Raw genomic sequence first — 56,577 nt, 5'->3', positions numbered from 1 at the left:
GCGCTTGCCAACCAGGCAGATCAGGTCGAACTGATTTTTATCAATGACGGTAGTCTGGATGGGACCGAAAAACAGATCCGCCAACTGATCGCCGGTGATCCCGATGTTGCCCTCATCGACCTTTCACGCAACTTCGGCAAGGAAGCCGCGCTGTTCGCCGGGCTGGAACAGGCCTGTGGCGATGCTGTCATTCCAATCGACGTCGACCTGCAAGACCCGGTCGAAGTGATTCCCAAGCTGATCGAACAATGGCGGGCAGGCTTCGATGTCGTGCTCGCCAAACGTCGTGACCGCTCATGCGACAGTTACTTGAAACGCTGCACGGCAGCAGGGTTCTACTTACTGCTGAACCGCATTTCGCAGATTCGCATCGAGGAAAACGTCGGTGATTTCCGCCTGCTCGATCGCAAGGTCGTGGAGGTGATCAAGTCGATGCCTGAACAGCAACTGTTCATGAAAGGCATGCTGTCGTGGCCTGGCTTCAAGACTGCGGTGGTCGAGTATGACCGCGCTTCGCGCACGGCAGGGAAGAGCCGCTTCAATGGCTGGAAACTGTGGAATCTTGCCCTGGATGGGATTACCTCGTTCAGTACCATGCCGTTGCGACTCTGGACTTATGTAGGCGGTGTAATCGCATTGCTCGCGCTATTGAGTGCGGCCTGCCAGGTCATCGACAAATGGCTGTTTGGCAACCCGGTGCCGGGCTATCCCTCGTTGATGACTGCCATTCTGTTCCTTGGCGGTGTACAGCTGATCGGCATCGGCGTGCTGGGTGAGTACATCGGGCGAATCTACATGGAGTCCAAGCATCGACCACGCTATGTAATTCGGGCCTTGGCAGGACGCCGGAGCAGTCGGAAGACACGCTCGACCTTCAAGGAGGAATAATGCGCATTCTAAATGATTGCCGGGCAAGTGTGACGGGGCCGATCGCTGTGGTAGGGATTCTGTTGCTGGCACTCGCTGTCCGGCTTTACCAACTTGACCTGCAAGTTGTCTGGTACGACGAAGCATTCAGCGTATGGCTGGCTCGAATGCCGATAGATCGGGCAATTTATTTCACAGCCCAGGACGTTCATCCGCCTCTGTACTATCTGCTCTTGCATGCGTGGATGACAGGCTTTGGCGATGGGGTCGTAGCTATCCGTAGTCTCAATGTCGTTCTAGGGGTAGTGACAGTTGCGGCGGGTATGCTATTGGCGCATCGCATGGCTTCGCGACGTATTGCCGTGATGGCGGGTCTGTTATTGGCGATGTTTCCGATTGCTGTTTATTACAGCCAGGAAGCCCGTATGTACGGGCTGCTCGGCTTGCTCATGCTTTCTGCCGCCTACATGTTGTTGTCATGGGCACAGCAGCAGTACAGCCGTTACTTGCTGGGTTATGCGTTATTGATGATTGCCGGCTTGTATACCCATTACTTTGCTGCCTTGGGGGCATTGGTCGGCTGGGTGTATGTTCTGTTTGCCCGAGCACCGGGCGGGCAGCGCCTGATCAGTATGCAGCGGTGGTGGTTGTGCAATCTGCTCATTGCGAGTGCTTACCTGCCTTGGCTTCCGACCTTGTATGGGCAGGTTCATGAAAATACCGGCATGGTGAGCTGGATCGCGCCTGTGACGCTGGTCACCCTACCGCAAAGCCTCTGGATTGCATTCATGCTAGGTGGCGACTCGTCGGTCATGGGCATCATGACGATGGTGCTGACGGTCCTGATCTTTGTCGCGGCCGCCCGTGCTGCTCGTCAAAGCAAAGAGCCTGATAAGGCTGGCGCATTGTTAGTCGTCTATTGTTTTGTGCCCGTCTGTGTGACATGGCTGTTCTCCTTTGTTTTGCCGTTGTATGTGGAGCGCTACCTCGTGTTTGCCTTTCTCGGGTTACCCATTCTGCTGGCGGTGGCAATGAATGGACTCCGATGGAAATGGCAGGTCACACTGCTCATCGCCTGCCTGTTCTTTGAGGGGGTGGGTCTGGCAAATCTTTATAATCGGGCGTTCAACTTGCGCGGTGGCAACGAATGGGTGAACAACCGGCTTGATTACGTCATGGCCCAGGTTGCCGCGCGCTGGCAGCCAGGTGATGCATTGTTGACGAGTGACAACGCTTTCTGGTCGCTTACGATTGATTTCTACAACAAGACGGGTTCGGCGCCACTGGTTTACAGCGTTGGTGAACTCGATGCGGACACCCTGCTTTATCCATCAAGTCTTGAACACGTCGTAACTGAACCGCGAACGTTGGCAAGCCAATACAAACGGGTCTGGTGGGTGACCAGTGGTGAAGTCACTGAGATCGAGAAGCGGATGGAACAGGATTGGCTCAAGTTGGAAGAGGTGGACAAGGGCGACTCTCGGGCACTGCTGTTTGCAATGCCCGAGCAATCGGCACGGATCAACTGAGCGCGCTCAGGCCGCCATCGGCTCGAAGCTGTCGGCCCGGGCCATCTGCCACATGCGCGAATAGAACTGCCCATCGACCTCGCCGGCCAGTAGTTCCCCAGGCTTGAGGAACACATGCATCTGCGAGAACAGCTTGATCTCGGTGGCCGACACGCGCCGCACCAGGTGCTTGGCCTCCAGCTGTGCCGGGTGTTCAAGGCCCGCTGCGGCCAGCATCTCGGCCAGCGCACGCAGGGTATTGTGGTGGAAGTTCAGCACCCGCTGGGCTTTGTCTGGCACCACCAGGGCGCGCTGGCGCAGCGGGTCTTGCGTGGCCACGCCGGTCGGGCACTTGTTGGTGTGGCAGCTCTGCGACTGGATGCAGCCAATGGCGAACATGAACCCGCGCGCCGAGTTGGCCCAGTCGGCGCCGATGGCCAGCACGCTGGCGATGTCGAAGGCGCTGACGATCTTGCCGCTGGCGCCGAGCTTGATCTTGTCGCGCAGGTTCAGGCCGACCAGGGTGTTGTGCACGAACAGCAGGCCCTCGCGCAGCGGCACGCCGATATGGTCGGTGAACTCCACTGGCGCGGCGCCGGTGCCACCTTCCTTGCCATCGACCACGATGAAGTCGGGGAGGATGCCGGTTTCCAGCATGGCCTTGGCGATGCCCATGAATTCCCACGGGTGGCCCAGGCAGAACTTGAAGCCCACCGGTTTACCGCCAGACAGTTCACGCAGCTGGGCGATGAAGTGCATCATCTCGATCGGGGTGGAGAAGGCGCTGTGGCGCGATGGCGAGATACAGTCCTCGCCCATCAGCACGCCACGGGTTTCGGCAATTTCCTCGGTCACCTTGTGCTTGGGCAGGATGCCGCCGTGGCCGGGCTTGGCGCCCTGGCTCATCTTGATCTCGATCATCCGCACCTGTGGGGCGCGGGCCTGGGCGGCGAAGCGTTCGGGGTCGAAGCGACCGTCAGCGGTGCGGCAGCCGAAGTAGCCGCTGCCCAGTTCCCACACCAGGTCGCCACCGTTTTCGCGGTGATAGGGGCTGATGCTGCCTTCACCGGTGTCGTGGTGGAAGTTGCCCAGCTTGGCGCCCTTGTTCAGGGCGCGGATGGCGTTGGCGCTGAGCGAACCGAAGCTCATGGCCGAGATGTTGAAGATCGACGCCGAATACGGCTGGCTGCACTGCGGCCCGCCGACGATGACCCGGAAGCTTGCCGGGTCGGTCAGTGGCGCCGGGCGCATGGAGTGGCCGATGAATTCGAAGCCCGACTCGTAGACGTCGATCAGGGTGCCGAAGGGTTTGTCCGAGGCTTCGTTCTTGGCTCGGGCGTATACCAGCGAGCGTTGGGCACGGGAGAAGGGCAGGGCGTCGCTGTCGGCCTCCAGCAGGTACTGGCGGATTTCCGGGCGGATGGCCTCGACCAGGTAGCGGATGTTGCCGAGGATCGGATAGTTGCGGCGCACCGCGTGGCGTTGTTGCAGCAGGTCGAACAGCCCGATCAGGCTGAGCACCCCGGTGACCAGGGTGAACGGCCACAGCCATTCGTGGTGGAGGAACGGCAGACTCGCCAGGGTGAACAGTACACAAGCGGTGAAGAAGGCATAACGGCTGAGAAGTGACAGGCTCATACGGGGTCCTTGCGATGGCGCGGTCAGGCTCAGGGCCTGGGGCAAACCCCGACCATAGCCAACTTGTGTGGCAGTGCAAATCAAAATCGGGGTAGCAAAAATCATTTTCGCCTGGGGTGTTCGACGATAAGGTTGCAGTGCCTGTGAGATCGAGCGCCGCCCGCGCGGCGCATCGCGGATAAACCCGCTCCCACATTTGTTTCGGGCCAGTCCCTCCTGTGCCGCCAACAGGATCCGCCTTGGTGTATGACTGGAGACCGATGATAGGCCTTGGTGTATGACTGGAGACCGATGATAGGCCTTGGTGTATGACTGGAGACCGATGATAGGCCTTCGTGCATGACTGTAGACAGGTGGAGCGGCATCAGCGCCCACCGAGATGCTTCGCCATGCCAACAAGGCGGTCCCTGTTGGCTTCACAGGAGAGATTGGCCCGAAACAGATGTGGGAGCGGGTTTACCCGCGATGCGCCGCGCGGGCGGCGCTCGATCTCACAGGCGCTGAAACCCTGTCGGCATACACCTGGTGGCCTTGATAAGCCCTCAAGACAGGCACCTAGATACTTCACACCGTCAAGCCAAATCACATCGCATTACGCAGCAATTTCTCCTTCCATCCAGCCTGCTCCTGCGCCGATCCCTCCACCAGATAGCTATACCGCCCAGCCACCCGCACCGCCACCGGCACACCGTCGCGGTACAGCAGCCGGTTGCCACCCACCGCAGGCACCTTCGCCCCAGGCAACAACGACCCGATCAGGTTCAGTGGGTCGCTGGCGCTCACCACCACCAGTTCTGCATCCAGGTTTCGCCGACGAACCTGGCGCAATAACCCGACCGCCTCCGGCAAGGCGAACTGCTCGCCGGCCAGCCCGGCAATGAAGCGCCCGCCACGAATCTCGCCACGCGCTTCCAGCCGGTGGTAGCAACGCAGCAGCTCGCGCCAGGGCGGTAACACATCGCTCTCTCGCTCCAGCAAGCGCCAGCAGATCACGCCATAGCGCCGTAGCAGGGCACGGGCGATGTGCTCCAGGCGCTGGTGCTCGTCGACATTGCCGCTGCCCCGACGCAGCAACGCCCAGCGCCCGGCATGGGCCATGCTGCTCGACAGCGGCGGGTGGCCGCGCCGGCTGTTGCGGGAGCTGCGTTTGGCGGCGGGGGTAATCAGGCTGCGCAGGCCGGTGAAACTGTCGGCGCCCACCAAGCCGGCACCCACCAGTTCCTGCAACGCCGCTTCCAGCTCGCTGGGCAGCAGGTGGGCATCGCTGGTCAGTTCGTCGAAGAACAACGCCCCATGGACCTGCAGCGCTTCAAGTACCCGTTGTGCCCGCCCGCCAAGTGCTTCCCGGGCAGGCTCGGGGGCGAGGCTACGCCACAGGCCCATGTGCTCGCGTGGCAACAGCACCAGCGGCGTGCTCGACAAGGTATTGCTCGCCACCGTTGCGGCCAGCCGGCTCCAGGCAAATTGCCCGCTGCGGCAGGCATCGTCCAGCCAGTGCGGGCTGTAGTCCTTGATACGTGCGGGCAACAGTTCCGCTTCCCAGGCGCCGGCTGCACTGGGGAAACCCTGCAACTGGCCCAGCACTTCGGCTACTGCCGCCGGACCACGCAGGCGCTCGTCAGGCGCCAGGTGCTGCCAGTCGAACAGAAAACGCATGAAGTCCTGCAGGCTGACCGGTTCGATCTCTCGGCGCAGGCGTTTCACCGTGTAGCGATGGATGCGTGCCAACAGATGGCGCTCACACCATTGCAGGTCCCGTGCCCCAGGGCTGAAGTGGCCACGCAACACATAGCCTTCGACTTCCAGGCGGGCCAGCGCCTGCTCGACCTCAGCTGCCGGCTTGCCCAGTGGTGCGCCAATCTGTGCAACGCTGAGCGGACCGTAGCCACTCAGGCGAGCGCGTAGCAGTTCGCGCAGTGCGCTGTCCGGGTCGATGGCCTGATCGAAGCCGGGCAGTACGTCCAGCGCAGGCTCCATTCGTGCAGCCGGATACAGCGCTTGCAGCAGGGTCAGGCGCTCGCGCGCGAACCACAGCTTTTCATCGGTCACGCGCAGCGCTCGCCCGGCCTTGGCCAATTGACGCAGCAGCAGGTCCCAGCTGGGGTTGGCCTGGACTTCCTCATGGCTGATGGCGCCCAAGGTCATCAGCGCCTCGTGCATCTCGTCGGCATTGCCCGGCTGCGGCCAGGCCTCGGCCTGCACGGCGGTGATCGCATCGGCGTCCAGCGCGCCGAGATCATCGCCGCTGTGAACTTCATTCCAGCGCCTGTTGATCACCGCCTGGGTACGCCGCTCTTCGAGCGGCGCGTCATCAAGAAAGGCGTATGGCCTGGCATTGAGAATGGCCGAGGCCAGTGGCGAGGGCGCTGGCAGGTCGCGACACAGCAGGCGCACCTGGCCGCTTTCCATGCGCCGCAGCAACGCCAGCCAGCCTTCGCTGTCCATGGCCTCGTGCAGGCAGTCGTCGAGGGTCTGCTCGACCAGTGGGTGATCAGGGATCTGCCGCTCGCCGACGATGTTCTCCAGGCAGGCGATCTGGTCGGGGAACACCGCAGCGATCAGGTCTTCGCTCTTCATGCGCTGGATCTGCGGCGCCACCTTGCGCCCGCCGACGAAGCGTGGCAGGGCCATGGCCACGCCGGCATTCCAGCGCCAGCGCACACCGAACAAGGGGGCGTCGAGCACGGCCTGGATGAGGATCTGCTCGGCAGTGCGGCTGTTGAGGTAGCGCCACACCTCCTCCAGCTCGAAACTGTGGCTGGTCGACAGCGACAGCACGATGGCGTCCTCGCTGGCCGCGGCCTGCAGCTCGAAATTGAAGGTACGGCAGAAGCGTTTGCGCAGGGCCAGGCCCCAGGCACGGTTGATGCGGCTGCCATAGGGCGAGTGGATGATCAGTTGGGTACCGCCAGACTCGTCGAAGAAACGCTCCATCACCAAGGTCTGCTGTGAGGGCAGGGCGCCCAGCACTTGGTGGGTGCGGGCGAGGTAGTCGAGCAACTGGCTGGCGCTGGCCTCATCCAGGTCGAACGTGGTCTGCAGCCACTGCTGCACCGCAGCCAGGTCGCCGTCGTTCAGCACCAGCTGTTCATCGATGCGCGCCTGCAGGCGGGCGACCGCCGCGGACAGTTCATCGCTGCGCCCCGGTGCTTCGCCAAGCCAGAACGGGATAGTGGGTGGCAGGCCCTGGGCGTCCTCGACCCGCACCCGGCCAGGCTCGACCCTGAGGATGCGGTAGGACGCGTTGCCCAGTTGGAAGATATCGCCTGCGATGCTTTCCACGGCGAAGTCTTCATTGACACTGCCGATGTTCAGCGCCTGTGGTTCAAGCAGCACCGCATAGTCAGCGTTGTCGGGAATGGTGCCGCCGCTGGTCAGCGCCGTCAGCTGGCTGCCCCGGCGGCCGCGCAACGTGCCGCTGACCGCATCGCGGTGCAGGTAGGCGCTGCGGATACCCTGGCGGCCGTTGTAGCCCTCGGCGAGCATGCTCAACAGCGCCTGGTAACGCCTTGGGTCGAGTTCTGCGTATGGCGTTGCCTGGCGCAGGCAGTCGAGCAACGCCTGTTCCTGCCAGGCCTGGTTGCTGACTTCGGCGACGATCTGCTGGGCCAGGACATCCAGGGGGGCATTGGGGATATGCAACTCGTCGAGTTCGCCGAGGCGGATGCAATCGAGCAACGCCGCGCATTCGATCAGGTCATCTCGTGAGGTCGCGAACAGCCGCCCTTTGGGAATGCCATCAACCTGGTGCCCGGAGCGCCCGACGCGCTGCAGGAAGGCGGCGATCGAGCCGGGCGATTCGATCTGGCAGACCAGGTCGACGTCGCCGATGTCGATGCCCAGCTCCAGCGAGGCGGTGGCCACCAGCATTTGCAGTTGGCCGTTTTTCAAGCGCTGTTCGGCGTCCAGGCGCAGCTCCTTGGACAGGCTGCCGTGGTGCGCGGCCACTGCCTCCTTGCCGAGGCGCTCGCTGAGATGACGGGTGATGCGTTCGGCCAGGCGACGGGTGTTGACGAACACCAGTGTGGTGCGATGCGCTCGCGCCAGGTCGGCCAGGCGGTCGTACACCAGGCCCCAGACGTCCGTGGCCATGACCGCGCCGAGCGGCACCGGGGGCACTTCGATGGCGAGGTCGCGTTGGCGCGCATGGCCAACGTCGATAGTTGCACAAGGGCGTCCCTGGCCGACCAGGAACTGCGCCACGCGCTCCACCGGGCGCTGGGTGGCGGACAGACCGATACGCCGCAAAGGGCGCCCACACAAGGCTTGCAGGCGTTCCAGGGTCAGCGCCAGGTGGGCGCCACGCTTGTTGCCTGCCAGGGCGTGGATCTCGTCGACGATCACCGTGTGCACGCTGGCCAGGCCTTCACGACCGGAAGCCGAGCCCATCAACACGTACAGCGATTCGGGCGTGGTGACCAGGATATGCGGCGCCTGCTTGCGCATCGCCGCACGCTCCTTCTGCGGGGTATCGCCAGTGCGTACGGCAGTGGCGATGCGCGGTGCTTTCAGACCCAGGTCTTCGAGGGCCTGGCTGATGCCCTCGAGCGGAGCCTGCAGGTTAAGACGGATGTCATTGGACAGCGCCTTGAGTGGCGACACGTAGACCACCTGGGTCTGTGCAGGCAGCTCGCCGCCATGCTCCAGGCCCTCGCGGAACAGTTCGTCGAGCACGGCCAGGAACGCGCTCAAGGTCTTGCCCGAGCCGGTCGGCGCGGCGAGCAGCATCGATTGCCCGGCATGGATCAGCGGCCAGGCACGGGCCTGGGCGTCGGTGACCGTGGCGAAGTGGCGACGGAACCAGGTGCTGACGGCCGGGTGGAACAGTTCGAGCGCCTGGTGCTGAAGGGCTGGCAGGTTCATGTGTTGGTTATGGCGGGTGAACGACGGGTTGGCAAGGGGCCGTTCGTCCATGAATGACCTGTGCCGGCCCTTTTGCGGGTGAACCGGCTCCCACAAGGACAGTGGCATCCCTGTGGGAGCGGGTTCACCCGCGAAAGGGCCGGTACAGGAAAGACCTGTCTTGTCAGGCCCAGGAGCCCATGGGATCCTCGCCGGCCAAAATGCCGAGACACCACCCATGCCCAATATCATCCGCATCGCCGCCGCCCTGTTGATCGACCCGCAAGGCCGCACCCTGCTGGTGCGCAAGCGCGGCACCCAGGCGTTCATGCAGCCAGGTGGCAAGATCGATGCCGGTGAATCGCCCATTCAGGCGCTGGCCCGCGAGTTGTTCGAAGAACTGGGCCTGCGTATCGATCCCGCCCAGGCGGTGCACCTGGGCCAGTTCAGCGCGCCAGCCGCCAACGAGCCAGGCTTCGAGGTGCAAGCCGAGCTGTTCCGCGTCGACAGTGCCGAAGCCGTAGCCCCGGCGGCGGAGATCGAAGAAGTGCGGTGGCTGGCCGCCGATCAGGCCGAAACGCTGGACCTGGCGCCGCTGACCCGCGACCTGATCCTGCCGCTGTACCGCCAGGCGGTCAGCGTACCGCGCTGACGCCGTCGAGGGTGGCGAACGAGGTGTCCTTGGCGGTCAGCAGGAAGTCGCGCATGTAGGGCGCATCGAGCATGTCGGTGCGCACCGCTGCATATAGCGTGGCGAACAGGCCTTTCTCGCCCAGGCGCTTGCCCTTCACATAGCCCCGCGAGCTGTATTCATGCAACGCCCAATGCGGCATGCCGCAGACGCCACGGCCGCTGGCTACCAGTTGCATCATCATCACTGTCAGCTCGGACGTGCGCACGGCAGCCGGCTCGATGTCGGCCGGTTCCAGGAAGCGGGTGAAGATGTCCAGGCGGTCGCGCTCCACCGGGTAGGTGATCAGGGTCTGGTCGAGCAGGTCCTGAGGCACGATGTACGGTTTGCTGGCCAACGGGTGCTGGTTGGCCACGGCGAGCATGGCCTCGTAGGTGAACAGCGGCACGTAGGTGATGCCGGCCAGGTCCAGTGGGTCGGAGGTCACCACCAGGTCGAGATCACCCCGTGCCAGCGCCGGCAGCGGGGCGAAGGCGAAGCCCGAGGCCAGGTCCAGCTCCACTTCCGGCCAGGCATCGCGGAACTGGTCGATGGTCGGCATCAGCCACTGGAAGCAGCTGTGGCATTCGATGGCCATGTGCAGGCGCCCGGCGGTGCCACCCGCCAGGCGGGCGATATCACGCTCGGCGCCGCGCAGCAGCGGCAGGGTGGCATCGGCCAGTTGCAACAGGCGCAGGCCGGCGCTGGTGAAGCGGATCGGCTTGGTCTTGCGCACGAACAGTGGCAGGCCCAGGCGCTCTTCAAGCTCCTTGAACTGGTGCGACAACGCCGACTGGGTCAGGTGCAGGCGTTCGGCCGCCTCAACCAGGCTGTCGGCCTCGCGCAAGGCATGAAGGGTTTTCAGGTGGCGGATCTCCAGCACGGGCTGTCTCCGAGAACAATTTTTGAAAAAACAGGGAATGAGTTGAGTTTCACTCATGTTGCCCCAGGCTGTCGACTGGACGATCAGCCGCACCGCTCGGCAGGGTTCATCAAACTGTCACCGAACTGTGGCAGCGCGCCCGAAAGAAAGTCATCAGACTCGCGCTCTACTGGGGATCTGCATTCTGGTGTTTCTTTCATGCGGGCTTTACTGCTGCTTTTCTTTCTGCTGTTCAGCGCTTCGGCCAGCTTCGCCGACACGCGCTGCGACGCCCATGTGCCGGTACAACGTGCCGAAGTCGGCAACCTGAGCCTGGTCTATCAAAGCGTCGGCGCCCCTCGCGATCCGGCGTTGCTGCTGGTCATGGGCCTGGGCGGGCAACTTATCCATTGGCCTGACGATGTGGTCGAGGCAATGTGCCGCCAGGGCTTTCGGGTCATTCGTTATGACAATCGCGATGTCGGCCTGTCGCGCTGGAACCAGCTGCCGCCTTCGGCCAACCTCACGGTCGAGTTGTTGCGCTACAAGCTTGGCCTGCCGGTTGCCGCGCCTTATACCCTGACCGACATGGCCAACGATGGCCTGCAGCTGATGGATGTGCTGGGCATTCGCCAGTTTCATGTGCTGGGCGTGAGCATGGGCGGGATGATCGCCCAGCATCTGGCAGCCATGGCGCCGGAGCGGGTGCGTAGCCTGACCCTGGTGATGTCCAGTTCGGGAGCGGCCGGGCTGCCGGCACCCGATCCGGCGTTGGTGCAGTTGCTGGCGCGGCGCAGCGCGCCGAATCGCGAGGTGGCCATCGAACAGCAGGCCGACCTGCTGGCGGCGCTGGGTAGCCCGCACGTGCACGATGACCGGGCGGTGCTGCTGCAACAGGCGGCGATAGCCTATGACCGGGCCTTCAACCCGGAGGGGGCGAAACGCCAGATCATGGCGATCCTGGCCGAACCGAGCCGGGTGCCGTTACTCAATGAGTTACGGGTGCCGACGCTGGTGGTGCACGGCACGGCCGATCCGCTGTTGCCGGTGATGCATGGGGTGCACCTGGCCGCGCATATCCAGGGTAGCCAGCTGAAGTTGATTCCAGGGTTGGCGCATCGCTTCCAGGAGCCCTTCAAGGCGCCCTTGCTGGCGGCGGTGCTGCCTTACCTGCAGGCGCACCGGCAGGATGTGACCCATATCGCAGGGCTTTGAATCGGTGTGGTCCTCTTCGCGGGCATGCCCGCTCCCACTGGGATGGTGTAATGCCTGAGGCCTGCACGGTAGCTGTGGGAGCGGGCTGGCCCGCGAAGCAGGCGACGCTGCTCCATCAGCCGAGCCCGTACTTCTTGACCTTGTCGAACAGCGTGGTCTTGGCCATGCCCAGCTCCTGGCTGGCCTGGCTGAGGTTGCCACCGGTGCGCTGCAAGGCATCACTGAGCAGGTTGCGTTCGAACGCTTCCACCGCCTCGGCAAAGCCAAGCCCTTGGCTGGCGCCGCCGCTCGGGCCTTTCTTGAAGGCTGGCAGGCCAAGGGCATAGCGCTCGGCCACGTTGCGCAATTCGCGCACGTTGCCCGGCCAGTCATGGGCCATCAAGCGCGACAGGGTCTGGCTGTCCAGCGTCGGTGCTTCGCGGTCGAATCGCAGCGCCGACTGCTGCAGGAAGTGCTCGAACAGTTGCAGGATGTCTTCCCGACGTTCGCGCAGCGGCGGCAGCTCCAGGGTGACCACGTTCAAGCGGTAATAGAGGTCGCTACGGAACTGCCCGGTCTGACCGAGGGCGTCGAGGTCGGATTTGGTGGCTGCAATCACCCGGCAATCCACCGCGATGCTCTGGTTCGAGCCCAGGCGCTCCAGGGTGCGTTCCTGCAGCACGCGCAGCAGCTTGATCTGCAAGTTGATCGGCATGCTCTCGACCTCGTCGAGGAACAGCGTGCCGCCATTGGCGTGTTCAATCTTGCCTATGCGGCGCTTGCCGGCACCGGTGAAGGCGTTGGCTTCGTGGCCAAAGATCTCGCTTTCGAACAGGTTCTCCGGCAGGCCACCGCAGTTCAGCGCCACGAACGGCTGGCCCTGGCGCCGGCTGAAATCGTGCAGGCAGCGGGCGACCAGCTCTTTGCCGGTGCCGGTTTCCCCTTCGATCAGCACGTTTGCCGACGTATCGGCGACGTTGGCGATCAGCTCGCGCAGGTGCTGCATGGCCGGCGAACGGCCGATGATGCGCCCTTCAAGGCTGCTCTGCTCGGCCAGTTGCCGGCGCAGGGCCACCACTTCGCGGGACAGCCCGCGCTGCTCCAGGGCACGGCGCACCACATCCACCAGGCGCTCAGGGGAGAAGGGCTTTTCCATGAAGTCGTACGCGCCGTTGCGCATGGCACCGACCGCCATGTCGATATCGCCGTGGCCGGTGATCAGCACTACCGGCAGGCTGCGGTCGCGGGCCTTGAGGCGGCTGAGCAGCTCCAGGCCATCGATGCCCGGCAGGCGGATATCGCTGACGACGATCCCGGCAAAATCATCGCCGATGCGCTCCAGGGCCTGTTCGGCACTGCCGACGCCCTCGCAGGCGATGTCTTCCAGAGCCAGCGCCTGCTGGCAGCCGAGCAGCACATGCGGGTCGTCTTCGACGATCAGAACGGTAAGTGGCGCTTGGTTCATGGTTGCTCTGCCGATTCGCTGGGGGGCGTGACCAAAGGCAGGGCGAGGACGAAGGCCGTGCCGCCGGTGGCGGGGTGCTCGACGTTCAGGCTGCCCTTGGCCGCGGCGGCAAGGCTCGCCGACAAGGTCAGCCCCAGGCCCAGGCCATGTTCGCCCGGTTTGGTGGTGAAGAAAGGTTCGAACAGGTGCTTGCGGGTTTCGGCATCGATGCCGTGGCCGTTATCGCGTACCCGCAGGCGATACTTGTCGCCTTGCAGCTCGCCTTCGAGCCACAGCTCGGGCAGTGGCTGGGTGGCCATGGCGTCAAGAGCGTTGCCGATCAGGTTGACCAGGATCTGCTCAAGGCGGGTCTGGTCGATGGCCAGTTGCTGGTCGTCGAACTGGTGGTGCAACTGCAGGTTGCAGCCCGTGATGCGGTCGTTCAGTACCTGCAAGGACGCCTCCACGGCCTTGGCCAGCGACGCCTGGCCACTGTCGTCACCGCGCCGGGCGAACGAGCGCAGGCTGGCCGTGATGCGGCCCATGCGGTCGATCAAGCCGTTCATGGTGCGCAGGTTGGTGCTGGCGGTGTCCAGTGCACCCCGCTCGAGAAAGCGCACGGTGTTGCCAGACAGGGTCCGCAGCGCCGCCAGAGGCTGGTTGAGTTCGTGGGCGATGCTGGTGGACATCTGCCCGATCGCCGCCAGCTTGCCGGCCTGGACCAGTTCGTCCTGGGCATGGCGCAGGGTCTGCTCGGCATGCCGGCGCTCACGGATCTGGCCCTTGAGCCGTTCGTTGCTGGCGCGCAGGTCGGCGGTGCGGTCGGCGATGCGCCGCTCCAGCTGGCTGTTGGCTTCTTCCAGGGCCTCGCGCGCGGCCAGGCGTGTGGCAACGACCTTGCGCCGTTCGTTCCAGGCGATGCCGAGGATGGTCAGCAGGGCGAAGGCCACGCCGACCAGGATGCCCTGCACCATGGACTCGCGGCGCAGGTCCTGCAGCGGAGTGAGCAGGGTGAAGTGCCAGGGCGTATCGGCCAGGCGCCGGGTCTGGGCCAGGTAGCTCACTTCATGGGGCTTGCCCTGGGCAGTTTCGGCGTTGGCCGGGAAGGTCAGTTTCTCCACGCCATCGGCCAGGGTTTCGCGGGCCAGCGGTTGCAGCTCGTTCAGCGGCCACCAGTAGTACTGCAGGCTGCGCGCCAGGCGCTCCTTGATCTGCGGGGTCAGCGGGCGCACCGACTTCAAGCGCCGGGCTGGGTCGCTGGAAAGAATGATGATGCCGTTCTCGTCGCTGACGAAGGCTTCCAGGCGGGCGCGCTGCCAGCGCTCTTCCAGGGTGTCCAGGCGCACTTTGATCACCGCCACGCCGATGATCTTGCCGTGTTCTTCCAGGCCGTGAGCAAGGTAATAGCCAGCCTCGCCCGTGGTGCTGCCGATCCCGTAGAAGCGGCCCGGTTCGCCACGCACGGCGCTCTGGAAATAGGCCCGGAACGACAGGTCTTCACCGAGGAACGAGTCGGCGTCGCGCCAGTTGCTGCTGGCCTGCACGCGGCCGTTGGTGTCGAGAACGAAGATCGCCCGGCTGCGGCTGCGGCGGTTCAGGCCTTCGAGGTATTCGTTGACGGTCTGCCGGTTGGCGCCATCAGGGTCGGTGAGCAGCTGCGAGACGCTGTCTTCCAGCTCCAGCAGGCTCGGCAGGTAGGTGTACTTGCTGATTTCGCTCTCGACCGTGCGCGCATGCAGCTCCAGCGCACGTTCGCCGCTTTCGCTCAAGGTGCGGATGCCATTGCTTTCGCTGATCAGGAAGCCGGCCATGCCCAGTCCGACCATCAGCAGGATGATCAGGGGCGGCAGCAGCAATTGGCGAATCAGGCGGGATTTCACGGCGGGCTTGGCAGGGAGAAGAAGCGAAGGGTCGCATTTCATCACAGTGGCCTTGTCACGGCCAGCACCCGCTGCCGGGCGAACCCTGGCAGCGGTGCCGTTGTTGCCGAATCAGTGTTGCAGGATCTTGCTGAGGAAGTGCTGGGTGCGTTCGTGGCGGGCGCTCGGGTTGCCGAAGAAGTCTTCCTTCTGGCAGTCCTCGATGATGTTGCCCTTGTCCATGAAGATCACCCGGTTGGCCACTTTGCGGGCGAAGCCCATTTCGTGGGTCACGCACATCATGGTCATGCCTTCGTGGGCCAGCTCGACCATCACGTCCAGTACTTCGTTGACCATCTCCGGGTCCAGCGCCGAGGTCGGTTCGTCGAACAGCATGACGATCGGGTCCATCGACAGCGCGCGGGCAATGGCCACGCGTTGCTGCTGGCCGCCAGACAGCTGGCCGGGGTGCTTCTTGGCGTGGGCGCCGAGGCCGACGCGGTCGAGCAGGGCCAGGCCCTTCTTGGTCGCTTCCGCCTCGCTGCGGCCGAGCACCTTGCGCTGGGCGATGGTCAGGTTCTCGGTGATGCTCAGGTGCGGGAACAGCTCGAAGTGCTGGAATACCATGCCCACCCGCGAACGCAGCTTGGGCAGGTTGGTCTTGGGGTCGGCGATCGAAGTGCCATCGACCACGATGTCGCCCTTCTGGAACGGCTCCAGGGCGTTGACGCACTTGATCAGGGTCGATTTGCCCGAGCCCGAAGGGCCGCAGACCACAACCACTTCACCTTTCTTGACCTCGGTGCTGCAGTCGGTCAGCACCTGGAAGTCGCCGTACCACTTGTTGACGTTCTTGATGGAAATCATACGGTGATCCTTTTTTGCAGGCGCTTGACCAGCCACGAAGCGGAGAAGCTGATGACGAAGTACACGACTCCGGCGAAGATCAGGAACTCATGGGAGCGCCCGATGATGTCGCCGTTGGAGCGTGCCGAGTTGAGGAAGTCCACCAGGCCCACGGTGTACACCAGCGAGGTGTCCTGGAACAGGATGATGCTCTGCTGCAGCAGCAGCGGGGTCATCTTGCGGAAGGCCTGGGGCAGGATGATCAGGCGCATGGTCTGGCCGTAGGTCATGCCCAAGGCCTGGGCAGCGCCCATCTGGCCCTTGGAGATCGACTGCACACCGGCGCGGACGATTTCGCAGAAGTAGGCGGCCTCGAACATCATGAACGCCACAACGCACGAAGTGAAGGCTCCCACCGGGGTGTCTTCGCCGGTGATCCAGCGCAGCACGAACGGCACCGCCAGGTAGAACCAGGTGATCACCAGCAGCAGCGGGATCGAGCGGAAGTAGTTGACGTAGGCACCGGCCACACGCGACAGCAGCTTGCTCGACGACAGGCGCATCAGTGCCAGAATGGTACCCAGCACGATACCGCCGACCACGCCCATGACCATCAGTTGCAGGGTCATGAGCATGCCGTCCCAGAGGGCCGGCAGGGCGGGGATGATTTCGCTGAAATCCATGTCCATTTACTTGCCCCCCACGGAGATCAGGCCAGGCACGGCGACTTTCTTCTCGACCATGCGCATCAGCAGCATCAGGCCCATGTTCAGGGTGAAGTAGATCAACGTGGCCAGGGTGAAGGCCTCGAACAGGTTGGCCGAGAATTCGGCGGTCTGCTTGGTCTGCGCCAGCAGCTCCATCAGGCCGATCAACGAGGCCACCGAGGAGTTCTTGAACACGTTCAGGAATTCCGAGGTGAGCGGCGGAATGATGATCCGGTAGGCCTGCGGCAGCAGCACGTTGTTGTAGATCTGCGGCAGGCTGAAGCCCATGGCGCGGGCGGCGGCTTCCTGGCCGCGCGGCAGCGCCTGGATGCCGGTGCGTACCTGTTCGCAGACGCGGGCGGCAGTGAACAGGCCCAGGCAGATGACCACGCTGATCAGTGCCGAGGTGGTCGGGTTGAGGTCTTGCTTGAACCATTCCTGCAGGCCTTCGGGCAGCAGGTCCGGCACCAGGAAGTACCAGATGAACAGCTGCACTAGCAGCGGCACGTTGCGGAACAGTTCCACGTAGGCGGTGGCGATGCCCGATACCAGACGGTTCGGCACGGTACGCATGACACCGAGGACCGACCCCAGCAGCAGTGCGATGATCCAGGCGGAAATGGCGATGGCGATGGTCCAGCCCAGACCGGTGATGTACCAGTCCAGATAGGTCTCGCTGCCCACGCCGGTGGACTTGAAGAACACGCCCCAGTCCCAGTTGTAATTCATCGGGATTTCCCCTCAGACGGTTGTTTCACGGGCACCTTCGAGCATCCGGGGGCGCTGGGCGCCCTCGGATGAAAGGTTAGACACTAATGGGTGGCCTGCAGGATTGATTCGCGCTAGCGAGCAGCAGGCCACTAACAGCTGAGGATCAGGACTTCTTCTCGTCGGCGGCCTTGTCGGTCGGCTCGGCGATCAGTTTCTTCAGCTCGTCGCTCATCTGGAAGTTCAGGTTGAGGCCCTTTGGCGGGATCGGCTGGGTGAACCACTTGTCGTAGCTCTTGTTGACTTCGCCCGATTTGAAGTACGCGACGATGGCGTCATCGACCGCTTTCTTGAAGGCCGGGTCATCCTTGCGCACCATGCAGCCGTAGATTTCATACGACTGTGGAGTACCGGTAATGACCCAGTCCTTTGGATTGCGCGCCTTGGCCATTTCACCGGCGAGCAGCGCGTCGTCCATCATGAAGGCCACGGCGCGGCCGCTTTCGAGCATGTTGAAGGCTTCACCGTGGTCCTTCGCGGAAATCACGTTCATCTTCATCTGCTTGTCGGCGTTCATGGCCTTGAGCAGGCGCTCGGAGGTGGTACCGGCGGTAGTCACCACGTTCTTGCCGGCCAGGTCCGGGAAGTCCTTGTAGGAAGGCTGACCGTCCTTGACCTTGGTCAGCAGGCGGGTGCCGACTTCGAAGATGCCGACCGAGAAGCCGACCTGTTGCTGGCGCTCGACGTTGTTGGTGGTAGAGCCGCACTCAAGGTCGACGGTGCCGTTCTGCACCAGCGGGATGCGGGTCTGGGAAGTCACGAGGTTGTACTTGACCTTGATATCGGTACCCAGTTGCTTCTTCAGGGCATCGACCACGGCCAGCTGGATGTCATGGGAGTAGCCCACGGGCGTTTGACCGCCAGCCAGGTAGGAAAATGGAATGGAAGAGTCGCGGTGCCCCAGGGTGATGGTGCCCGAGTCCTTGATTTTCTTCAGGGTACCGGTCAGTTCTTCAGCCATGGCTGGCGAAGCGATGATCGCGGCGGCGATGGTTGCGCCCAAAAGGTGACGAACGATACGCATCAAATTTTCCTCGACGTGTTTGTTTTTTTTATGGAGCCGTTGGCGGACTCTTTCGTTCAACGAATACAGCAGGAAGCGAGTGCATTCGGCTCCAAGTGTAGAGCATGAGTCGTGCCAAGCTCTCGATATCGATCATACCGCCTGATAAAACGGGCCGATCAACCTTTTCGCGTGAGCAGATACTTCATGTTTCGTTCGGAAATCCGTATGCATTCAACTAACTCGTTCGGTAATCCGATTGGGTGAGACAGGCAGTCTTGAACATCACTATTTAGTTACCGTCATGTTGCGGCGTCTCGGTGTTTAGCTGGGTTTCTTTTGTGACGAGACTCGCCAATGCCCCCGTTGATCCGCTACGACTCCGTTGACGCTCTGATCGCCCGCAACCTGCCAGGCTGGATGCGCCAGGCTTCGGAAGATCATTTGTCTGCGCTACGCCGTGCCATGTTGCAGGAACAGGCCATCGACCATCAGGTCAGCCAGCTGTGGAACACCATTCCGTCCCTGGATACGTTCGCCAGGCAGTTGCTGGAGCAGACGTTGTCCAGAACCAGCCTGGCCGGGGTTGATGTGAAGGCGGCGAAGGTCAGGATCGCCACGCTGATCGTGCTCCCTACCGGGTCACCAAAATTGTCGTCGCCTCACGTGAAGCGCGTGGTGGCGCATGACCTGCTGACCGCTGCGCTGCACAACTTTCACGCTGATGAGGCGGTGCCCAGCATTTATCGAGAGGCAAAGCTCTTAGGTGCCGACAAGCAGCCGCTAAAGATGAGCTTCGAGCGGTTCGCTCACCTGTGCCGACAGCTGGATATCGGCCAGCGCTACCAGGCATTGCTGCGTCAGACGCTGCAACCCGCGACCACAGCATCGGAGCCAGTCGCCAGCCTGCTTGAAGAGTCGCTGCGAGCGCGACTGGAGGTGGCCGTGCGCCTGTCGCTATTGAAGGGGCACCTTGACGAGCGCAGTTACTTGCGGATGTTGCCACTGTGCGCTGCCAAACCGATCGTGCCGGCGGATCCGGCCAGCGTCATCCCACGGCAGCTGTATCTGCTGGGCAAGCGCATCCGGGGGGTTGTGACCGTCGAAGTAAGGCTTGCAGAGGATGACAGCATCGACAGTGTCATTGCCTGGCTACCCAACGATGCGCAAGCGCCCTTGCAGCGCTATGACAGTTGGTCGTCGCTCTAGTGCTCACTGTGCCAGAAGCTGCGAAGCCAGGACTTTGCACGGTATTTCAGCCGTTTTATCGGCGAGCGCGACCGCGTCGACTTCAGCTATGCCCTGCGCAAGCGTCACGCTGCAGGGCCCGAACCCTCGGAACTCGATGGTCGCAACCTGGCGTTGGACGCGACCCTCTTTGTGCATTTGCGCAAGCAGCAGGTGGAGAAGTGTTTTGACGATGCGGCAGTGCTGGCGGTTTCCACCGAAGCGGTAGATGAGCAGGACCGACGTCGGCGCATGATCAACTACAAGGAGTTCGGTCTCGACTTGCTCGGGCTTGCAGGCCTGTTCGTACCGGTGTTGGGGTGGGCGATGCTTGCCCTGACGGCTGAGCAGGTCGTGGAAAATATCTATGAAGGTTACAAGGATTGGCAGATCGGTGATCGCCAGGACGCGCTGGAACATGTATTTGCCATTGCCCAGATCGTGGCCAGCGGTGTTGTTGTCGCTGCGGGCGCCGAACTGGTGGGGCGTACGTTGCCGCGTGTAGCGGCGGTCGATGCCATGGCCCCCGTTTGCACGGCGGACGGTGATGTGCGTTTATGCCGAACCGACCTGCCAGGCTATGCCTTGGCGGACAGCGACCTTGGCATCGGCCAGCACGAGACCCAGGATGCTGTGCGGCGGATGCGTCTGCATGACGCCACGTATGTTGTCGAAGAACGAGGCGAAGGCTTGGCCTTGCGTCATCCGTCGCGTAGCGAAGCGCAGCCGATAGCGTTGCAGCACAACGGTGTCGGAGGTTGGTGGCATGACCTGGAAAGTCCCCAGCACTGGGAGGGCAGTGGGCACTTGCTGCGCCGGTTGAGCAGTGCCTTGGCTACAGTGCCGGACGAGCTCGCCGAGACCTTGCTGTTGATTACGGGTCATGACCAGGCGCAACTGCGGCGTTTGCATCTTGAAGGTGCAAAGCCTCCGGCACGTCTGCTCGATGCACTGGAGCGTCTGCGCTTGCATGAGCAGTTCCCGCGGGTGAACGGCGCAGCCTTCGAGGACATAGTGGCACAGCGCCAAGCGAATCCGGAGGAAGGTGCGCGCTTGCTCATACGTGATTTTCCGGGGCTTACGCCGCGTTGCGCAGGGGAAATTCTGGAACTGGCAGACGATGTTCTGGTAGTGCGCCTGCTGGAGCACAAACGGGTGCCGCTGGCGCTCGCCGAGCAAGCGCGCTGGGCGGTACGTGACAGCCGGCTGGACCGGGCCTGCGCGGGCTTGCTGCAGCCGCAGGCCATCAATGGGGATAGCGAGCGGCTGGCGCTGGCGCTTGCCCAAAGGCACGGCAAGTGGCCTGCTGACCTGCGGGTCGAGGTTCGCGAGGGGCATCCCAACGGGGTGAAGTTGGCGGACAGCGGTGCGCCCGACGCTTCCCGGGTTGCCGTCCTGGTCAAGCAGGCGGACCGATATCTGATAGTGGGGGGCCCAGATCACGGTTCAGGCGCGTTGCTGGAGAGCCTGCTGGTCCTGGCTGAGGGGTTGCCTGGCGATGGCGCGGTCAAACGATGGCAAAAGGATCTGGCAACGCAGGCGGCAGCGGCGCGCGACGTCGCCGCTGAAATGATCGGCCTGGCTCCACCACCCGGGCGTGTGCGTCCCCCTGTGCGGCTGGGGGACGGACGCGTGGGCTATCTGCTCAGCGGGCGGGGAGAAAGCTCCGGTCAGGCGTTGCGGCGTGGCCTTCGCCAGATCTATCCGACGATGAGCGATGGTCAGGTGGACGCTTTACTTGCCGACCTGCGCTTGCGTGGCATCGAGCCTTGGCAGCACTTTGCACGTCTGCGCGCACAACTGGCTGACTTGCGAGGCTCATTGCTGCGTTGGCAGGAGCAGGCCAGCGGGCCCCTGGAGCGCCTGCGTCGCAGGCGTCTGGCTACCCGGCTACGTCGCTGCTGGCGACGCAAGAGCAATATCGGCACAGAAGATGGTTACGTCCTCCAGATCGATGGCCTGCAGGTGGGGGAGTTGCCTGAGTTGCCGGCTGGCCTGGACTTTCCTCACGTCACCCAGCTGACATTGCGTCGGCTGGGGCTCGAAGCGGTGCCGCACGCGTTTATCAGCCGTTTTGCCAACGTGGTTGAACTGGACTTGCGCGGCAATCGCTTGACGACGGTTCCCATGGGGGTGGAGCAGATGGTGAGGCTGCGCGAGTTGCGTCTGAGCCATAACCGGATCGTGCTCGATGCGCAAGCGGATGCCCAGCTGTCGGCCTTGGTCCGCCTGGAGCGATTGCATCTTGACCACAACCCGCTGGGTCAGGCGCCCGCTGTCAGTGGCTTGCCGCGATTGCGCGAGCTGTCGTTGCGCAGCACCGGCTTGGAAGACCTGCCAACGCGGGTGCAGACACCCTGGCGCGCACTCACCGATTTTCGCAACAATCAGCTGCGTCGATTGAACGTGGAGCTGAACGCCGTGCGCGAGCGTATTCGCCGTATGGCACTGCACGACAATCCGCTGGAGGATTTTAGCGAGGAGGAAATCAGCGAAAGTTCTGGGTCCTCGGAGGAGGGGCGAGGGCTTTCCTACCGCCATGCGCTGGTAGATCAGGCGATGCGCCAGCAATGGTTGGCGGGCAGTACAGGGGCGTTGCGCGCTCACCGGGAAGCACTTTGGGTCGGCCTGCAGGAAGAGCCTGGCGCACGAGACTTCTTCCGCTTTCTGGCTGACTTCGCTCAGTCTTCCGATCTGGCACGTTACCCGGGCTACTATAGGGCCCGCGTATGGGAAATCATCGAGGCCTGCGCATACGACACCGATGTTCGCTCAGGCCTGTTCGCCCTGGCTGGCGGCCCACGCACTTGCGAGGATCGGTTGTTGTGGACGCTCAGTCAGTTGGAGACGCGCGCTGCAGTGGTGAAGATGACCCGAGGCCTGCCGGCGCGGGGCGCCGAAACCGCGCTGGTCAGCCTGGGGCGTTCGCTGTACCGGCTGGACCGGCTCGATCGTATTGCTGCCCGCCATGTACAGCGAATGGCGTCGCAAGCCGGGCTATTCGTCGATGAGCTGGAGGTCTACCTGGCCTACCGGGTGAATCTGGCCGGCCCACTGCAATTGCCACCGCAACCGCGCTCGATGCACTACCGCAGCCATAGCGGGGTAAGCGCTTCCGACCTCAACGCAGCGCGCAGCGAAGTGTTGCAAGCGGAAAACCCAAGGACACTCAGCGACGCGTTGGCCACCCAGGACTTTTGGGAGGATCATGTCAGGCGACACCATGCCGACCGCTTCGAACAAATGCTCGCGCCGTTTCATGAACGCCTGGCGCACCTGGAGGCACATGCCGAGGAAACCGGTGAGATGGCTTATCTGATGGGGAGCAATACGCTCAGGGATGAGCTGCTGGAGGCTGAACGGCGCCTGTTGCGCACGCTCGCCCGTGCCGCCTACAGCCTGCCGGAGGACTGAGCCTCCGGCAGCGCTCCATCAGGCGGCGCGGCCCTGGTTGCGCAGCTTGCCGCGTTGTTGCAGGTATTCGCGCAGTGCCTGCTGCTCGGCGGTGCTGGTGAACAGGCCAAGCTTGGTCCGGCGCCAGAGAATGTCGTCGGCGTCGGTAGCCCATTCGATTTCGCACAGGTAGTCGACTTCGCGGCCGAACAAGCCGCCCCCGATGGCCTGGCCGAGGTCGTCCGGGCCGTTGACGCCGTCGAGCAATTGCCACACACGGCTGCCGTAGGTGACCGCCCAGCGTTTGGCGATATCCACTGGCAGCCAGCCGTGCTTGGCCAGCAATTGGTCCACCAACGCTTGCGCAGTGCTCATCTGCTCGCCGCCCGGCAGCGGCGCTGTGGCCGTCCAGCTGCCACCCATCTGTTCGAAGAACGGCTTGAGCTCGACCATGGCCGATTCCGCCAGCTTGCGGTAGGTGGTCAGTTTGCCACCGAACACCGACAGCAGCGGTGCCTGGCCAGTGCTGGCCGACAACGCCAGGGTGTAGTCGCGGGTCACCGCCGAGGGGTTGTCAGACTCGTCGTTGCACAGCGGGCGCACGCCCGAATAGGTGTGCAGGATGTCGGCACGGTTCAATGGCTGGTTGAAGTGTTCGTTGACGACCTTCAGCAGGTAGTCAGTTTCCTGCTCGGTGATCGCTACCTTGGCCGGGTCGCCGCTGTATTCGCGGTCGGTGGTGCCGATCAGGGTGAAGCGGTCCAGGTATGGAATGCAGAAGACGATGCGCTGGTCCTCGTTCTGCAGGATGTAGGCGTGTTCGCCTTCGTAGAGGCGCGGCACGATGATGTGGCTGCCCTGGATCAGGCGGATGCCGTAAGGGGCATCGAGCTTGAGGTCATCCTTGATGAAGCTGGCGACCCAAGGGCCGGCGGCGTTGACCAGGGCGCGTGCGCGAATGCTCTGCAGGCTGCCATCGGCATGCTGCAGTTCAACCTGCCACAGGCCATCCACACGCTCAGCACGCAGGCAACGGGTGTGGGTGTGGATGTGTGCGCCGTTTTCGCGGGCGCTCATGGCATTGAGCACCACCAGACGGGCATCGTCCACGGCGCAGTCGGCATATTCGAATCCGCGGGTGATTGTCGGCTTGAGCGGGTAGCCCGGGCCGAAGCGCAGGCTGCGCGAGGCACCCAGGCGCTTGCGCTTACCCAGGTGGTCGTAGAGGAACAGGCCGGCGCGGATCATCCAGGTCGGGCGCAGGTGCGGGCGGTGCGGCAGCACGAAGCGCATCGGCTTGACGATGTGCGGGGCTTTGGCCAGTAGCACTTCACGTTCGGCAAGCGCCTCGCGCACCAGCCGGAATTCGTAATGCTCCAGATAACGCAGGCCGCCGTGGATCAGCTTGCTACTGGCAGAAGAGGTATGTTGCGCCAGGTCGTCCTTTTCACAAAGGAATACCTTGAGGCCGCGCCCGGCGGCGTCTGCAGCGATGCCCACGCCATTGATACCACCGCCGATGACGGCGAGGTCGTAGCAGTCGGCGACTGGGAGCTGGGACGAAACTGGCTGGGACACGGGCAAGGCCTCCTGGGCTGTTCACATCGAAAATGAACATTGATGTTCGTTTACGAAAATACTAGCGCAACAGAAAGCCGGTCGCCAGTCAGTGTTTATAGAAAAAACTGATCAGATGACAAGAAAGTGAACATTTCCGAAAATTATGAGGGATCGGTTTGAGGTATCTTGCGCCTGTAAGACCGAGCGCCGCCCGCACGGCGCTCGATCTCACTGGCGGCAAAAGACCCATGTCATGCGACCGAGGCCCTCACACCACCTCAAGCCGAATCTTGTACTGGTTCAGCAATTGAGTGAGGGCAGGCGCAGGTCCCTGGTCGGTCACCAGGCAGTCGACCAGGCTGATCGACCCCAGGCGCACCATGGCGTTGCGCCCGAACTTGCTGGAGTCGGCGGCAAGCACGACCTGGCGGGCATTGGCGATGATCGCCTGGGAAACCCGTACTTCCTGATAATCGAAATCGAGCAGGCTACCGTCTTCATCGATGCCGCTGATGCCGACCAGGGCGAAATCAACCTTGAACTGGTTGATGAAGTCGACGCTGGCCTGGCCCACCACACCGCCGTCACGACGGACAGTGCCGCCGGCTACCAGCACCTCGAAGTCATCCTTGGCGGCGAGAATCGCGGCCACATGCAGGTTGTTGGTGATGACTTTGAGGTGGTTGTGGTTGAGCAATGCCCGGGCAATCGATTCGGTGGTGGTGCCGATGTTGATGAACAATGAGGCATGGTCGGGAATCTGCTGCGCCACCGCTTCGGCGATGCGTTGCTTTTCATCGCGCATCTGGTCGGCGCGCATGGCATAGGCGGTGTTCTCGATGCTCGAATCATAGGCCGCACCACCATGGTAGCGGCGCAGCAGGTTGAGTTCGGCGAGCTGGTTGATGTCGCGGCGGATGGTTTGCGGTGTGACAACGAACAGCTGCGCCATTTCTTCGATACTGACGTAGCCGCGATCGCGCACCAGTTCGAGGATTTGTTGTTGGCGTGGGTGCAGATTCATGGGCGGTCCTTTGGGGCTGCCGGACAAATTCTGCAATGATGCCGTAGGAAGGGGATGACGGCCAGTAGACCATCGGGGCCGCGTGGCGGCCCCGGCCTGATTTACGCTTCGTGATCTTCCCAGTCACGGGTGCGCTCGACGGCTTTCTTCCAGCCGGCGTACAGCTTCTCTTTGGCGGCCTCGTCCAGCTGCGGGCTGAACTCGCGCTCGATGATCGCCTTGTCGCGCAGTTCTTCCAGGCCGCTCCAGAAGCCACAGGCCAGGCCTGCCAGGTAGGCGGCGCCGAGGGCGGTGGTTTCGCGCATTTTCGGGCGCTCGACGCAGGTGCCGAGGATGTCGGCCTGGAACTGCATGAGGAAGTTGTTGGCCACTGCGCCACCGTCCACGCGTAGTTCCGACAGGCGCTGGCCGCAGTCCTGCTGCATGGCGTCGAGCACGTCGCGAGTCTGGTAGGCGATCGACTCCAGCGCGGCACGAATGATGTGGTCGACCTTCACCCCACGGGTCAGGCCGAACAGTGCACCGCGGGCATACGGGTCCCAATAGGGCGCGCCGAGACCGGTGAACGCAGGCACCAGGTACACACCGTTGCTGTCCTTGACCTTGCTGGCGAAGTATTCGGTGTCCAGCGCATCGTTGACGATTTTCAGCTCGTCACGCAGCCACTGCACGGTGGAACCACCGTTGAAGACCGCGCCTTCAAGGGCATAGGCCACCTCGCCACGCGGGCCGCATGCGATGGTGGTGAGCAGGCCGTGGGAAGACTTCACGGCCTGGTTGCCGGTGTTCATCAACAGGAAACAGCCGGTGCCGTAGGTGTTCTTGGCCTGGCCTGGCTCCACGCACATCTGGCCGAACAGCGCCGACTGCTGGTCGCCGGCGATGCCGGCGATGGCGATGCCGCTCTTGGTGTGGCCGTACACTTCCGAAGAGGGGCGTACTTCGGGCAGCATCTGCTGCGGGATGCCGAGGATTTCCAGCAGCTTCTGGTCCCACTGCAGGCTGTGGATGTTGAACATCAGTGTACGCGAAGCGTTGGTGTAGTCGGTGACATGCACCTTCCCGCCGGAGAACTTCCAGATCAGCCAGGTATCGATGGTGCCGAACAGCAGTTCGCCGCGCTCGGCGCGTTCGCGGACACCTTCGACGTTATCGAGGATCCACTTCAGCTTGGTGCCGGAGAAGTACGGGTCAGTGACCAGGCCGGTGGTTTCGCGGATGTAGTCTTCATGGCCATCTCGCTTGAGCTGGGCACAGATCTCGGTACTGCGGCGGCATTGCCATACGATCGCGTTGTACACCGGGCGGCCGGTTTCCTTGTCCCACACCACGGTGGTTTCACGCTGATTGGTAATCCCCAGCGCGGCCACCTGGGCATGGCTGATGCCGGCCTGGGCCAGGGCCTCGACCATGGTCGCGCTCTGGGTGGCGAAGATCTCCATCGGATCGTGCTCGACCCAGCCGGCTTGCGGGTAATGCTGGGCGAACTCGCGCTGCGAGGTACCGACCACGTTGGCATCGCGGTCGAAGATGATCGCTCGCGAGCTGGTGGTGCCCTGGTCCAGGGCGATGATGTAGTTCTTATCCTGGGTGTCTGTCATGGTCGTAGGCCTTGCATAAAAGAGGAGTTCAGGGCGCCAGTATCAGTTGGCTTGAGTATCGCCCTGGCGATTGTCGGTTGTCTCGGCGCTTGCGCCTTGCGCCGTCGGCAGGTTGCGGGCGATAAGGCCGCGGTAGGCAGCGGCACCCAGGCAAGCGCCGAGAATCGGCGCGAACACCGGAACCAGGAAATAGGGAATCTCCCGACCGCCAGTGAAGGCGATTTCGCCCCAGCCAGCCAGGAAGGTCATCAATTTGGGCCCAAAATCGCGGGCCGGGTTCATCGCAAAGCCGGTCAGCGGACCCATGGCGCTGCCAATCACGGCGATCAGCAGGCCGATCAGCAGAGGCGCCATGGCGCCGCGCGGCAGGCCATTGTTGTCGTCGGTCAGGGCCATGATCACGGCCATCAGGATCGCCGTGATCACCACCTCGACCAGAAATGCCTGGCCAGTGGACAGTGATGGGTGCGGATAGGTCGAGAATACCGAGGCCAGTTCGAGGCTCTCGGTGCTGCCACGCAACAGGGCGTGGGCTTGTTCGAAATCGAAGAACAGGTTGCTGTAGAGCGTGTAAACGAGCGCGGCGCCACAGAATGCGCCGCAGACCTGGGCAAGCGCGTAGAACGGCAGCTTGCGCTTGTCGAAGCCGGCAAACAAGGTAAGCGCGATGCTCACGGCCGGATTCAGGTGCGCGCCGGAAATGCCCGCGGTGAGGTAGATCGCCATGCTTACGCCGACGCCCCAGATGATGCTGATTTCCCACAGGCCGAAGCTGGCGCCAGCGACCTTGAGGGCGGCGACGCAACCCGTGCCGAAGAAGATCAGCAAGGCGGTGCCGAGAAACTCGGCCAGGCATTGGCTGGATAGAGTGGGTTCGCGTAGTGCAGTCGTCATGTATGACCTCGTTGTTTTTGTTGTGAGGCGCAAAGCGCTCGACAGCAAAGCCTGATGTCTATCCCCATTGACCTCAGGCGGGTGTTAAGAAGCGCACCTTAAAAGTGCACCATTTATTCAGAAACGAAAAAATATAGACAAGAAACGCTGATGTCAAAGGTCGAAAGTGAACGGGTAGTCACGTTTTGCTCGCCTGTTCCAGAGGCTGAACCCCGTGGTAGACGGCCGCGTCAGCCGTTGGCTGGCTGGGATGCAGGATTTGCCCTAAAGTAGCCGCGACCTGTCCCGGACCGGAGCATTGCATGACCCCCGCACTCGACCTGTTGAAAAAAGCCCGCGCCGAGCATCGCGTGCACAGCTATGAGCATGACCCCAAGTCGGCGTCCTATGGGCTGGAGGCGGCGGAAAAGCTTGGCCTCGAACCGCAGCAGGTGTTCAAGACCTTGCTCGCGAGCAGCGAGAAGGGCGAGTTGCTGGTGGCGGTGGTGCCGGTGGTCGGGACGCTGGACCTCAAGGCGCTGGCCCATGCGGCTGGCGTGAAAAAGTGCGAAATGGCTGACCCGGCTGTGGCCCAGCGGGCAACCGGTTACCTGGTGGGTGGGATCAGCCCCTTGGGGCAGAAGAAGCGGCTGCGCACCTTCATCGATGATTCGGCGCAGGATTTTGCCACCATCCATGTCAGCGCCGGGCGGCGGGGGCTGGAGGTCGAGTTGGCGGCGGCGGTGCTGGCCGAGCATACCCAGGGTGCATTTGCAGCCATCGGTAAGGTTTGAAACCATCGGGGCCGCACAGCGGCCCCGGGTTCTGCACTCAGGTCGCCGAGCTGTAGCGGCGAACCCCATTCTCCTGGCGCGCCGACTGCGTCGCGACACTGCCCGGTACGGGGAACAGCACCAGGTGGTCGGCCTTCACCGCGATACCTACGTCCTCACCCACCTGGTGGTCGATGTGGCTCGGGAAAATCGCTTCGAGCTGGCTGCCAGTGGGGAGTTGCAAACGGTACAACGTCGAGGCACCCAGGAAGCTCTTGCCGACGATGTTGGCCTGCAGTGCGCTGCCTGGCGCCGGCACGATGTCATCAGGGCGCAGCAGCACATCCACCGAGCTGCCCGGCGCCATGCTGTAGGCGCGGTTGCCACGCAGCTCGCCCAATTCGGTATTGACCGCTTCATGGCTGCTCATCTGGCCACGGATGAAGTAGCCCTGGCCGACGAAACTGGCCACGAACGGCGTCTGTGGTTCGTGATACAGGTTGTAAGGCGTATCCCATTGTTCGAGCCGGCCTTCCTTGAACACACCGACGTGATCGCTCACGGCAAACGCTTCTTCCTGGTCATGGGTCACCAGAATCGCACTGGTGCCGCGGCTCTTGAGGATGTCGCGCACTTCATGGCTGAGGCGCCGGCGCAGTTCCACGTCGAGGTTGGAGAACGGTTCGTCGAGCAACAACAGCTGTGGCTCCGGTGCCAGGGCACGCGCCAGGGCGACACGCTGTTGCTGGCCACCGGACAGCTCATGCGGGTAGCGCCCGCCAAGGCCGGCGAGCTTGACCAGTTCGAGCATCTCTTCGATCACCTGCGCCTGGTTTGGGTGCTTGGCGATGCCGAAGGCGATGTTCTGCGCCACGGTCAGGTGCGGGAACAGGGCGTAGTCCTGGAACACCATGCCGATCCGGCGTTTTTCCGGAGCCAGGGTGAACCCAGCGCGGGAAATCACCTCGCCGGCCAACTGTATTTCACCCTCGTGCACCGGCTCGAAGCCGGCGATGGCACGCAGGGTGGTGGTCTTGCCGCAACCCGATGAACCCAGCAGGCAACCGATGTCGCCTGCGTTCAGATGCAGGTTGAGGTTCTGGACGATGCGCTGCTCGCCGTAGCCACAGGCGAGGTTGCGCAGGTTGAGCAGTAGGGGTTGACTCATGCGTGGTGGTAAGCCGGTTCGACAAGGAATTCGAGGAGGGCCTTCTGTGCATGCAAGCGGTTCTCAGCCTGATCCCAGGCGACCGAACGAGGGTCGTCGAGCAGGTCATGGCTGATTTCCTCGCCCCGGTGGGCGGGCAGGCAGTGCATGAACAGGGCGTCGGGTGCCGCCAGGTCGAGCAATGCGCGGGTGACCTGGTAAGGCGCGAAATGCGCCAGGCGCCGTGCAGTTTCCTCTTCCTGGCCCATGGAAGTCCAGACATCCGTGGTCACCAGATGCGCACCGCGCACGGCATCCTGCGGATTGCGCACGATCTGCACATGGTCGCCACCCAGCTCCATGAAGCGCGCATCGGGCTCGTAGCCTTCCGGGCAGGCGATGCGCAGCTGGAAGTCGAACTGCCTGGCCGCTTCGATGTACGAGTTGCACATGTTGAAGCCATCGCCGATCCAGGCCACGGTCTTGCCCTGGATCGAGCCGCGGTGCTCGAGGAAGGTCTGCATGTCGGCCAGCAACTGGCACGGGTGCGACTCGTCGGACAAGGCGTTGATCACCGGCACGCGGGATTTGGCAGCAAATTCGGTCAGGGTGCTGTGGGCGTGGGTACGGATCATCACCACGTCGAGCATGCTCGACAGCACGATGGCGCTGTCGCCGATCGGTTCGCCACGGCCCAGCTGGGTGTCGCGCGGCGAGAGGAAGATGGCCTGGCCACCCAGCTGGATCATGCCGGCTTCGAACGACACACGGGTACGGGTCGAGGACTTCTCGAAGATCATGCCCAGCACGCGATTCTTCAAAGGCTCGAACAGCACGCCTCGCTTGCGCAGGTCCTTCAGCTCGATGCCTCGGCGGATCACACCGAGCAATTCGTCGGTGGTGAAATCCAGCAGGGAGAGAAAGTGCCTAGCGCTCATGATTGACTACCTTATCTGCAACGGTATGCAGGTCGACCGTATGGTTTTTTTTGACAACGGGAGTGACCTGCGGCGTAAGCCGCACGGGGCGGACGAAATGGGGAAAGGCGCAATACTATAATTAAATGTCGCCTGAAACCAAGAGGGGAAACAGCAGCGGGTGCTTAACAGGTTACAAAGGGTGTCTGCCCCCTTGAACCCGTGCTGTTTTTTATTTGCTACAGAAGGTTGTACACGGCTTGCTGGCAATTTGGCAAATGGCTGTCGCGAATCGTACGCCTGATGTCGCGGGATTCACGCCGCGAAGCACGCTGGTAGGGGCGAGTGCTGCGGCGCATAGTCGTTGCTCGACCAGCCCTTACACCACCAAGGCAGAAGCGGCCATGACCAAGACCCTGCATCACCGTGCCTGTCACCTGTGCGAAGCGATCTGCGGCCTGAACATAGAAGTCAGCCATGAACCAGACGGGCAGGCGCTGATCAGCTCGATCAAGGGGGACCCGCAAGACCCATTCAGCCGGGGCCACATCTGCCCCAAGGCAGTGGCCCTGCAGGATATCCAGAACGACCCGGACCGCCTGCGCCAGCCGCACCGACGGGTCGGGAGCGAGTGGCAGCCGATTGGCTGGGATGAGGCTTTCGCCTTGGCCGCCGACAGGTTGTGGGCGGTCCAGCAGGCCCACGGGCGCAACGCTGTGGCGGTCTATCAAGGCAACCCCAGCGTCCACAACTATGGGCTGATGACCCACAGCAATTACTTCCTCGGCCTGCTCAAGACCCGCAACCGCTTCTCTGCCACCTCGGTCGACCAGTTGCCACAGCATCTGATCAGCCATCTGATGTACGGCCACGGCCTACTGTTGCCCATACCGGATATCGACCATACCGACTTCATGCTGATCCTTGGTGGCAACCCGCTGGCCTCCAATGGCAGCATCATGACCGTGCCCGACGTGGAAAAGCGCCTGAAAGCCCTACGTGGGCGAGGTGGTCGCCTGGTCGTGGTCGATCCCCGCCGTAGCGAAACCGCTGCCATGGCCGACCTGCATCTGTTCATTCGGCCCGGCGGCGATGCTGCCTTGCTCTGTGGCCTGCTCAACACCTTGTTCGACGAAGGGCTCACGCGCGGCTCGCATTTGCCGGTCAGCGGCCTGCAGCAGGTGCGCGAAGCGATTGCGCCGTTCAGCGCAGAAGCGATGAGCGCACAGTGCGGCATCGCCGCCAGCCAGATACGTCAATTGGCGCGGAACTTTGCCGCTGCGGACAAGGCGGTCTGCTATGGTCGCATGGGGGTCTCGACCCAGGCGTTCGGCACGCTGTGCCACTGGCTGGTGCAGATGATCAACCTGGTGACTGGCAACCTCGACCGAGAGGGCGGTGCACTGTGTACCGAGCCTGCGGTCGATCTGGTGGCGACCACCTCAGGTGGCCATTTCAATGCCTGGCAGAGCCGGGTCTCTGGCTTGCCGGAGTACGCGGGCGAGCTGCCCGTGGCGGCCTTGGCCGAGGAGATGCTGACCCCGGGGGAGGGGCAGGTCCGCGCCCTGGTGACGGTCGCCGGCAATCCGGTGCTGTCGACACCCAATGGCCGGCAGCTGGATGCGGCGCTGGACGGCCTCGAGTTCATGCTCAGCATCGACCTGTACATCAATGAAACTACCCGTCACGCCGACCTGATCCTGCCGTCGACCTCGGCGCTGGAAAACGACCATTACGACAGCACCTTCAACCTGCTGGCCGTGCGCAATGTGACCCGTTTCAATCGCGCCATCCTGGCCAAGCCGGCAGGTGCCCTGCATGACTGGGAGATTTTCGTTGGCCTCGCCCAGGCCTTCGCCAAGCGCGCTGAACTGGATCTGAAACCGACCTGGCCGCCAGCGCAGATGATCGATCTGGCCCTGCGCAAGGGGCGCTATGGCGAGGCCAGCGCCTGGAACCTGTCGCTGCAGGCGCTGGAGCACTACCCTCACGGGCTTGACCTGGGACCGCTGCGCGCCAACCTGGCGACGCGCCTGGCAACCGCCAGCAAAGCCGTCGAGGCGGCGCCGCAGGTGCTGCTGGATGACCTGCAGCGGTTGGCCTCGCAGGCGCCGCCTGCGCCGGGCGAATTGCTGCTGATCGGTCGACGCCATGTGCGCAGCAACAATTCGTGGATGCACAACTATCATCGCTTGGTCAAAGGCAAGCCGCGTCATCAACTGCTGATGCACCCCCACGACATGCACGACCGGCAATTGCAGGATGGCCAGCGGGTGCGTATCCGTTCGCGCACTGGCCTGCTGGAGGTCGAGGTGCAGGCCTGTGAAGACATGATGCCCGGGGTGGTCAGCCTGCCCCACGGTTTCGGTCATGGTCGCCAGGGCGTGCAGTTGCAGGTCGCCCAGGCACAAGCCGGTGTGAGCGCCAATGACCTGACGGACGAGCGCCTGCGTGACGCGGTTTCCGGTAATGCTGCGCTCAATGGCGTGCCCGTGCAGGTCGAGGCTGCCTGAGCAACGGTAAGGCCGAGCACGCTGCTCGGCTTTCCGATACAATGCGTCACCGTGCCGACGATCGCGTCGGAAAGTTCAGCCGAGGTGCTACATGGATATCATCGAAACGATCAAAGAGCAGATTGCCAACAACACCGTTCTGCTTTACATGAAAGGCTCGCCGAATGCCCCGCAGTGTGGCTTCTCCGCGCGTGCTTCGCAGGCTGTGATGGGTTGCGGCGAGAAGTTCGCCTACGTCGACATCCTGCAGAACCCGGAAATCCGCGCCAACCTGCCAAAATACGCCAACTGGCCGACTTTCCCGCAATTGTGGGTAGCCGGTGAGCTGGTTGGCGGTAGCGATATCATGCTGGAAATGTTCGAGAAGGGTGAGCTGCAGACCCTGATCAAGGACGCCACCGCCAAGGCCAAGGCCTCCGAAGCCTGATCATCAGGCAGCCATGAAAAAACCCGCTCAGAGCGGGTTTTTTTAGGGGCGGGAATTTTATTCTTCGCCCATCTGCGACTGCAGGTAGTTCTCGATGCCGATCTTGTCGATCAGGCCCAGCTGGGTTTCCAGCCAGTCGATGTGTTCTTCCTCGGCTTCGAGGATGTCTTCGAGCAGGTCACGCGAGCCGAAGTCGCCAGCGGTTTCGCAGTGGGCGATGGCGGCTTTCAGGTCGACCAGGCCTTTCTGTTCGATCTTCAGGTCGCACTCGAGCATCTCTTTGGTGTGTTCACCGATCAGCAGCTTGCCAAGGTCCTGGACGTTGGGGATGCCTTCGAGGAAAAGAATACGCTTGATCAGTTTGTCAGCGTGTTTCATCTCATCGATGGATTCCTTGTACTCGTGCTTGCCGAGCTTGTTCAGGCCCCAATCTTCATACATGCGCGCGTGCAGGAAGTACTGGTTGATCGCGACCAGCTCGTTTCCGAGGATCTTGTTGAGATGCTGGATGACGCTTACGTCGCCTTTCATGTCGGGTTCCTGCCCTGTTGAAGTGTGCCAATACAGGGAAGTTTGAGCCTGTAACAGGGGGCTGTCAAACCTAAGTGTTTGAATAATAAGTGAAAATTAATAGGAATAAGAATGTTTGTGAACCGCGTTGGAACGCTAACTTATTGATATTCAGGCATAAAAAAACCGGACACGTGGTCCGGTTCTTCGAATTCTGAAATATCAGGCAGCAGTAAATTCCACCGGATAGGGCAAGGCGGCGTGCTGGCTCACCTGCAGTTCGGTGAGGGTCTCACGGACCACCTCTTTGGCCAGGCAGGCGCATTTGCCACACTGGCTGGCGACGTTGGTCGCTGCACGGACTTCCTTGTAACTGCAGCATCCTTCATAGATCGCATCGCGGATCTGTCCGTCGGTGACGCCGACACAAAGACACACATACATAAGGGCTGACCATCGCGGGTTGAGTCGATGGGTTGGAGCTTAATGTTAATGAGAATGCTTGTCAAAGGACTTTCTGAAAGGGCCGTGCTTGAGCGACCGACGGTTGCATTCGGCCTGTCACTGGAAGCCGTGTATGATGGTCAGCCTTTGTTGGATGTCGGGCAAGCCTGCCTTGGCCCGGCAAACGGTTCTTCACCCTCATCAGGAGATTACAATGAGCGTACTCGTTGGCAAACAAGCCCCCGACTTCACCGTCCCAGCTGTCCTGGGCAATGGCGAAATCGTCGACAGCTTCAACCTGGCTTCGGCTATCAAGGGCAAGTACGGCCTGGTGTTCTTCTACCCACTGGACTTCACCTTCGTCTGCCCGTCCGAGCTGATCGCCCTGGACAACCGCATCCCTGACTTCCAGGCGCGCAACGTAGAAGTGATCGGCGTTTCGATCGACTCGCACTTCACCCACAACGCCTGGCGTAACACTCCGGTCAACGCCGGCGGTATCGGCCAGGTCAAGTACACCCTGGCTGCCGACATCACCCACGAAATCTGCAAGGCCTACGACGTCGAGTCCGAAGGCGGCGTAGCCTTCCGCGGCGCCTTCCTGATCGACACCAACGGTGTCGTTCGTTCGCAGATCGTCAACGACCTGCCACTGGGCCGCAACATGGACGAACTGCTGCGTCTGGTCGACGCCCTGCAATTCCACGAAGAGCACGGCGAAGTCTGCCCGGCCAACTGGAAGAAAGGCGACCAAGGCATGACCGCTTCGCCAGAAGGCGTTGCTGCTTACCTGAGCGAGAACGCTGGCAAGCTGTAATGCCACGCGCATGAAAAAACCGGCCCATGTGGCCGGTTTTTTTGTGCCAGCTTGTGCCGGCCTCTTCGCGGGCTCGCCCACAGGTACACCACAGGCCGTTGGCATTGTGCGATACCTTTGGGAGCGGGCGTGCCCGCGAAGCTTTTCAGGTCAGTCGTTGAAGTCGCGCCAGCCGCCCATTTCCTTCCAGCGGTTGACAATGCCGCAGAACAGCTCGGCCGTCTTCTCGGTGTCGTAACGCGCCGAGTGCGCTTCACGCCCATCGAAGTCGATGTCAGCGCTCTGGCAGGCTCGCGCCAGTACGGTCTGGCCATAGGCCAGGCCAGCCAGGGTCGCGGTGTCGAAGCTGGAGAACGGGTGGAACGGGTTACGCTTGATGTCGTTACGCGTGACCGCCGCATTAAGGAAACCAAGGTCGAAGCTGCTGTTGTGGCCGACCAGGATCGCCCGTTTGCAGCCGTTGGCTTTAAGCGCCTTGCGCACACCGCGGAAGATGTCGGTGAGCGCGCTTTCCTCGCTCACCGCCATGCGCAGCGGGTGATCCAGCTTGATGCCGGTGAACTCCAGCGCGGCCGGCTCGATATTGGCCCCTTCGAACGGTTCGACCCGGTAGAAGTAGGTGTGCTCGGGGAACAGAAAGCCCTTTTCGTCCATGCCGATGGTCACTGCGGCAATTTCCAGCAGGGCGTCGGTGGCGCTGTTGAAGCCGCCAGTCTCGACATCCACGACTACCGGCAGATAGCCACGGAAGCGCTCGGCCATCGGGTGGCGCGAACCGCCGCCGACCTGGCCGTCCTGGTCGTCTTCGTACAGGTCTTCGCTCACGCGTTGTCCTCCAGCAGGCGCCAGCGCAGTTTTTCACCGGCGCGCAGCGGGATCACGGTTTGCTCGCCGAATGGCAGGCTGTCCGGGGCGGTCCATTCTTCGCGAACCAGGGTGATGGTGTCGGTGTTCGCTGGCAGGCCATAGAAGGCCGGGCCATGCAGGCTGGCGAAACCTTCCAGCTTGTCCAGCGCATTGCGCTGCTCGAACGCCTCGGCGTACATCTCGATGGCCGCGTATGCGGTGTAGCAACCGGCACAACCGCAGGCAGCTTCCTTGGCGTGACGGGCATGCGGTGCCGAGTCGGTGCCGAGGAAGAACTTCGGGTTGCCGCTGGTGGCCGCGTCCAGCAGCGCCACCTGGTGGGTGTTGCGCTTGAGGATCGGCAAGCAATAGAAGTGCGGGCGGATACCGCCAACCAGCATGTGGTTGCGGTTGTACAGCAGGTGCTGGGCAGTGATGGTTGCACCGACGTTGGCCGGGGCTTCGGTGACGAACTGCGCGGCGTCGCCTGTGGTGATGTGCTCGAAGACAACTTTCAGGGTCGGGAAGCGCTCGACCAGGCGGCGCATGTGCTCGTCGATGAAGCGCTTCTCGCGGTCGAACACGTCGATTTCGCTGCGGGTGACTTCACCGTGCACCAGCAAGGGCATGCCGACGTCCGCCAGTGCCTCGATGGCCGGGAAGATGTTGTCGATGCTGGTCACGCCCGAATCGGAGTTGGTCGTCGCGCCGGCAGGGTACAGCTTGGCGGCGTAGACGATACCGCTGGCCTTGGCCGCGCGGATGTCCTCGGGGCTGGTACGGTCGGTGAGGTACAGCACCATCAGCGGTTCGAAGCGGCTGCCAGCCGGGCGTGCGGCAAGGATGCGCTCGCGGTAGGCGCTGGCTTCGACGGCATTGCGCACCGGCGGAACCAGGTTGGGCATGATGATGGCACGGGCGAAAGTACGCGCCACATCGCCAACGGTATGGGGCAGGACGGCACCATCGCGCAGATGGATGTGCCAGTCGTCGGGACGCAGGAGGGTCAGGCGATCGGACATTGGGAATTCCAGGCGGGTCGAACTCAGGCCCCAATGCTACCGGAAAACCCCGGTCTGAGCACGGCTATCAAGTTTTCCGGCCAGCGTCCGATAGCCTGCCTGTAAGCCGTCAGAATTTGTGGAGCCACCCGTGCGCCAGCGTTACCTAGCCCTGTTGACCCTTGTCGCCAGCCTGCCGGCCGGTGCACTGACCTTCCAGACCCGCATGGAGAATGTCGCCTGGAAAGTCGAGGGTGACCAGTTCGAATGCCGCCTGATCCAGCCGATCGATGGTTTCGGCAGTGGCGAGTTCGTGCGCAAGGCTGGTGAGCAGCCGGTGTTCCAGCTGCGATCGCACAGCAATGTGCTTGGCGCAGGTTCGGCCACCTTGCTGGCTGCCGCTGCGCCTTGGCAGCCGGGCCGCGGGGATGTGAACCTCGGCGCTGTGCGCATGGCCCGCAGCGGCGTGCTGTTCAGCTCGTCGCAGAGCCAGGCCAGCCGCCTGATCAACGGCCTGCTCGATGGACGCAGCACGGTGGTGCGCAATTACACCGGCGAAGGCGGCAGGGCGATGGAAGTACGCGTGCTGCCGGTCAGCTTCGCCAAGGCCTACAGCGACTATCAGGCCTGTGCCAGCAAGATGCTGCCGATGAACTATGACCAGGTGCGCCAGACCCAGGTGGGCTTCCCGGGCGGTGGCTTCGACCTGGACGCCAATGCCCGTGCGCGGCTGGACGTGATCCTCGATTACCTCAAGGCTGACCCGACGGTGAACCACATCGAACTCAACGGCCATTCCGACAACAGCGGTAACCGCCTGACCAATCGCGATACTTCGCGACGTCGGGCCTTGGCCGTTGCCGATTACTTCAAGGCCCATGGCGTGCCGGAAGAGCAGATCGTCGTGCGCTTTCATGGCGAGCGCTATCCGCTGGTGAAAAACAACAGCCCGGCCAATCGGGCACGTAACCGGCGGGTGAATATCGAGCTGGATCGGGTGGCGGTGGCGGAGAAACCGGTGGTGCAGCCGGTTCAGCAACCGGCACCTGCGGCACCTGCCATCCCGCCTGCCACTGCGGCACCGGCTGCGGGCGCGCCCGGAGCGAAGACACCCTGAAACCATGTTGTTTCTCTGGGGCAGGTCTTGGGATTGCATCAGGGCTACCAGGTGCTTGCCACAACATTTTCAGCGCTTATGAGATCGAGCGCCGCCCGCGCGGCGCATCGCGGGTAAACCCGCTCCCACATCTGTTTCGGGCCAGTCACTCCTGTACCGCCAACAGGATCCGCCTTGGTGCATGACTGGAGACCGATGATGAGCAGTTATGCGCATGACTGGAGACAGGTGGAGCGGCATCAGCGCCCACGGAGATGCATCGCCATGCCAACAAGGCGGTCCCTGTTGGCTTCACAGGAGAGATTGGCCCGAAACAGATGTGGGAGCGGGTTTACCCGCGATGCGCCGCGCGGGCGGCGCTCGATCTCAAAGGCGCTGAAGCTTTGTGGCGAACACAGAAAGACGTCGCCCCACCGACAGTTCCTGTCGCTTTGTCGTCAGAAGCTGTCGCCCCACTGTAAATCTATCCGCAACGCCGGTAGAATTGGTCCCTTTCCGTACAACCCCGTGGAGTGATGGCATGGCGGACGTAAAAAAGGTCGTACTGGCGTATTCCGGCGGCCTTGATACTTCGGTGATTCTCAAGTGGCTGCAGGATACTTACAACTGCGAAGTGGTGACGTTCACCGCTGACCTGGGTCAGGGCGAAGAAGTCGAGCCGGCTCGCGCCAAAGCTCAGGCGATGGGCGTAAAAGAGATCTACATCGACGACCTGCGCGAAGAGTTCGTGCGTGATTTCGTCTTCCCGATGTTCCGCGCCAACACCGTCTACGAAGGCGAGTACCTGCTGGGTACTTCCATCGCTCGCCCGCTGATCGCCAAGCGCCTGATCGAAATCGCCAACGAAACCGGCGCCGACGCCATTTCTCACGGCGCGACCGGCAAGGGTAACGACCAGGTTCGCTTCGAGCTGGGTGCCTACGCCCTCAAGCCTGGGGTCAAGGTCATTGCTCCATGGCGCGAGTGGGACCTGCTGTCCCGCGAGAAGCTGATGGATTACGCCGAAAAGCATGGCATTCCGATCGAGCGTCACGGCAAGAAGAAGTCGCCATACTCGATGGACGCCAACCTGCTGCACATTTCCTATGAAGGCGGTGTGCTGGAAGATACCTGGACCGAGCACGAAGAAGACATGTGGCGCTGGAGCGTCTCGCCAGAGAACGCCCCGGACCAGGCTACCTACATCGAGCTGACCTACCGCAATGGTGACATCGTCGCCATCGACGGTGTCGACATGACCCCAGCCACCGTGCTTGCCGAACTGAACCGTATCGGCGGCGCCAACGGTATCGGCCGTCTGGACATCGTAGAGAACCGTTACGTGGGCATGAAGTCCCGTGGTTGCTACGAAACCCCTGGCGGTACCATCATGCTCAAGGCCCACCGCGCCATTGAGTCGATCACCCTGGACCGCGAAGTTGCTCACTTGAAAGACGAGCTGATGCCGAAGTATGCCAGCCTGATCTACACCGGCTACTGGTGGAGCCCGGAGCGCCTGATGCTGCAGAAGATGATCGACGCTTCGCAGGTCAACGTTAACGGCGTCGTGCGACTTAAACTGTACAAGGGCAATGTCATCGTGGTTGGCCGCAAGTCGGACGACTCGCTGTTCGATGCCAATATCGCTACCTTCGAAGAAGACGGCGGCGCCTACAACCAGGCAGATGCTGCTGGCTTCATCAAACTCAACGCGCTGCGCATGCGCATCGCTGCCAACAAAGGCCGCGGGATGCTCTGAGCATCTGGCTGAATTGGCAAACGAACCCCGGCTCTGGCCGGGGTTTTTTTTGTCTTCTCGACAGCGGGCTTCTCAACATCATGGGGTCAATCCTCAGGCAGGCAGCTGATGGTAAGAAGGATGCATTGATGTAGCTCCATATTACAGAAGCGCCATTGCTTGTATTCGGCATGCGGTTGGGTAATGGCTTGCATGATTTGTTGTTGTATCTGTTTTTGCGCATCAGGGCCGGAAAACATGACGGTTACAATTTCTTGAGGGGTGGCACGCGATGGTGGCCCGGTCGTTTGGGGGGGAGCGGACTGTTCAGGTTTGTAGAAGGATTTGGAGTTGAAGTTCAGGGTGAGGAAGAACAACGCCGTAAGGAAGAATGGAAACCCTACCAGGAACCATGTGTAGTACGTCTGACTTTCATCGCTTAGAAAAGGTAGGGTTGCCAAAGCAGAAGCTTCGATAATACCTGCAAATATGGCGATGATCGTCAGTGGGGCGACCGGTTGGTTCTCAGTCATGATTAATGCCTCCTGCATTTTTTACATACCAATAACCCACTGGCTCCCTTTACCAAATTATGGACTTTTTCCGGGTGCGGTAATTTTTCGGAAGCGAGGCATGACAAATCGATCATGCTTCGTGCGTTTTTTCTTAATCACTCTCAAAGCCAGTCTGTAAATTTTTCCGTTGTAGGAAAATTCCCAAACCGACGTAAGGTTCATCTATTCAGCTTTTTAAAGGGGTAATCGACGCGCCACTGAGCGTTCTGCTCGGTTATGGTGGGGCAGTCGTCAAAGCAGAATAACGAATGATGGATATCGCATGAACAAAGTCCTTATCGTGGATGATCATCCGGTCATACGCTTGGCAGTGCGCATGTTGATGGAGCGACATGGGTACGATGTTGTCGCGGAAACCGACAATGGCATAGCGGCCTTGCAGCTTACTCGAGAACATCTTCCCGACATCGTCGTGCTCGATATCGGAATCCCCAAGCTCGACGGTCTGGAGGTCATTGGCCGCATGGCAGCAGCGAGTCCTGGCAGTCGTGTGCTGGTACTGACCTCACAGGCGCCCGGGCATTTCTCCATGCGTTGCATGCAAGCGGGCGCCGCTGGCTATGTATACAAGCAGCAGGAGCTCACCGAGCTGCTGAGCGCCATCAAGGCTGTGCTCTCTGGTTACAGTTATTTCCCGAACCAGGCCTTGCACAAGTCACGTGGTCGGGTTGGGGGAGTAAGCGAAACGGAAATGGTCGATCGCCTGTCTGCCAGGGAGCTGATGGTCCTGCAGCAGTTGGCGCGGGGACGCTCCAACAAGGAGATAGCCGACAGCATGTACCTCAGCAACAAGACCGTCAGCACCTACAAGACGCGCCTGTTGCTGAAGCTCAATGCCCATTCGCTGGTGGACCTGATCGAGCTGGCCCGTCGCCATGGCCTGAGCTGAACCAGCCATGGACAAAGCCTCCCCGAGGGAGGCTTTGGAGGGCTAAAGGTCGTAGTCGAAATCGGCGAGTTGCCGTTGCAGGCGTCGCTCTTCGAGGAGGTTGTCAATGGTACGACGCTTGCTCAGGTTGGTTTTCGTGGTTTCTACCTGAGGCTCCGCTTCGTCGTCAGCGGTAGCAAAGTCATCTTCGATCGACAGGTCGTCTTTATCGGTACTCATGAGTCGCTCCAAGCCAAAGGGCCATTGGCCGTCCTTATAACGAGAAAGCGATGTCCGGTAAAAAAGATTTTTTCAATCGCAACGCAACTATTTTTGCTATTGGCTCAATCGTCGCAAGTCTTGTGCTTGTATTCGCACAGATCTTCGATGCGGCAGCTACCACAACGAGGCTTGCGTGCCTGGCACACGTAGCGGCCATGCAGGATGAGCCAATGGTGAGCGTCGAGCAGGTAGTCCTTGGGTACGAACTTGACCAGCTTCTTCTCGACTTCCAGCACGGTCTTGCCAGGCGCGATGCCGGTGCGGTTGCTGACCCTGAATATATGCGTGTCCACCGCCATGGTTGGCTGGCGAAAGGCGGTGTTGAGCACCACGTTGGCGGTCTTGCGCCCAACGCCTGGTAACGCTTCCAGTGCTTCTCGGGTTTGCGGCACTTCGCCGCCATGGCGCTCGATCAGCAGGCGGCACGCCTCGATGACGTTCTTGGCCTTGCTGTTATAAAGGCCGATGGTCTTGATGTATTCGCTCAGCCCCTCGACACCCAGCGCGTAGATGGCCTGCGGTGTATTGGCGACCGGAAACAGGCGTGCGGTGGCCTTGTTGACGCCGACATCGGTGGATTGCGCGGAAAGCGTCACGGCAACCAGGAGCTCGAATGGTGTGGTGTAGGCCAATTCCGTTTTCGGGTCGGGGTTATCTTCGTGCAGCCTGCGAAAAATCTCCAGGCGTTTGGCGGCATTCATGGGTTCAACGCTTTCCTTGACGACGTGTGAGGGTGGGGCGCAGCCAATTGTACAAGGCCAGTAGAGCGCCGAGCAGTAGCAACCCACCGGACGGCAGGTGGGCCAGGTGCATGCCGGCGACATCGTCCAGCCATTGGCGGCCAGCGCCAAGCAGCAAACAGGCGAGCAGCAGGCCACTCAAATGCAGCAACAATTCCCGCCAGCGCCCTTCAGCTGGCAGCAATGTGTCGATGGCGAGGCATTGCAGGCAGATCAACGCAGGAAAATAACCAAGCGTCAGCGCCAATGGCAATGCCAAGGCACGTAGGGCCAATTGCAGGCAACTGCCAAGCGCAGCCAGCAGCAGCAGGCTTGCCAGCCAGTACCTGGCGCCGCTGAGTGATGCCCGCAGCGGGCCAAGGAAGGCTTGGTGGAGAAGGATCATCACCCACATGCACGCGGCGATGGTCAGCGCATGGGTGACAGTGCCAGTCGCGCCAAGCAGCGGAGCCAGGCCGGTGATCAGCAGGCAGAATCTATTCATGGAGAGAGGTTCCAAGCAGTTCGCTGCGATGCTGATCAAAAAACCGCAAGGCTTCCTGCTGGGCATCGATGACGGCCCGGGACGTAACGGTCGCCCCGGCCAACTGATCGAAATCGCCCTGGTCGCGTCTGATTGCCCAGCGGTCGCCAAGGCCGTGCTTGGCAAACTGGTTCAGCCAGCCAGACTGCGGATCGGCAATCTGGCCGCCCAACCCAGGGCTTTCCTGCTGTTCGACTACCCGAGTGCCGACCAAGCGGCCATCGGCAGCGATGGCGATGGTCAGCTTGATGGGGCCGGCATAGCCCTGCACCTGGCTCACCAGCACGATGGCTGTTGGCGATGTCCCGTGGCTCGCGCGATAGGCCGCGAGTATCTTGCTGTGCTGCGGCTGTTCGGCGGGCAATGGCAACGCGCTGTCCAAAGGGCGGTTGTCGTAGCTTTGCGCGGGCAGCACCGCCAGCAACTGGCTTGCCTGAAGCCGGCGCTCGGCATCGATGATGGCCTGGCGAGTCCAGTGCTGCCAGGCCAGCGTTGATGCGATTGCCGACCCGCCGACGGCAAGGAGCAGAAGGCTGCTGCGCATGGGCGCGATCATGGCGAAACCTGTTGGCGCTGCAAGGCGAACCGATCCAGGGCGGGAACCGCCAGGTTCATCAACAGGATGGCGAAGGCCGTGCCATCCGGGTAACTGCCCCAGGTGCGGATCAGGTAGATCAGCGCGCCTGCGCCAAAGCCGAACAGCAGCCGGGCCAGATTCGCCTTTGGGCCGGACACCGGCTCGGTGGCGATGAAGAATGCCGCCAGCATCGTTGAACCGCTGAACAGATGCAGTAGTGGCGAGCCGTTCGAATCCGAACCGGAGCCATTCCAGGCCAGCAGGCTGAACAGGAAAAGGCCGCCCAGCAGCCCTGCCGGGGCATGCCAGCTGATCACCTTGCGCTGCAAGAGAAACAGCCCGCCGAACAGCAAGGCCAGATTGATCCATTCGCTGCTGCGACCGCCAACATTGCCAAAGCCGGGGTGACTGGCGAACAGTTCCTCGAGGGTCAGGCTGCGGTTGTGGCGCAGGCCATCGAGAATGGTCGGCCCCGCCCAGGCATCAATCTGGCCGCCCGCGCCAGCCACCTGCTGCAGGCTGTCGACAAAGCCAATGGCGTGGTTGGGCCAATGGTTCATGTGCAGCGGAAAGTTCAGCAGCACGAAGGCGTAACCGACCATGGCCGGGTTGAACAGATTGCGGCCCACTCCGCCAAAGGCCTGCTTGCCGACACCTATGGCAATGCCTGCTGCTGTCACTGGCACCCACCAAGGCGCCTGTCCGGGTAGGGCGATGGCCAGCAACACGGCAGTCACCAGGGCACTGCCATCGTTCAATGCCGGTAAGACAGGCTGGCGACGCACAGCCAGCAAGGCCGCCTCGCAACACAGCGCACTGCTGGCACACAGCAACAGGCTGAACAGGACTCCCCAGCCCTGTGTCCAGAGGGTGGCGAGCAAGCCGGGTATGCAGGCCAGCAGCACCAGGCCCATGGCTGCGCGTAGCCGTGGGTCAGGGCTTGCCATGTTCATGCCCGGCGCCTGTGGGCAGCGCATCGGCAGCGGCGCTTTTCTGCGCCCTGATGCGCTCCAGGGCGGCCTTGATCGGGTCTGCCGCGCCTTGTGTGGCTTCGGCCGTACGCGCCAGGCGCTGCGCCTCACGGCGCGCGATGTCGCGTTGCAGGCGGGCGTTTCGCTGCTGGTGGCGCTGGCGCGCCTGATCGCGGCGCTGGCGGCGGGCCTGCAGTTGTTCGGGGGAGTGAGCCAGGCCGCTGACGATCGGTACCACCCCTGCTGGCAGTGGCTGCATCTCGATGCAATCGACCGGGCAGGGCGCCAGGCACAGGTCACAGCCGGTGCATTCGCTGGCAATGACCGTGTGCATCAACTTGGCGGCGCCGACGATGGCATCGACCGGGCAGGCCTGGATGCACTTGGTGCAACCGATGCATTCGGCTTCGCGAATACAGGCGACCTGGGGCGGTGCGCTGCCGCGCAGCGGGTCAGGCGCAAGCAATGGCTTCTTGAGCAGCGCTGCCAGCGCAGCGATGGTTTCGCTGCCACCTGGCGGGCACTTGTTGATGGCCCCGCCCGCTGCCAATTCTTCGGCGTAGGGCCGACAGCCATTGTGGCCGCATTTGCCACATTGGGTTTGTGGCAGCAGGGCATCGATGCGTTGAATCAAATTCATTGAATGAAAATTCCGTTGAGCCCGGAGAACGCCAAGGCCATGACGCCTGCACCGATCAAGGTAATCGGCAAACCACGCAGCGCGGCCGGTACTTCCGCCTGCTGGCTGCGCTGCTGCAGGTCGTCGAACAGCACCAGCGCCAGCCAGAAGCCCACGCCGGCCGATGCCCCCCAGCGCAACGTAGCAAGCGCCGAGGTGTCCTCTCCCGTCACTTGCAGCGTCAGCCCGAGCAGCAAGGCGTTGCCCAGCAATGGCAGTGCAAGCCCGCTGGTGGGCCACTGCGGCCGCAACCTGCGCAGCACCGTCGGTACGCCCCATGTCAGCAATGCCAGCCAGGGCAACAGCAGGAACAGGCGCAGGTCCTGCAACTGCCAGGGCGCCACGATGAGCCATTCGAGCACTTGCCCGCCGCTCGCTCCGAGTACTACGGACAGGGCCCCCGCCAGGCCACAGACCTGCAGGCGCAGGCGGCTTGACGGCTGTGCTTGCACAAGCAGGTGGCTGACCAGCGCAGCGCTGGCGAGGATCAGCATGGAGTCGTTCATGTGAATGACGATAGCCGGGAATCGCCTGGAGCGTCCGGCATTGGTGCTGCAGATGGAACTGCCCCGGCGGTAAGGCCGGGGCAGAAGGCTTACTTGATGCGCTGACCTGGCTTGGCGCCACTGTCAGGGCTGAGCAGGTAGATCTCTTCGCCGCCAGGGCCGGCCGCCATGACCATGCCCTCGGAGACGCCAAAGCGCATTTTGCGCGGCTTGAGGTTGGCCACCATCATGGTCAGGCGGCCTTCCAGCTTGGAGGGATCCGGATAGGCCGACTTGATGCCGGAGAACACGTTGCGGCGCTCGTCGCCGATATCCAGGGTCAGTTGCAGGAGCTTGTCGGCGCCAGGCACGGCTTCAGCCTTGACGATCAGTGCGACACGCAGGTCAACTGCGGCAAAGGTGTCGAACTCGATTTCGGCAGACAGCGGGTCCTTGCTCAGCTCGCCGTTGCCGGCGGGTGCCTGGGCTTCGGCGGCCAGCAGGTCTTCCTTGCTGGCAGCGACCATGGCTTCGACCTTGGCAGGTTCGATACGGCTCATCAGCGCCTTGAACGGGTTCAGCTGGTGGTTTTCCAGGCGCGATTGATGGTCGTTCCAGGTCAGTGGCGCGACGTTGAGGAATGCCTCGGCATCAGCGGCGAGCAGCGGCAGCACGGGTTTCAGGAAGATCACCAGCTGGCGGAACAGGTTGATGCCCTGGGCGCAAATGGCCTGGACCTCGTCCTGCTTGCCTTCCTGCTTGGCCAGCGACCAAGGTGCCTTGTCAGCGATCCAGGCGTTGGCGCGGTCAGCCAGCGCCATGATTTCACGCATGGCACGGCCAAAATCGCGGCCCTCATAGGCTTCGGCGATCGACGGGGCGGCGGCGAGGAAGGCCTCGGTCAGTTCTGGCGCAGCATCGCCAGCGACCATCACGCCGGCATTGCCCTTGTGGATGAAGCCGGCGCAACGGCTGGCAATGTTGACCACTTTGCCAACCAGGTCGGAGTTGACCTTCTGCACGAAATCCTCGAGGTTCAGGTCGAGGTCATCGACGCCCCGGCCGAGCTTGGCGGCGTAGTAGTAGCGCAGGTATTCCGGGTGCAGGTGGTCCAGGTAGGTTCGGGCCTTGATGAAGGTGCCGCGCGACTTGGACATCTTGGCGCCGTTGACGGTCAGGTAGCCGTGCACGTTGACTGCAGTCGGCTTGCGGAAGCCGGCACCTTCGAGCATGGCAGGCCAGAACAGGGCGTGGAAGTTGACGATGTCCTTGCCGATGAAGTGATACAGCTCGGCCTTGGAGCCTTCGTTCCAGAAAGCGTCGAAGTCCAGCTCCGGGCGGCGTGCGCACAGGTTCTTGAAGCTGGCCATGTAGCCGATTGGCGCGTCCAGCCAGACGTAGAAATACTTGCCCGGCTCGCCCGGGATCTCGAAGCCGAAGTACGGCGCATCACGCGAGATGTCCCACTCTTGCAGGCCGGAATCCAGCCATTCGGCAAGCTTGTTGGCCACGGCGTCCTGCAGGGTTCCGCTGCGGGTCCACTGCTGCAGCATGGCCTGGAAGTCAGGCAGCTTGAAGAAGAAGTGCTGGGAATCGCGCAGCACCGGAGTGGCCCCGGAGATGGCCGACTTGGGGTTCTTCAGCTCAGTCGGGGCATAGGTGGCGCCGCATTTCTCGCAGTTGTCGCCGTACTGATCCTCAGCCGCGCATTTCGGGCAGGTGCCCTTGATGAAACGGTCGGCCAGGAACATGCCCTTTTCGGGGTCGAAATACTGGGTCACCGAACGGGTGGCGATGTGCCCTGCGTCGCGCAGGCGGCCGTAGATCAGGCCTGACAGCTCGCGGTTTTCGTCACTGTGGGTGGAGTGGAAGTTGTCGAAGTCCACCAGGAAGTCGGCGAAGTCACCACTGTGCTCGGCCTGGACATTGGCGATCAGCTGCTCAGGGGTGATGCCTTCCTTCTCGGCACGCAACATGATGGCCGAGCCGTGGGCGTCGTCGGCGCAGACGTAGATGCACTGGTTGCCGCGCAGTTTCTGGAAGCGCACCCACATGTCCGTCTGGATGTACTCCAGCATATGGCCAAGGTGGATGGATCCATTGGCATAGGGCAGGGCGCTGGTAACGAGAATCTGACGTGGCTCGGACATGGTGGCTCGGCTACTTATCTGGCTCGGGTAAAAATGAGGGTGATCGGCCACTATAAAGGGCCGGCGAAGATATTTCACCCCAAGCGCGCATCTGCTGACGATTGACGGGTTAGGATAGGCGTCTGTTTCGTACTCAGTTTGCCAATGGGAGTGTCCATGAGTGCCGTCACCCGTGCCGCCGTCGAAGGCGTGCTTCGCCAGTACACCGACCCCTACCTGAATCAGGACCCGGTCAGCGCCGGATGCGTGCGCGCCATCGACATCCAGGGCGGGCAAGTCGCTGTGCAGTTGCAACTGGGCTACGCCGCCGGCCTGTTCAAGAACGGTTGGGCCCAGGTGCTGCAGACCGCGATCGAGAATCTCGACGGCGTCAGCTCGGCCCAGGTGTCGATCGACTGTGTCGTCGCCGCTCACAAGGCCCAGGCCCAGGTGCCGGCCATGGCCAACGTCAAGAACATCATTGCCGTGGCCTCGGGCAAGGGCGGTGTCGGCAAATCGACCACCGCGGCCAACCTGGCCTTGGCCCTGGCCCGTGAAGGCGCCCGCGTGGGCATTCTCGATGCCGATATCTACGGCCCCAGCCAGGGCGTGATGTTCGGTATCGCCGAGGGTACCCGCCCGCAGATCCGCGAACAGAAGTGGTTCGTGCCGATCAAGGCCCATGGTGTGGAAGTGATGTCCATGGCGTTCCTCACCGATGACAACACGCCGATGGTCTGGCGTGGGCCGATGGTATCGGGTGCGCTGCTGCAGCTGGTGACCCAGACCGCCTGGGACGACCTGGATTATCTGGTCATCGACATGCCGCCGGGTACCGGCGATATCCAGCTGACCCTGGCGCAGAAGGTGCCGGTGGCCGGTTCGGTGATCGTTACCACGCCACAGGACCTGGCCCTGCTGGATGCCAAGAAGGGTGTGGAGATGTTCCGCAAGGTCAACATTCCGGTGTTGGGCGTGGTCGAGAACATGGCCGTGCACATCTGCTCGAACTGCGGCCACGCCGAGCACCTGTTCGGCGAAGGCGGTGGCGAGAAGCTGGCGGCGCAATACGGCGTCGACCTGCTGGCCTCGCTGCCGCTGTCGATGCTGATCCGCGAACAGGCCGATAGCGGCAAGCCGACGGCGATCGCTGAGCCGGAAAGCCAGATTGCCATGGTCTACCAGGAATTGGCCCGCCAGGTAGGCGCACGCATCGTGTTGCAGGAAGCGGCGGCGCCGGCGATGCCGAGCATCACCATCAGCGAGGACTGATCCGAACCGAGTCGCCTGCTTCGCGGGTAATCCCGCTCCCAGAACAGCGCAGCCTTCAAGTGTTGCGCGGTTTGTGTCGGAGCGGGCGAGCCCGCGAAGAAGCCAGCACCAATTTTCGGTCAGGCATAAAAAAACCCGCCAGAAGGCGGGTTTTTTTGAAAGCTAGAAAGCTAAATCGACTTAGGCGATTTGAACTTCTTCAGCCTGCATGCCTTTCTGGCCGCGGGTAGCGACGAAAGTAACAGCCTGGCCTTCTTTCAGGGTTTTGAAGCCGTCAGCTTGGATGGCTTTGAAGTGCACGAACAGGTCATCGCCCGACTGAGGGGTGATGAAGCCGTAGCCTTTCTCATCGTTGAACCACTTAACAACACCGGATTGACGGTTGGACATTTTTCTGTCTCCTTGGACAATTTGATAACGGTCAGGAAAAACCCTGGCCGGGACTGAGCGCAAAGAGAGCAGAAAATTCAGCGATGGGCCGATCAGGATCGTGCATCAAACTAGAGATTCTCGGTGTCACGTGCAGCACAGTGGCGCCACCTTACCCCACTTTCCACGAGCTGCCAATGGTCTGTGAACGCTTTACGCAAATTCGGATCGACGGCGGCTGCGACCCCCGTCCGGCGCGGGATGGGGCACTGGAACTTTAACCCGGGCGCCGGGACCGGTAAGATGCGCGTCTGGATTTTCCCCTCGCAACTCTTCAGGACACCCCGCCATGAGCATCAAATCGGACAAGTGGATTCGCCGCATGGCGCAGGAACACGGCATGATCGAACCGTTCGTCGAGCGCCAGGTGCGCGGCGAGCAGGACAACCGTGTCATCTCCTTTGGCGTTTCCAGCTACGGCTACGACGTGCGCTGCGCCGACGAATTCAAGGTGTTCACCAACATCAACTCGGCCACCGTCGACCCGAAGAACTTCGATGCCGGCAGCTTCGTCGACATCAAGAGCGACGTCTGCATCATCCCGCCGAACTCCTTCGCCCTGGCTCGCACCGTCGAGTACTTCCGCATTCCGCGTGATGTGTTGACCATCTGCCTGGGCAAGAGCACCTACGCCCGTTGCGGCATCATCGTCAACGTCACGCCGCTGGAGCCGGAGTGGGAAGGCCACGTGACCCTGGAGTTCTCCAATACCACCACGCTGCCGGCCAAGATCTACGCCAACGAAGGCGTGGCGCAGATGCTGTTCCTGCAGTCCGACGAAGAGTGTGAAGTGTCGTACAAGGACCGGGGCGGCAAGTACCAAGGGCAGCGCGGCGTCACCCTGCCACGCACCTGATCCGACGAGCGCAGGGAATTAGTTTCCCTGATGGCACTCCAACAGGTTGAACAGTGCCGATACGTATGCAGCGTGTTGGCCCTCGTCCAGGAGCTGCCAATGAAACTCAACCCCGCAATCAGTGCGAAGCTGGCTGTACTGCAGCCCAACCAGATCGGGTTGCTGGCCTGGTCACTGCTGGCGCACCCGCTGCCCGTGCAGGCTGGCGGTGTGCCGCACCAGCCTGATCCTGATACGCCGCAGCCGCCAGAGCCTGGTGATCATCCCCCGATGGAGCCCGGTGAGCCAACCCTTCCCGACGAGCCACCACCGTCTCCTGTCGCCTGACTCAGGTGGCCAGCGCCCAGACCTGATCGCCTCCGGCCAGGAAAACCCGCGTATCGGAACCCGGTTCGACCAACCACCCACCGGTGAACTCACCGAACGCCGGGAGCAGGCTGACCTGAGCATCGATCAGGAAGCACGGCAGCCTCAACCGTTGCCGCGCCCGCCCTCGCAGCACGTACACCGGATGCACGTGCCCGGCGAGTACCGGGTGGCTGGGGTGGGGCGTCGGTTCGTGCTGCAGGGCAAAGGGCGCCAGCAGCAGGGGTTCGTCTACCACTTCGATCCCCAGTTGCACCGGCGGATCACCGGCGTGGCGATCATGATTACCCCGTACCAGGACTACCTTCACCGCGCTGTGGCGGGTTCTCCATGCCTGCAGGCTGGCCTGCGTGCCAGGCGCCAGCGCAGCGCGGGCATGCAGGAAGTCGCCAAGGATGATCAGCTGCTCGCAGGCGTAGCTGTGCAGTAATCTATCCAGGCGTGCCAGGGTTGCGCTGGTGGTACCACGCGGAACGGGTTGATGCAGTGCCCGGTAACTGGCTGCCTTGCCGATATGAACGTCGGCCACCAGCAAGGTGCGGCGGGCCGGCCAGTAGATGGCCTTGTCTGGTAGCAGCCAGAGCGTTTCGCCACAGTGTTCGACAGGCAGATAGGTATTCATGGCCGGTTTGCCGCTTTTTCCAGGTCGGTCACCATCCGTGCAATGCGGTCCGCCAGCTTTTCCGTGCTCAAAGTCTCGCGCATGCCTTCGACCAGCAGGGCGAATGCCAGGGGGCCAGGCCGTTGCAGCATGCGCAGGTCCAGTTGCAGGTTTTGCATCTTGAGCAACTGCCGCTGCAGGCGCTCGATCTCCAGTTCTTCGTTCAGTACTTCATCGCGCGCCTGGCCCAGCAGCAAGTTGCTGGCGTCGTGTTTGCGGAATACTTCATAGAACAACCCGCTGGAAGCCTGAATCTGTCGGGTGCTCTTTTGAGCGGCCGGGTAGCCGCCGAACACCAGCCCGGCAATCTGGGCGATTTCGCGGAAGCGTCGCAGCGCCATTTCGCCAGCGTTCAGGCTTGCCAGCACGTCCTCCAGCAGGTTGTCGCCCGACAGCGCGTCCGGCAGGCAACTGGCCCAATCCACGGCGCTGGGGCTGAGCAGTTCGAAACCATAGTCGTTCACGGCGATGGATACCGACAGTGGCTGCACCCGGCTTACCCGCCAGGCGATCAGGTTGGCCAGGCCCAGGTTGGCCATGCGCCCGGCAAACGGGTAGAGGAACAGATGCGAGCCCTGGCGTGATCCCAGCGTTTCGGCCAGCAGTGTGTTGCGGGTGGGTAAGGCTGACCACTTCGACTGCAAGGCCAGCAGCGGCAGCACGGCCTGCATCTCCGGGCCGTGATAGGCCCCATGCGCCGCAGCATCGAGTTGTTCGACCACGGCGTCGGCCAGCTCGCTGGACAGTGGCATGCGCCCGCCATTCCAGCGCGCCACGGCGGCCTTGCGCGCGGTGCTGCGGCGCACGTAGGCGGTCATCCCTTCTACCCGTACCAACTCCAGGACCCGTCCGGCAAACACCAACGTATCGCCGGGGCGCAGGCGGGCGATGAAGGCTTCCTCGACACTGCCCAGGTGCTTGCCGCCCCCACCCTTGCTCCAATACTTGAGCTGCAGGCTGGCGTCGCTGACGATGGTTCCGATGCCCATGCGGTGACGCCTCGCCAGGCGCTCGCTGGCCACCCGCCAGACCCCGTCGGGGTGCGCCTCGACACGCTGATAGTCGGGGTACGCCGTCAATGCGTGGCCGCCGTGATTGACGAAATCCAGCGCCCATTGCCACTGGCTGTCACGCAGCTCACGGAACGCCCAGGTGCTGCGGACTTCCGCGAGCAGTTCGTCAGGCCGAAAGCCACTGCCCAGGGCCATGCTGACCAGATGCTGGACCAGCACGTCCAGGCACAGGCGCGGCGAGCGGCGCGCTTCGATATGGCCGGCGGCCAGGGCCGCCCGGGCGGCGGCAGCCTCCACCAGCTCCAGGCTATGGGTGGGCACCAGGGTGACGCGTGAGCGGCGTCCCGGGGCATGGCCAGAGCGCCCGGCGCGCTGCATGAGGCGGGCAATGCCTTTGGCCGAACCGATCTGCAGCACCCGTTCGACCGGCAGGAAGTCCACCCCCAGGTCTAGGCTGGAGGTGCAGATGACGGCCTTGAGCGTGCCCTGCTTGAGGCTCTGTTCGACCCAGTCGCGGGTCGCCCGGGCCAGTGACGCATGATGCAAGGCAATCTGCCCGGCCCAATCGGGGCGGGCGTCGAGCAGGGCCTGGTACCACAGTTCGGCCTGGGCACGGGTGTTGGTGAATACCAGGCTGCTTGAGCTGGCGTCGAGTTCATGGGCCACCTGGCCGAGCATTTTCAGGCCCATGTGCCCGGCCCAGGGGAAGCGCTCGATGGCATCGGGCAGCAAGGTGTCGACCAGCAGCTGTTTGTCCTGGCGACCTTTGACCAGCAGTCCACCGCCCGGCAACAGTACGTCGAGGGCGTGCGGCAGGTTGCCGAGCGTGGCCGACAAGCCCCAGGTGATCAGGCCCGGATGCCAGCGGCGCAGGCGGGCCAGGGCCAGTTGCAGTTGAACGCCGCGCTTGTTGCCAAGCAGCTCGTGCCATTCATCTACCACCACCAGGCGCAAGCTGGCGAAGTCTTCGGCGGCCTGGGCCCGGGTCAGCAGCAGTGTCAGGCTTTCCGGCGTGGTGATCAGCACGCTTGGCAGGCGCCGGGCCTGGCGAGCGCGCTCGGCACTGCCGGTATCGCCGCTGCGCACGCCGACCGTCCAGTTCAGGCCGAGCTCCTCCACTGGCGCTTGCAGCGCGCGCGCTGTATCAGCCGCCAGTGCGCGCATGGGGGTGATCCACAGCACCTGCAGTGCGGCCGGCTGGCGCCCGCTGGCGGCTGTGGCGAAGGCGCGTAGTGCAGCCAGCCAGACCGCATAGGTCTTGCCCGCCCCTGTGCTGGCATGCAATAGCCCTGATTCGCCACGTCCGACTGCTGCCCATACCTGGCGCTGGAAGGCGAAGGGTTTCCAGCCGCGGGCGGCGAACCAGGTATCGGCGAGGTTGGAAGCGGCGGGCATGGGGGCAAGCAGTCCTGCGCAGGTTGTGTTTCTACAGACCACTTGCCGCACGCTTTGGTTTTAACCGATCAATTGGCCAGCAGGTAGCCGCTGCGCAGCACCTGCTCGCCGGCGACATGGGCGATGACCATGCCGGCCGTGGCCATGCGCCGCACGCTGCGGGCGTAGAGCAAGCCAGGCTGGCTGTTGCGCACGGCCGTCACCCGGTCGCTGAGCGGGTCGATGACTTCAGCGATCAGTTGCCCGGCCTCCAGCTGCTGACCGGGGCGGGCGTGATACACCAGCAGCCCGCCAAGGGGCGCTGCCACGGGTTCGACAGCGGCCAGTGGGGTGGCCGGCCGCGGCAGCTCGGGCAGCGGGGTGGCGGTGCCTTCGATGACGCCGGCATGGGTAAGATAGTCGAGAATCGCCTGGCAGTCCTGGCTGGCCAGGTCATGGCTGACGTCGGCCTGGCCCCGCAGTTCTACGGTGACCGAGATGCTCCCCAGCGGGATCGGGAAGTGCTTGCCAAAGCGTTGCTGCAGCTGCCACCAGACCAGGCTGAAGCATTCGTCGAACGATTGCCCGCCGGAGTCGGTGGCCAACAGGCTGGCCTGGGCGCCCAGGTAGCGGGCCAGTGGCTCGACCTGCGGCCAGGCTTCCGGGGTGGTATACAGGTGCTCGACCGCTTCGAAATCACAGTGCAGGTCCAGCACCAGGTCGGCATCGCAGGCCAGCCGTTGCAAGGTCAGGCGCTGCGACTGCAACGGCGTGCGCGCCGGGTGGGCATCCAGGCCACGCCGCAGGTACTCGCGGATCAGCGCCACGTTGTGCGCCGGGTCCTGGCTCAGATGACCTTCGATCTGGTCGCCGATGCTGTCGGAAAGGTCGACGAAGTTGCGGTTGAAGTTCTCGCCGCTCTGCAGTTCGAAACGGCCCAGGGGCGCATCCAGCATCACCTGTTCCAGGCCGACCGGGTTGGCCACGGGTACCAGGATGATTTCGCGCAGCAGGCGACCCTGCTGTTCCAGCTCGGCGAGGCGACGCTTGAGATGCCAGGCGACCAGCATGCCGGGCAGTTCGTCGGCATGCAGCGAGGCCTGGATATACACCTTGGCGCCACCCCGTGGGCCGAAGTGGAAGCTGTGCAATTGGCGTGAAATGCCCGGTACGGGCGAGAGCAAGTCGTGGGTTGAATGGTGCATGGGGGTCCTGGCTGCGTGGCGAAAACGTTCTGCGACACCGGTCGGCACAAAGATAGAAGCATAATTTCCGTTACCGCGCCTCACCGTGAGGCCTTCTTTCAGACCAACAATGCCTGCAGGCTTGCCAGGTCATCGGCTTCATCGACCGGTTTGTCCAGGCGCCAGCGCAACATCCGCGGAAATCGCACGGCGATACCGCTCTTGTGGCGCTTGGACAGCGCGATGCCCTCGAAGCCCAGCTCAAAGACCAGTGTCGGGGTGACGCTACGCACCGGCCCGAAGGTTTCCACCGTGGTCTTGCGAATGATCGCATCCACCTTGCGCATCTCTGCGTCGCTGAGCCCGGAATAAGCCTTGGCGAAGGGCACCAGCGCACGGTCGGGCGTGCCCGCTGGCGCATTCCACACGGCGAAGGTGTAGTCGCTGTAGAGGCTGGCACGGCGGCCATGGCCGCGTTGGGCGTAGATCAGCACCGCATCGACGCTGAACGGGTCGATCTTCCACTTCCACCACAACCCCATGTCCTTGGTCCGGCCCACGCCGTACAGCGCGTCACGCTGCTTGAGCATCAAGCCCTCCACACCCAGGCTGCGCGATTGCTCGCGTTGCCGCGCCAGTTCTGCCCAGTCGTTGCCCTCGAGCAGTGGTGAAAGCAGCAGGGGGGCCAAGGGATGTTCTGCCAACAGGCGCTGCAGTTGCTGGCGCCGTTCATGTTGAGGCCGGCTGCGCCAGTCCTCGCCTTGCCACTCCAGCAAGTCATAGGCTTGCAGCACTACCGGCGCGTCCGCCAGCAACTTCTTGCCCAGTGTCTTGCGGCCGATGCGCTGTTGCAGCACGGCGAACGGCTGCACTGCCGGTGCGCCGGCATCGACGCCGGGCTTCCAGACCAGGATCTCACCGTCGAGCACCGTACCGTCGGGCAAGCTTTCGGCCAGGCTGTGCAGCTCGGGAAAGCGCTCGGTGACCAGTTCTTCGCCTCGGGACCAAATCCACAGCTGGCCATCACGCTTGACCACTTGAGCGCGTATGCCATCCCACTTCCATTCGATCAGCCAGCCAGCGGGAGGACCGAGCAGCGCTTCGAACTGCTCGGGCGGTGCCTGCAGGGCGTGAGCGAGGAAGAAGGGATAAGGTTGGCCACCCCGCTGGCTATGTTCATCGCTGGATTCTTCGGCGATCAGACGATGGTAGCTGGCGGCCGTCGGGCGGTGGCCGATATCGGTATAGCCGACCAAGCGCTGGGCCACGCGCTTGGCATCGAGGCCCGCCAGTTGCGCCAGGGCGCGAGTGACCAGCAGCTTGGATACACCGACCCGAAAGCTGCCGGTGATCAGCTTCAGGCACAGCATCAGGCTGGGGCGGTCCAGCTGTGCCCACAGCGGGGGCAGGCGTCGCTGGATTTCCTCTGGCGGCAGGCCGCGCAAGGGTAGCAGATGCGCTTCGACCCAGTGTGCCAG

General features: G+C 62.6%; 48 protein-coding genes and 1 pseudogene (2 of these 49 only partly in view). 16 read left to right on the top strand and 33 right to left on the bottom strand.

The genetic code is table 11. From position 1 onward, the window contains the following. On the top strand, window positions 1-888 hold the 3' portion of the coding sequence (locus ACTORR_RS08300; RefSeq protein ID WP_441343615.1) for a glycosyltransferase family 2 protein. The gene continues 75 nt to the left of window position 1, outside the view; only the last 888 of its 963 coding nucleotides appear in the window; its start codon lies beyond the left edge, outside the window; it ends in the stop codon at window positions 886-888. Then, window positions 888-2,396: a glycosyltransferase family 39 protein gene (locus ACTORR_RS08295; RefSeq protein WP_441343614.1), complete on the top strand. Its 1,509-nt coding sequence runs from the start codon at window positions 888-890 to the stop codon at window positions 2,394-2,396. Before ACTORR_RS08300 ends, ACTORR_RS08295 begins: the two co-directional genes overlap by 1 nt. Before the next feature lie 6 nt (window positions 2,397-2,402). On the opposite strand, the gene ACTORR_RS08290 is transcribed toward ACTORR_RS08295, so the two are convergent. Both ACTORR_RS08290 and ACTORR_RS08285 read right to left on the bottom strand, forming a co-directional pair. Then, on the bottom strand, window positions 2,403-4,013 hold the full coding sequence (locus ACTORR_RS08290) for an FMN-binding glutamate synthase family protein (RefSeq protein WP_441343613.1): 1,611 nt from the start codon (window positions 4,011-4,013) through the stop codon (window positions 2,403-2,405). Window positions 4,014-4,595: 582 nt separating this feature from the next. Further along, window positions 4,596-8,876: a DEAD/DEAH box helicase gene (locus ACTORR_RS08285; protein ID WP_313364605.1), complete on the bottom strand. Its 4,281-nt coding sequence runs from the start codon at window positions 8,874-8,876 to the stop codon at window positions 4,596-4,598. 217 nt (window positions 8,877-9,093) lie between these two features. Between ACTORR_RS08285 and ACTORR_RS08280 the strand changes: the two genes are divergently transcribed. Continuing rightward, a complete protein-coding gene (locus tag ACTORR_RS08280; protein ID WP_054885880.1) occupies window positions 9,094-9,507 on the top strand; it encodes an NUDIX hydrolase in 414 nt (137 codons plus the stop codon). On the opposite strand, the gene metR is transcribed toward ACTORR_RS08280, so the two are convergent. Continuing rightward, window positions 9,491-10,408, bottom strand: a complete 918-nt coding sequence (gene metR / locus ACTORR_RS08275) for a transcriptional regulator MetR (RefSeq protein WP_003258025.1) — start codon at window positions 10,406-10,408, stop codon at window positions 9,491-9,493. The genes ACTORR_RS08280 and metR overlap by 17 nt on opposite strands. Before the next feature lie 198 nt (window positions 10,409-10,606). Between metR and ACTORR_RS08270 the strand changes: the two genes are divergently transcribed. Then, entirely contained in the window at window positions 10,607-11,602 is a 996-nt protein-coding gene (locus tag ACTORR_RS08270; protein ID WP_054885879.1) for an alpha/beta fold hydrolase, read from the top strand. A 115-nt stretch (window positions 11,603-11,717) separates the two neighbouring features. On the opposite strand, the gene ACTORR_RS08265 is transcribed toward ACTORR_RS08270, so the two are convergent. The 6 genes from ACTORR_RS08265 to ACTORR_RS08240 form a co-directional block, all read right to left on the bottom strand. Beyond that, window positions 11,718-13,046 carry a sigma-54-dependent transcriptional regulator gene (locus tag ACTORR_RS08265; RefSeq protein ID WP_054885878.1) on the bottom strand — a complete coding sequence of 443 codons (1,329 nt, stop codon included), beginning with the start codon at window positions 13,044-13,046 and terminating at the stop codon, window positions 11,718-11,720. Then, window positions 13,043-14,947 carry a sensor histidine kinase gene (locus tag ACTORR_RS08260; RefSeq protein ID WP_054885877.1) on the bottom strand — a complete coding sequence of 635 codons (1,905 nt, stop codon included), beginning with the start codon at window positions 14,945-14,947 and terminating at the stop codon, window positions 13,043-13,045. The genes ACTORR_RS08265 and ACTORR_RS08260 overlap by 4 nt, the downstream gene beginning before the upstream one ends. A 69-nt stretch (window positions 14,948-15,016) precedes the next feature. Further along, on the bottom strand, window positions 15,017-15,751 hold the full coding sequence (locus ACTORR_RS08255) for an amino acid ABC transporter ATP-binding protein (protein ID WP_003258023.1): 735 nt from the start codon (window positions 15,749-15,751) through the stop codon (window positions 15,017-15,019). Further along, window positions 15,748-16,419: an amino acid ABC transporter permease gene (locus tag ACTORR_RS08250; protein WP_054885876.1), complete on the bottom strand. Its 672-nt coding sequence runs from the start codon at window positions 16,417-16,419 to the stop codon at window positions 15,748-15,750. The genes ACTORR_RS08255 and ACTORR_RS08250 overlap by 4 nt, the downstream gene beginning before the upstream one ends. Beyond that, a complete protein-coding gene (locus tag ACTORR_RS08245) occupies window positions 16,420-17,166 on the bottom strand; it encodes an amino acid ABC transporter permease (RefSeq protein ID WP_023379010.1) in 747 nt (248 codons plus the stop codon). A 145-nt stretch (window positions 17,167-17,311) separates the two neighbouring features. After that, on the bottom strand, window positions 17,312-18,229 hold the full coding sequence (locus tag ACTORR_RS08240; RefSeq protein WP_054885875.1) for a glutamate/aspartate ABC transporter substrate-binding protein: 918 nt from the start codon (window positions 18,227-18,229) through the stop codon (window positions 17,312-17,314). A gap of 336 nt (window positions 18,230-18,565) precedes the next feature. On the opposite strand from ACTORR_RS08240, the gene ACTORR_RS08235 reads away from it, so the two are divergent. After that, window positions 18,566-19,417 carry a dermonecrotic toxin domain-containing protein gene (locus ACTORR_RS08235; protein WP_441343612.1) on the top strand — a complete coding sequence of 284 codons (852 nt, stop codon included), beginning with the start codon at window positions 18,566-18,568 and terminating at the stop codon, window positions 19,415-19,417. A gap of 171 nt (window positions 19,418-19,588) precedes the next feature. After that, on the top strand, window positions 19,589-22,849 hold the full coding sequence (locus ACTORR_RS08230; protein ID WP_441343611.1) for an NEL-type E3 ubiquitin ligase domain-containing protein: 3,261 nt from the start codon (window positions 19,589-19,591) through the stop codon (window positions 22,847-22,849). 18 nt (window positions 22,850-22,867) lie between these two features. On the opposite strand, the gene glpD is transcribed toward ACTORR_RS08230, so the two are convergent. From glpD to ACTORR_RS08210, 4 genes are all read right to left on the bottom strand, one after another. Then, on the bottom strand, window positions 22,868-24,406 hold the full coding sequence (gene glpD / locus ACTORR_RS08225; protein WP_286935525.1) for a glycerol-3-phosphate dehydrogenase: 1,539 nt from the start codon (window positions 24,404-24,406) through the stop codon (window positions 22,868-22,870). Between the two features lie 250 nt (window positions 24,407-24,656). Beyond that, the gene (gene glpR / locus ACTORR_RS08220) at window positions 24,657-25,412 is read right to left on the bottom strand and encodes a DNA-binding transcriptional repressor GlpR (RefSeq protein WP_286935524.1); all 756 of its coding nucleotides are present in this window, start codon (window positions 25,410-25,412) and stop codon (window positions 24,657-24,659) included. 101 nt (window positions 25,413-25,513) lie between these two features. Further along, window positions 25,514-27,013: a glycerol kinase GlpK gene (gene glpK, locus ACTORR_RS08215; RefSeq protein WP_054885871.1), complete on the bottom strand. Its 1,500-nt coding sequence runs from the start codon at window positions 27,011-27,013 to the stop codon at window positions 25,514-25,516. 42 nt (window positions 27,014-27,055) lie between these two features. After that, complete coding sequence (locus ACTORR_RS08210) at window positions 27,056-27,907, bottom strand: MIP/aquaporin family protein (RefSeq protein WP_054885870.1); 852 nt, start codon at window positions 27,905-27,907, stop codon at window positions 27,056-27,058. A 302-nt stretch (window positions 27,908-28,209) separates the two neighbouring features. Between ACTORR_RS08210 and ybaK the strand changes: the two genes are divergently transcribed. Then, window positions 28,210-28,680: a Cys-tRNA(Pro) deacylase gene (ybaK, locus tag ACTORR_RS08205; protein ID WP_054885869.1), complete on the top strand. Its 471-nt coding sequence runs from the start codon at window positions 28,210-28,212 to the stop codon at window positions 28,678-28,680. A 37-nt stretch (window positions 28,681-28,717) separates the two neighbouring features. Here the strand turns inward: ybaK and ACTORR_RS08200 are convergent, their stop codons facing one another. Together ACTORR_RS08200 and argF are read right to left on the bottom strand one after the other, a co-directional pair. Further along, the gene (locus ACTORR_RS08200; protein WP_054885868.1) at window positions 28,718-29,827 is read right to left on the bottom strand and encodes an ABC transporter ATP-binding protein; all 1,110 of its coding nucleotides are present in this window, start codon (window positions 29,825-29,827) and stop codon (window positions 28,718-28,720) included. Further along, window positions 29,824-30,744: an ornithine carbamoyltransferase gene (argF, locus tag ACTORR_RS08195; RefSeq protein WP_054885867.1), complete on the bottom strand. Its 921-nt coding sequence runs from the start codon at window positions 30,742-30,744 to the stop codon at window positions 29,824-29,826. Before argF ends, ACTORR_RS08200 begins: the two co-directional genes overlap by 4 nt. 383 nt (window positions 30,745-31,127) lie before the next feature. Between argF and ACTORR_RS08190 the strand changes: the two genes are divergently transcribed. After that, window positions 31,128-33,236 carry a molybdopterin oxidoreductase family protein gene (locus ACTORR_RS08190; RefSeq protein WP_286935521.1) on the top strand — a complete coding sequence of 703 codons (2,109 nt, stop codon included), beginning with the start codon at window positions 31,128-31,130 and terminating at the stop codon, window positions 33,234-33,236. A 91-nt stretch (window positions 33,237-33,327) separates the two neighbouring features. Next, window positions 33,328-33,663: a Grx4 family monothiol glutaredoxin gene (gene grxD / locus ACTORR_RS08185; protein ID WP_054885865.1), complete on the top strand. Its 336-nt coding sequence runs from the start codon at window positions 33,328-33,330 to the stop codon at window positions 33,661-33,663. Window positions 33,664-33,720: 57 nt separating this feature from the next. On the opposite strand, the gene bfr is transcribed toward grxD, so the two are convergent. Next, window positions 33,721-34,194 carry a bacterioferritin gene (gene bfr, locus ACTORR_RS08180; protein ID WP_054885864.1) on the bottom strand — a complete coding sequence of 158 codons (474 nt, stop codon included), beginning with the start codon at window positions 34,192-34,194 and terminating at the stop codon, window positions 33,721-33,723. Between the two features lie 201 nt (window positions 34,195-34,395). Further along, a complete protein-coding gene (locus tag ACTORR_RS08175) occupies window positions 34,396-34,617 on the bottom strand; it encodes a bacterioferritin-associated ferredoxin (protein ID WP_054885863.1) in 222 nt (73 codons plus the stop codon). Between the two features lie 214 nt (window positions 34,618-34,831). Here ACTORR_RS08175 and ACTORR_RS08170 point away from each other — a divergent pair, with 214 nt between their 5' ends. After that, on the top strand, window positions 34,832-35,434 hold the full coding sequence (locus ACTORR_RS08170; protein WP_027918971.1) for a peroxiredoxin: 603 nt from the start codon (window positions 34,832-34,834) through the stop codon (window positions 35,432-35,434). A gap of 150 nt (window positions 35,435-35,584) precedes the next feature. Here the strand turns inward: ACTORR_RS08170 and rnt are convergent, their stop codons facing one another. Next, window positions 35,585-36,196, bottom strand: coding sequence for a ribonuclease T (gene rnt / locus ACTORR_RS08165; protein ID WP_225923474.1), 612 nt, complete (start codon window positions 36,194-36,196; stop codon window positions 35,585-35,587). A 59-nt stretch (window positions 36,197-36,255) separates the two neighbouring features. Beyond that, a complete protein-coding gene (gene pyrC, locus ACTORR_RS08160) occupies window positions 36,256-37,302 on the bottom strand; it encodes a dihydroorotase (protein ID WP_054885861.1) in 1,047 nt (348 codons plus the stop codon). A 130-nt stretch (window positions 37,303-37,432) separates the two neighbouring features. Between pyrC and ACTORR_RS08155 the strand changes: the two genes are divergently transcribed. Then, window positions 37,433-38,398 (top strand): flagellar protein MotY, encoded by a 966-nt coding sequence (locus ACTORR_RS08155; protein ID WP_099815165.1) that lies wholly within the window; start codon window positions 37,433-37,435, stop codon window positions 38,396-38,398. 520 nt (window positions 38,399-38,918) lie between these two features. Further along, entirely contained in the window at window positions 38,919-40,136 is a 1,218-nt protein-coding gene (locus tag ACTORR_RS08150; RefSeq protein WP_054885859.1) for an argininosuccinate synthase, read from the top strand. Between the two features lie 86 nt (window positions 40,137-40,222). On the opposite strand, the gene ACTORR_RS08145 is transcribed toward ACTORR_RS08150, so the two are convergent. Next, on the bottom strand, window positions 40,223-40,648 hold the full coding sequence (locus ACTORR_RS08145) for a hypothetical protein (protein WP_054885858.1): 426 nt from the start codon (window positions 40,646-40,648) through the stop codon (window positions 40,223-40,225). 304 nt (window positions 40,649-40,952) lie between these two features. On the opposite strand from ACTORR_RS08145, the gene ACTORR_RS08140 reads away from it, so the two are divergent. Further along, window positions 40,953-41,579 (top strand): response regulator transcription factor, encoded by a 627-nt coding sequence (locus tag ACTORR_RS08140; protein ID WP_054885857.1) that lies wholly within the window; start codon window positions 40,953-40,955, stop codon window positions 41,577-41,579. Between the two features lie 42 nt (window positions 41,580-41,621). Here ACTORR_RS08140 and ACTORR_RS08135 read toward each other — a convergent pair whose 3' ends face one another. The 8 genes and pseudogenes from ACTORR_RS08135 to metG all read right to left on the bottom strand — a co-directional run bounded on the left by ACTORR_RS08135 (window position 41,622) and on the right by metG (window position 47,965). After that, a complete protein-coding gene (locus ACTORR_RS08135; protein WP_286935360.1) occupies window positions 41,622-41,798 on the bottom strand; it encodes a PA3496 family putative envelope integrity protein in 177 nt (58 codons plus the stop codon). Between the two features lie 104 nt (window positions 41,799-41,902). Continuing rightward, window positions 41,903-42,541 carry an endonuclease III gene (gene nth / locus ACTORR_RS08130; RefSeq protein WP_054885856.1) on the bottom strand — a complete coding sequence of 213 codons (639 nt, stop codon included), beginning with the start codon at window positions 42,539-42,541 and terminating at the stop codon, window positions 41,903-41,905. A gap of 4 nt (window positions 42,542-42,545) precedes the next feature. Then, complete coding sequence (locus tag ACTORR_RS08125; protein ID WP_262108775.1) at window positions 42,546-43,064, bottom strand: Rnf-Nqr domain containing protein; 519 nt, start codon at window positions 43,062-43,064, stop codon at window positions 42,546-42,548. Beyond that, window positions 43,057-43,647 (bottom strand): RnfABCDGE type electron transport complex subunit G, encoded by a 591-nt coding sequence (locus tag ACTORR_RS08120; RefSeq protein WP_409521033.1) that lies wholly within the window; start codon window positions 43,645-43,647, stop codon window positions 43,057-43,059. The genes ACTORR_RS08125 and ACTORR_RS08120 overlap by 8 nt, the downstream gene beginning before the upstream one ends. A gap of 8 nt (window positions 43,648-43,655) precedes the next feature. Then, window positions 43,656-44,627, bottom strand: coding sequence for an RnfABCDGE type electron transport complex subunit D (locus ACTORR_RS08115; protein WP_099815193.1), 972 nt, complete (start codon window positions 44,625-44,627; stop codon window positions 43,656-43,658). 25 nt (window positions 44,628-44,652) lie between these two features. Next, window positions 44,653-45,291 (bottom strand): annotated as a pseudogene (locus ACTORR_RS08110) (RnfABCDGE type electron transport complex subunit B); the annotation flags it as partial. Next, complete coding sequence (locus ACTORR_RS08105; protein ID WP_262108778.1) at window positions 45,288-45,836, bottom strand: Rnf-Nqr domain containing protein; 549 nt, start codon at window positions 45,834-45,836, stop codon at window positions 45,288-45,290. The gene ACTORR_RS08105 and the pseudogene ACTORR_RS08110, both read right to left, overlap by 4 nt. An 89-nt stretch (window positions 45,837-45,925) precedes the next feature. After that, window positions 45,926-47,965 carry a methionine--tRNA ligase gene (gene metG / locus ACTORR_RS08100; protein WP_262108779.1) on the bottom strand — a complete coding sequence of 680 codons (2,040 nt, stop codon included), beginning with the start codon at window positions 47,963-47,965 and terminating at the stop codon, window positions 45,926-45,928. A 156-nt stretch (window positions 47,966-48,121) separates the two neighbouring features. Between metG and apbC the strand changes: the two genes are divergently transcribed. Further along, window positions 48,122-49,216, top strand: coding sequence for an iron-sulfur cluster carrier protein ApbC (gene apbC, locus ACTORR_RS08095; protein ID WP_054885851.1), 1,095 nt, complete (start codon window positions 48,122-48,124; stop codon window positions 49,214-49,216). A 180-nt stretch (window positions 49,217-49,396) separates the two neighbouring features. Here the strand turns inward: apbC and ACTORR_RS08090 are convergent, their stop codons facing one another. Then, window positions 49,397-49,606 (bottom strand): cold-shock protein, encoded by a 210-nt coding sequence (locus ACTORR_RS08090; RefSeq protein ID WP_003254922.1) that lies wholly within the window; start codon window positions 49,604-49,606, stop codon window positions 49,397-49,399. A 328-nt stretch (window positions 49,607-49,934) separates the two neighbouring features. Between ACTORR_RS08090 and dcd the strand changes: the two genes are divergently transcribed. After that, window positions 49,935-50,501 carry a dCTP deaminase gene (gene dcd, locus ACTORR_RS08085; RefSeq protein WP_003254920.1) on the top strand — a complete coding sequence of 189 codons (567 nt, stop codon included), beginning with the start codon at window positions 49,935-49,937 and terminating at the stop codon, window positions 50,499-50,501. Between the two features lie 99 nt (window positions 50,502-50,600). After that, window positions 50,601-50,828 carry a hypothetical protein gene (locus ACTORR_RS08080; RefSeq protein ID WP_054885850.1) on the top strand — a complete coding sequence of 76 codons (228 nt, stop codon included), beginning with the start codon at window positions 50,601-50,603 and terminating at the stop codon, window positions 50,826-50,828. Window position 50,829: 1 nt separating this feature from the next. On the opposite strand, the gene pdeM is transcribed toward ACTORR_RS08080, so the two are convergent. The 4 genes from pdeM to ACTORR_RS08060 all read right to left on the bottom strand — a co-directional run. Then, window positions 50,830-51,489 carry a ligase-associated DNA damage response endonuclease PdeM gene (gene pdeM / locus ACTORR_RS08075; protein WP_054885849.1) on the bottom strand — a complete coding sequence of 220 codons (660 nt, stop codon included), beginning with the start codon at window positions 51,487-51,489 and terminating at the stop codon, window positions 50,830-50,832. Next, entirely contained in the window at window positions 51,486-53,936 is a 2,451-nt protein-coding gene (locus tag ACTORR_RS08070; protein ID WP_212632701.1) for a ligase-associated DNA damage response DEXH box helicase, read from the bottom strand. The genes pdeM and ACTORR_RS08070 overlap by 4 nt, the downstream gene beginning before the upstream one ends. A 68-nt stretch (window positions 53,937-54,004) precedes the next feature. After that, entirely contained in the window at window positions 54,005-55,120 is a 1,116-nt protein-coding gene (locus ACTORR_RS08065; protein WP_054885847.1) for a succinylglutamate desuccinylase/aspartoacylase family protein, read from the bottom strand. 98 nt (window positions 55,121-55,218) lie between these two features. Continuing rightward, window positions 55,219-56,577 carry the 3' portion of an ATP-dependent DNA ligase gene (locus tag ACTORR_RS08060; protein WP_054885846.1) on the bottom strand. The gene runs 300 nt beyond the window's last position, so only the last 1,359 of its 1,659 coding nucleotides appear in the window; the start codon falls outside the window, past its right edge — the gene reads right to left on this strand; the stop codon is at window positions 55,219-55,221.

Source organism: Pseudomonas sp. SAR267, assembly GCF_052077595.1.
GTDB lineage: Bacteria > Pseudomonadota > Gammaproteobacteria > Pseudomonadales > Pseudomonadaceae > Aquipseudomonas > Aquipseudomonas vlassakiae.
This window is presented reverse-complemented; position numbering and strand designations above follow the sequence as displayed.

Excerpts from the sequence above, each read along its gene's own strand:
- ACTORR_RS08295 (WP_441343614.1), top strand. The coding sequence starts at position 888 with ATGCGCATTCTAAATGATTGCCGGGCAAGTGTGACGGGGCCGATCGCT.
- ACTORR_RS08290 (WP_441343613.1), bottom strand. The coding sequence starts at position 4,013 with ATGAGCCTGTCACTTCTCAGCCGTTATGCCTTCTTCACCGCTTGTGTA.
- ACTORR_RS08285 (WP_313364605.1), bottom strand. The coding sequence starts at position 8,876 with ATGAACCTGCCAGCCCTTCAGCACCAGGCGCTCGAACTGTTCCACCCG.
- ACTORR_RS08280 (WP_054885880.1), top strand. The coding sequence starts at position 9,094 with ATGCCCAATATCATCCGCATCGCCGCCGCCCTGTTGATCGACCCGCAA.
- ACTORR_RS08270 (WP_054885879.1), top strand. The coding sequence starts at position 10,607 with ATGCGGGCTTTACTGCTGCTTTTCTTTCTGCTGTTCAGCGCTTCGGCC.
- ACTORR_RS08265 (WP_054885878.1), bottom strand. The coding sequence starts at position 13,046 with ATGAACCAAGCGCCACTTACCGTTCTGATCGTCGAAGACGACCCGCAT.
- ACTORR_RS08260 (WP_054885877.1), bottom strand. The coding sequence starts at position 14,947 with ATGAAATGCGACCCTTCGCTTCTTCTCCCTGCCAAGCCCGCCGTGAAA.
- ACTORR_RS08255 (WP_003258023.1), bottom strand. The coding sequence starts at position 15,751 with ATGATTTCCATCAAGAACGTCAACAAGTGGTACGGCGACTTCCAGGTG.
- ACTORR_RS08250 (WP_054885876.1), bottom strand. The coding sequence starts at position 16,419 with ATGGACATGGATTTCAGCGAAATCATCCCCGCCCTGCCGGCCCTCTGG.
- ACTORR_RS08245 (WP_023379010.1), bottom strand. The coding sequence starts at position 17,166 with ATGAATTACAACTGGGACTGGGGCGTGTTCTTCAAGTCCACCGGCGTG.
- ACTORR_RS08240 (WP_054885875.1), bottom strand. The coding sequence starts at position 18,229 with ATGCGTATCGTTCGTCACCTTTTGGGCGCAACCATCGCCGCCGCGATC.
- ACTORR_RS08235 (WP_441343612.1), top strand. The coding sequence starts at position 18,566 with ATGCCCCCGTTGATCCGCTACGACTCCGTTGACGCTCTGATCGCCCGC.
- glpR (WP_286935524.1), bottom strand. The coding sequence starts at position 25,412 with ATGAATCTGCACCCACGCCAACAACAAATCCTCGAACTGGTGCGCGAT.
- glpK (WP_054885871.1), bottom strand. The coding sequence starts at position 27,013 with ATGACAGACACCCAGGATAAGAACTACATCATCGCCCTGGACCAGGGC.
- ACTORR_RS08210 (WP_054885870.1), bottom strand. The coding sequence starts at position 27,907 with ATGACGACTGCACTACGCGAACCCACTCTATCCAGCCAATGCCTGGCC.
- ybaK (WP_054885869.1), top strand. The coding sequence starts at position 28,210 with ATGACCCCCGCACTCGACCTGTTGAAAAAAGCCCGCGCCGAGCATCGC.
- ACTORR_RS08200 (WP_054885868.1), bottom strand. The coding sequence starts at position 29,827 with ATGAGTCAACCCCTACTGCTCAACCTGCGCAACCTCGCCTGTGGCTAC.
- argF (WP_054885867.1), bottom strand. The coding sequence starts at position 30,744 with ATGAGCGCTAGGCACTTTCTCTCCCTGCTGGATTTCACCACCGACGAA.
- ACTORR_RS08190 (WP_286935521.1), top strand. The coding sequence starts at position 31,128 with ATGACCAAGACCCTGCATCACCGTGCCTGTCACCTGTGCGAAGCGATC.
- grxD (WP_054885865.1), top strand. The coding sequence starts at position 33,328 with ATGGATATCATCGAAACGATCAAAGAGCAGATTGCCAACAACACCGTT.
- bfr (WP_054885864.1), bottom strand. The coding sequence starts at position 34,194 with ATGAAAGGCGACGTAAGCGTCATCCAGCATCTCAACAAGATCCTCGGA.
- ACTORR_RS08175 (WP_054885863.1), bottom strand. The coding sequence starts at position 34,617 with ATGTATGTGTGTCTTTGTGTCGGCGTCACCGACGGACAGATCCGCGAT.
- ACTORR_RS08170 (WP_027918971.1), top strand. The coding sequence starts at position 34,832 with ATGAGCGTACTCGTTGGCAAACAAGCCCCCGACTTCACCGTCCCAGCT.
- rnt (WP_225923474.1), bottom strand. The coding sequence starts at position 36,196 with ATGGCCGAGCGCTTCCGTGGCTATCTGCCGGTAGTCGTGGATGTCGAG.
- pyrC (WP_054885861.1), bottom strand. The coding sequence starts at position 37,302 with ATGTCCGATCGCCTGACCCTCCTGCGTCCCGACGACTGGCACATCCAT.
- ACTORR_RS08150 (WP_054885859.1), top strand. The coding sequence starts at position 38,919 with ATGGCGGACGTAAAAAAGGTCGTACTGGCGTATTCCGGCGGCCTTGAT.
- ACTORR_RS08145 (WP_054885858.1), bottom strand. The coding sequence starts at position 40,648 with ATGACTGAGAACCAACCGGTCGCCCCACTGACGATCATCGCCATATTT.
- ACTORR_RS08140 (WP_054885857.1), top strand. The coding sequence starts at position 40,953 with ATGAACAAAGTCCTTATCGTGGATGATCATCCGGTCATACGCTTGGCA.
- ACTORR_RS08135 (WP_286935360.1), bottom strand. The coding sequence starts at position 41,798 with ATGAGTACCGATAAAGACGACCTGTCGATCGAAGATGACTTTGCTACC.
- nth (WP_054885856.1), bottom strand. The coding sequence starts at position 42,541 with ATGAATGCCGCCAAACGCCTGGAGATTTTTCGCAGGCTGCACGAAGAT.
- ACTORR_RS08125 (WP_262108775.1), bottom strand. The coding sequence starts at position 43,064 with ATGAATAGATTCTGCCTGCTGATCACCGGCCTGGCTCCGCTGCTTGGC.
- ACTORR_RS08120 (WP_409521033.1), bottom strand. The coding sequence starts at position 43,647 with ATGCGCAGCAGCCTTCTGCTCCTTGCCGTCGGCGGGTCGGCAATCGCA.
- ACTORR_RS08115 (WP_099815193.1), bottom strand. The coding sequence starts at position 44,627 with ATGGCAAGCCCTGACCCACGGCTACGCGCAGCCATGGGCCTGGTGCTG.
- ACTORR_RS08105 (WP_262108778.1), bottom strand. The coding sequence starts at position 45,836 with ATGAACGACTCCATGCTGATCCTCGCCAGCGCTGCGCTGGTCAGCCAC.
- metG (WP_262108779.1), bottom strand. The coding sequence starts at position 47,965 with ATGTCCGAGCCACGTCAGATTCTCGTTACCAGCGCCCTGCCCTATGCC.
- apbC (WP_054885851.1), top strand. The coding sequence starts at position 48,122 with ATGAGTGCCGTCACCCGTGCCGCCGTCGAAGGCGTGCTTCGCCAGTAC.
- ACTORR_RS08090 (WP_003254922.1), bottom strand. The coding sequence starts at position 49,606 with ATGTCCAACCGTCAATCCGGTGTTGTTAAGTGGTTCAACGATGAGAAA.
- dcd (WP_003254920.1), top strand. The coding sequence starts at position 49,935 with ATGAGCATCAAATCGGACAAGTGGATTCGCCGCATGGCGCAGGAACAC.
- ACTORR_RS08080 (WP_054885850.1), top strand. The coding sequence starts at position 50,601 with ATGAAACTCAACCCCGCAATCAGTGCGAAGCTGGCTGTACTGCAGCCC.
- pdeM (WP_054885849.1), bottom strand. The coding sequence starts at position 51,489 with ATGAATACCTATCTGCCTGTCGAACACTGTGGCGAAACGCTCTGGCTG.
- ACTORR_RS08070 (WP_212632701.1), bottom strand. The coding sequence starts at position 53,936 with ATGCCCGCCGCTTCCAACCTCGCCGATACCTGGTTCGCCGCCCGCGGC.
- ACTORR_RS08065 (WP_054885847.1), bottom strand. The coding sequence starts at position 55,120 with ATGCACCATTCAACCCACGACTTGCTCTCGCCCGTACCGGGCATTTCA.